Origin of the sequence: Streptomyces sp. NPDC029526 (genome assembly GCF_040637405.1) — a bacterium.
Lineage (GTDB): Bacteria > Actinomycetota > Actinomycetes > Streptomycetales > Streptomycetaceae > Streptomyces.
This window is the reverse complement of the sequence record NZ_JBEZWE010000013.1, coordinates 1-55,212: the sequence shown is the minus strand read 5'-3', so window position 1 is coordinate 55,212 and position 55,212 is coordinate 1. Positions and strand designations below refer to the sequence as shown.

Sequence of the window (55,212 nt, the reverse complement as noted above, 5' to 3'; positions counted from 1 at the left end):
ACCGAGATGCCCGTCGCCTCCGACAGCGCGGCCAGCGTCACCTCCCGGTCCTTCCTGATCCGCCGCAGCCGCGGGCCCACTTCCGAGAGAACTTCGTCCGTACTCATGGAATCCATTGCAGAATCGGCAAAGTTGTTTGTCAATCCCGCAGGATCGGCGGAAGGTCGGCCGTGGAGGTGGTCACCATGACCGAGACACACGCACACACGAACCACGACGTGGTCGTCGTCGGGGGCGGCGCGGCCGGCCTGTCCGCCGCGCTGGTGCTGGGCCGGGCCCGGCTGCGCACCCTGGTGGTGGACGCCGGCGAACCACGCAACGCGCCGTCGTCCCACATGCAGGGGTACCTCTCCCGGGACGGCATGGCCCCGGCGGACTTCCTGGCCGTCGGCCGCGAGGAGATCGCCCGCTACGGGGTCGAACTGGCCGAGGACCGGGTGACGGACGTGACCCGGGACGACGACGGCTTCACCGTCACCCTGGCCGGCTCGGGCACCGTCCGGGCCCGGCGTCTGGTCGTCGCGACGGGGCTGAAGGACGAGCTGCCCGAGGTCCCCGGCGTCGCCGAGCGGTTCGGCCGGGACGTGCTGCACTGCCCCTTCTGCCACGGCTGGGAGGTGCGGGACCGCCCCTTCGGCGTGCTGGCGTCCAGCGCGGCGAGCGTGCACCAGGCGCTGCTGGTCTCGCGGTGGTCGAAGGACGTGACGCTCTTCCTGCACACGGTCGCGGAGGCGGACCTGTCCGACGAGGACCTGCGCCGCCTGGCCGCCACCGGGGTCGACGTGGTGCCGGGCGAGGTCGCCGGACTGGTGGTCGAGGACGACCGGCTCACCGGCGTCCGGCTCGCCGACGGCTCCGTGCACGCGCGCGAGGTGCTCTTCGTCGGCCCGCGCCCGCTGCCGCGGACGGGACTGCTGGAGCGACTGGGGGCCGAGCTGGAGGAGACCCCGTTCGGCGCGTACCCGGCCGTCGACGCGACGGGCCTGACGTCGGTGCCGGGTGTGTGGGCGGCGGGCAACGCGATCGGCTTCTCCGAGCAGGTGATCCACGCGGCGAGCGGCGGCTACCGCGCGGCGGCGGCGATCGTCGGCGACCTCCTGATGGAGGACCTGGACGCCGCGGTCACGCCGTAGGGCGGCCGGCCGCCGGGCGCGTCCCCCGCCGTTCTCGCCGCCGTCCTCGGCGCCGGTCCCACGCGGGGACGCCCACCCGCCGGGGACGCCCCGCGCGGACAGCGGACACCGACAACGGACAGCGGACAGCAGACAGCAGCCAACGGCCAGCGGTCAGCGGCACCCGAAGACGCCGGCGCGCCCGCGCCTCACCCCGCACTTTCCGGCCCGGTCCGGGTGTGCGGCGCGGGCCCGCGTAGCACCATGGCTGCATGCTGCTGACCCGGCTGGCCCACGTGTCCCGGGAGGTCGCCGCCACCTCGGCGCGGTCCCGGAAGATCGACCTGCTCGCCGAGCTGTTCCGCGAGGCGGAGCCGGACGACGTGCCGATCGTCATCCCCTACCTGGCCGGTCGCCTGCCGCAGGGCAGGATCGGCGTGGGCTGGAAGGTCCTGAGCACCCCGGTCGACCCGGCCGGTGAACCCACGCTGACGGTACGGGAGGTGGACGCGGCGCTCACCCGGCTCGCCGCGGTGTCCGGCCCCGGGTCCCAGGCCGAGCGGGCGCGGCTGGTCGGCGCGCTGCTGGGCGCCGCCACCGCCGAGGAGCAGCGGTTCCTGACCGGGCTGCTCACCGGCGAGGTGCGCCAGGGCGCGCTGGACGCGGTCGCGGTGGAAGGGCTGGCGCGGGCCACCGGGGCGCCCGCACCGGACGTGCGGCGGGCGGTGATGCTCGCGGGCTCCCTGCAGACGGTCGCCGAGGCCCTGCTGGCGGACGGCCCCGAGGCCCTGGCGGCGTTCCGGCTCACCGTCGGGCGTCCGGTGCAGCCGATGCTGGCGCACAGCGCGTCCTCGGTGGCGGAGGCGGTCGGGAAGCTGGGCGCCTGCGCGGTGGAGGAGAAGCTGGACGGCATCCGGGTCCAGGTGCACCGCGACGGCGACACCGTGCGGGTGCACACCCGCACGCTCGACGACATCACCGACCGGCTGCCCGAGGTGACCGCGGCGGCCCGGGAGCTGCGGGGTGAGCGGTTCATCCTGGACGGGGAGGTCATCTCCTTCGACGGGGAGGGCCGGCCGCGTTCGTTCCAGGAGACCGCGGGCCGGGTCGGTTCCCGGACCGACGTGACGGCCGCCGCCCGGGAGGTCCCGGTCTCCCCCGTCTTCTTCGACGCGCTGTCCGTCGACGGGCGCGACCTGCTCGACCTGCCGTTCACGGAGCGGCACGCGGAGCTGGCCCGGCTCGTCCCGGAGCCGATGCGGGTCCGGCGCGCCCTGGTGTCCGGCCCCGAGGAAGCGGCCCGGGCCGAGGCGTTCCTGGCCGACACCCTCGCCCGCGGTCACGAGGGCGTGGTCGCCAAGGCGCTCGACGCGCCCTACAGCGCGGGGCGGCGGGGCGCGTCGTGGCTGAAGGTGAAGCCGGTGCACACGCTCGACCTCGTGGTGCTGGCCGCCGAGTGGGGGCACGGCCGCCGCACCGGCAAGCTGTCCAACCTGCACCTGGGGGCCCGTACCGCCGACGGCGGCTTCGCGATGCTCGGCAAGACCTTCAAGGGCATGACCGACGCGATGCTGGCGTGGCAGACGGAGCGGCTGCGCGAGCTGGCCGTCGAGGAGAGCGGGTTCGTCGTCACCGTCCGGCCCGAGCTGGTGGTGGAGATCGCGTACGACGGCCTCCAGCGTTCCACCCGCTACCCGGCCGGGGTGACGCTGCGCTTCGCGCGGGTGCTCCGCTACCGGGAGGACAAGCGTCCGGAGGAGGCGGACACCGTGGAGGCGCTGCTGGCGGCGCACCCGGGGGTGCGGCCGTGAGCGGCGTGCGCAGCGCCGGTCTGCTGCTGTTCCGGCGCACCGGCCCGGAGCTTCAGGTGCTGCTCGGGCACATGGGCGGCCCGTACTTCGCGCGCCGGGACGCCGGGGCGTGGACGGTGCCCAAGGGCGAGTACGGCCCGGACGAGCCGGCCTGGGACGCGGCCCGCCGGGAGTTCGAGGAGGAGCTGGGGGTGGCGCCGCCGGACGGGGAGGCGGTGCCGCTGGGCGAGGTGCGGCAGGCCGGCGGCAAGACCGTCACCGTGTGGGCGGTCCAGGGCGACCTGGACCCGGCGGCGGTGGTGCCCGGGACGTTCACCATGGAGTGGCCGCCGAAGTCGGGGCGGATGCGCGAGTTCCCCGAACTGGACCGGGTGGCGTGGCTGCCCCTGGAGCAAGCCCGGGCGGTGATCGTCTCCGCGCAGGCGGCGTTTCTCGACCGTCTCGCGGAGCACTCGGCCTGAGAGCCCTCCCGCGTTGCGCGGTCCACCGGTGCGCGGGAAGGTCGATACGCGAAGCCCGTCCCCAGGGAGGTCAGCCATGCCCATCGCAACGGTGAATCCGGCGAACGGCGAGACGCTCAAGACGTACCAGGCCATGGGGGAGGAGGAGATCGAGCGGCGCCTGCAACTCGCGGAGGCCACCTTCCGCACCTACCGGACGACCTCCTTCGACGAGCGGGCCCGGCTGCTGCGGCACGCCGCCGACCTCCTGGACGAGGACCGGGACGACGTCGCGCGGATGCTGACCGCCGAGATGGGCAAGCCGCTCGCGCAGGCGCGCGCCGAGGCCGCCAAGTGTGCCAAGGCGATGCGCTGGTACGCCGACCACGCGGCGGAACTGCTCGCCGACGAGGAGCCCGACGCCGCGGACGTGAAGGACTCGGGGGCCTCCCGGGCGCTGGTGCGGTACCGGCCGCTGGGCCCGGTGCTGGCGGTGATGCCGTGGAACTTCCCGCTGTGGCAGGTGGTCCGGTTCGCCGCGCCGGCGCTGATGGCCGGGAACGTGGGCCTGCTCAAGCACGCCTCGAACGTGCCGCAGACCGCGCTGTACCTGGAGGACCTGTTCCACCGGGCGGGTTTCACCGAGGGGACCTTCCAGACGCTGCTCATCGGCTCGGCCGCGGTCGACGACGTGCTGCGGGACGAGCGGGTGCGGGCGGCCACCCTCACCGGCAGCGAGCCGGCCGGCCGGGCGGTGGCGTCCACCGCCGGGGAGATGATCAAGAAGACGGTGCTGGAGCTGGGCGGCAGCGACCCGTTCGTCGTCATGCCGTCCGCCGACGTGGAGCGGGCCGCGGAGGTCGCGGTGACCGCCCGGGTGCAGAACAACGGGCAGTCCTGCATCGCCGCCAAGCGGTTCATCGTGCACGCGGACGTCTACGACGCGTTCGCGGAGCGCTTCACCGCCGGGATGAGGGCGCTGACGGTGGGCGATCCGATGGACGACGGCACGGACGTCGGGCCGCTCGCCAGTGAGCAGGGGCGGGCGGACCTGGAGGAGCTGGTGGACGACGCGGTGCGCTCCGGGGCCACGGCGCTGTGCGGGGGCGAGCGGCCCGACGGGCCCGGCTGGTTCTACCCGCCGACGGTGCTGGCGGGCATCACGCGGGAGATGCGCATCCACCGCGAGGAGGCGTTCGGCCCGGTCGCCACCCTGTACCGGGCGGCGGACCTGGACGAGGCCGTGCTGATCGCCAACGACTCGCCGTTCGGCCTCAGTTCGAACGTGTGGACGCGGGACGAGGACGAGGTGGACCGGTTCGTGCGGGACCTGGAGGCGGGCGGGGTGTTCGTGAACGGGATGACGGCGTCGCATCCGGCGCTCCCGTTCGGCGGGGTGAAGCGCTCGGGCTACGGGCGTGAGCTGTCCGGGCACGGAATCCGCGAGTTCTGCAACATCACCACGGTATGGCACGGTGCGTGACGCTTCCGCGACTACGATCCGGTCTGTGAACCGCGAAGTGACCCTGCCTCTGATCGTCGACGACAGCGGGACCCTGCAGGTGGCCGCATCCGACGTCAGCAAGCTGCTGCGCACGGTGGGCGGGCGGTGGCTGCGCCTGGTGGAGAGCGGTGAGCAGGACCTGGACGAGGACACGGTGGCGGCGCTCACCATCGAGCTGGCCAAGCTGGCCGACCGCATCGACGTGGCCTGCATCGCGCACAGCAGCGGGACCTGACCGGACGTCACGGCCGCGGGCGACGGCCCGGTGGTGCTTCCCGCACCACCGGGCCGTCGCCCGTCCGGCTCCCGCCCGTCAGCGGATGGGCATGCCCGACAGGGTGCGGGCGATCACCAGGCGCTGGATCTCGCTCGTCCCTTCGAAGATCGTGTAAATAGCGGCATCCCTGTGCATCCGCTCGACCGGGTACTCCCGCGTGTAGCCGTTTCCGCCGAGGATCTGGATCGCCTGGGCGGTGACCTTCTTGGCGGTCTCGCTGGCGAACAGCTTGGACATGGAGCCCTCGGCGGCCGTGAACGGCTTGCCGTTGACGGCCATCCAGGAGGCGCGCCACACCAGCAGGCGGGCGGCGTCGATCTGGGTGCGCATGTCGGCGAGCTGGAAGGCGACGCCCTGGTTGTCGATGATCGGGCGGCCGAACTGCTCCCTGGTGGTGGCGTACTCCAGGGCGACCTCGTAGGCGGCGCGCGCGGTGCCCACCGCCATGGCGCCGACGGCGGGGCGGGACGCCTCGAAGGTGGCCATCGCGGCGTTCTTGACGCGCTCACCACCCTGCTTCGCCTTCTCCCGGGCGCGGGCCAGGCGCTCGTCCAGCTTCTCCTTGCCGCCGAGCAGGCAGGAGCCGGGCACGCGCACGTCGTCCAGGACCACCTCGGCGGTGTGCGAGGCGCGGATGCCGTGCTTCTGGAACTTCTGGCCCTGGGAGAGGCCCGGGGTGCCCGGCGGGATGATGAAGGAGGCGTGGCCCTTGGAGCCGAGGTCCGGGTCGACGACCGCGACGACGACGTGGACGTTGGCGATGCCGCCGTTGGTGGCCCAGGTCTTGGTGCCGTTGAGCACCCACTCGTCCTTGGCCTCGTCGTACACCGCGCGGGTGCGCATGGAGGCCACGTCGGAGCCGGCGTCGGGCTCGGAGGAGCAGAAGGCCGCGACCTTGACGTCGCTCGCGTCGCCGTACATCTGGGGGATCCAGGTGCCGATCTGCTCCTCGGTGCCGTTGGCGAGGACGCCGACGGCGGCGAGGCCGGTGCCGACGATCGACAGGGCGATGCCCGCGTCGCCCCAGAACAGTTCCTCCATGGCCATGGGGATGCCGAGGCCGGTGGGGTCGAAGTACTGCTGGGCGTAGAAGTCGAGGGAGTAGATGCCGACCTTGGCGGCCTCCTGGATGACCGGCCAGGGAGTCTCCTCACGCTCGTCCCATTCGGCGGCGGCGGGGCGGATGACGTCGGCGGCGAAGCCGTGCAGCCAGTCCCGCACCTCCTTCTGTTCGTCGTTGAGTTCCATGGTGAACTCGGCCATGACTCCTCCAGCGGCGGCACACGTACGATGTTACTTGCGGTAACCGCAGTCTGTTACCGGGCGGTAGGGAATGTCAACTCCCCGGGGCCGCCCGTATCCCGTCCGAGGGCCCGGACGCCGTCAGTGCTAGTTTGCGCAGGCGTCACCGAATCAGCACGGGTGGGGAGAGCACATGAACACCACACAGCGGACCGACCAGCAGCGGTCCGCCGACCGCCGCCGGCGCGAGCTGCTGGAGGCCGCCGACCGGGTGGTGCTGCGCGACGGCCCGGGAGCCTCGATGAACGCCATCGCCGCCGAGGCCGGCATCACCAAACCGATCCTCTACCGGCACTTCGGTGACAAGGGAGGACTGTACGCCGCCCTGGCCAAACGACACACCGACGCGCTGCTGGACTCGCTGCGGGCCGCGCTGGACGCCCCCGCCGACCGCCGCGAGCGGGTCGAGGCCACCCTGGACACCTACCTCGCGGCCATCGAGCTGCGCCCCCAGGTGTACCGCTTCCTGATGCACCCGGCGGAGGGCGCGCCGAGCGAACAGGGCTTCGACGTCGGCAAGCACTCGGCGCCGCTGCTGCGCCGGATGGGCGAGGAACTCGCCCAGGTCATCGAGGAACGCCTCGACCTCGGACCGGCCACCCACCAGCTGGCCCGCGTCTGGGGCCACGGCATCGTCGGCATGATGCACGCGGCCGGTGACTGGTGGCTCGGCGAACGCCCCTGCACCCGGGCCGAGTTGGTCGCCGGACTGGCGGACCTGCTGTGGGGCCGGCTGGCGGCGGCGGGCGACCGGGCCGGCGGACCCGGCTTCTGACGGCTCAGCGACCGCTCCACGGCGCCCGTGCGGCCCGACGCAGCAGCCGGCGCCGGCGCCACCCCGTCAGGCGGTCGGCGTAGACCCGGCCGTCCAGGTGGTCGCACTCGTGCTGGAGGCAGCGGGCGAAGAACCCGGTGCCGTGGACGGTGACCGGCTCGCCGGTCACCGTGAACCCCTCGACGACCGCGTGGTCGTGGCGCTCGGTGCCCGCCTCCAGGCCCGGCAGGGACAGACAGCCCTCCGGACCGCGCACCACCACACCGTCCGCCACGGTCAGCCGCGGGTTCACCACGTGGCCCAGGTGCCGGACGTCCTCGTCGTCGGGACAGTCGTAGACGAAGACCCGCAGCGGTTCGCCGATCTGGTTCGCGGCCAGGCCCACCCCGTGGGCGGCGTACATCGTGGCGAACAAGTCCTCCACCAGGCGGGCCAGTTCGGGGCCGAAGTCGGTGACCTCCCGGCACGGGGCGTGCAGCACCGGGTCGCCGAGCAGGGTGAGGGGCCGCACGCGCCCTCGGACGCCGGGGATGGAACCGTGTCGCATGGCGGCAAGGGTACGGTCCTTGCGGCAACGCCCGTCGTACGGCGGTGCCGCCGTTCTGGAGCGCGGAGCGATCTCGATAGGCTGAGGCCCACACCACGTGGCCGTCCCCACCGGCGCGGCGCGTACGCAAGGAGGATCGAGAACTGATGGCAGGCAACTCGGACCCGCTCACGCCGCGGGCCAAGCTGGCCGTGACCGCCGGCAAGGCGGTCGCGGCCGCATCGCGCGCCGCCGGGCGGGGCAGCGGTTCGGTGATCGGCGGCCGGGTGGCGCTGAAACTCGACCCCGACCTCCTGGCCCGGCTCGCCCAGCACCTGGACGTGACCCTCGTCTCGGCGACCAACGGCAAGACCACCACCACCCGGCTCATCGCCGAGGCGCTCAAGGCGGCCGGGCCGGTCGTCTCCAACGCCCTCGGGGCCAACATGCCGGCGGGCATCACCTCGGCCCTCGCGGCCGGCGCGGAGTCCCGCTTCGGCGTCATAGAGGTCGACGAGAAGTACCTGGTCGGCGTCGCCCAGGCCACCGACCCCAAGTGCATCGCGCTGCTCAACCTGTCCCGCGACCAGCTCGACCGCGCCGCCGAGACGCGGATGCTCGCGGAGAACTGGCGCGAGGGCCTGGCCGGTACCAAGGCCGTGATCGTCGCCAACGCCGACGACCCGCTGGTGGTGTGGGCCGCGTCCTCCTCCCCCAACGTGATCTGGGTCGCCGCCGGCCAGATGTGGAAGGACGACGCCTGGTCCTGCCCGTCCTGCGGCGGTGTGATGCAGCGCCCCGGCGACGACTGGTTCTGCGGCGAGTGCGGCTTCCGCCGCCCCACCCCGAGCTGGGCCCTGTCCGGCGACCACGTCCTCGACCCGCACGGCTCCGCGTGGCCCATCCACCTGCAGCTGCCCGGCCGGGCCAACAAGGCCAACGCGGCGAGCTCCGCGGCCGTCGCCGCCGTGTTCGGCGTGCCGCCGCAGGTCGCCCTGGAGCGCATGTACCAGGTGCAGGCCGTGGCCGGACGCTACGACGTCGTCCAGTTCCAGGGGCGCGACCTGCGGCTGCTGCTCGCCAAGAACCCCGCGGGCTGGCTGGAGACGTTCTCGCTCATCGACCCGCCGCCCACCCCGGTGATCCTCTCCGTCAACGCGCGCTCCGCGGACGGCACCGACACCTCCTGGCTGTGGGACGTGGACTACACCCGGCTGACCGGCCACCCGATCTGCGTGGTCGGCGACCGGAAGCTGGACCTCGCGGTGCGCCTGGAGGTCGCCGACCAGCAGTTCCAGGTGTGCGAGAACCTCGACGAGGCGGTGCGGCAGTGCCCGCCCGGCCGGATCGAGGTCATCGCCAACTACACCGCCTTCCAGGACCTGCGCCGTCGCGTCGGCAACTGACGTCCCGGCACCCCCGACGCACGACGTACTCACAAGGACAGTGACTTCATGAGCGACAACAGTCTGCGGGTCGTCTGGATCTACCCCGACCTGCTCAGCACCTACGGCGACCAGGGCAACGTGCTGGTGGTGGAGCGCCGGGCCCGGCAGCGCGGGCTCGACGTGGCCCGGCTCGACGTGCGCAGCGACCAGCCGATCCCGACCTCCGGCGACATCTACCTGATCGGCGGCGGCGAGGACCGCCCGCAGCGGCTCGCGGCGGAGCGACTGCGCCGGGACGGCGGACTGCACCGGGCGGTGGAGAACGGCGCGATCGTCTTCTCGGTGTGCGCCGGCTACCAGATCCTCGGCCACGAGTTCATCAACGACCTCGGTCAGCGCGAGCCCGGCCTCGGGCTGCTGGACGTGGTGTCGGTGCGCGGCGAGGGCGAGCGGTGCGTCGGGGACGTGCTGGCGGACATCCACCCGCAGCTGGGCCTGCCCCCGCTGACCGGCTTCGAGAACCACCAGGGCGTCACCCACCTGGGCCCCACGGCCCGCCCGCTCGCCCAGGTGCGCTTCGGCAACGGCAACGGCACCGGGGACGGCACCGAGGGCGCGTTCAACGACACGGTGTTCGGCACCTACATGCACGGCCCGGTGCTGGCCCGCAACCCGCAGATCGCGGACCTGCTGCTGAAGCTGGCGCTCGACGTCAACGCGCTGCCGCCGACCGACGACCGCTGGTACGAGGCCCTGCGCAACGAGCGCATCGCCGCCGCGCAGCAGCCCGCGTAGCGACGCGTCGTCCGCCTGCCCGCACCCGCGTTCGGGGCCGCCTCACCGGGCCCGTCTGACGGCTGGTCCGCACAGGTGAGCGGGGTCGTCCAGCAGGCGGACGCGCGCTACGGCCCCGCCCCCGGGTGGGGCTAGGGTGGCGGGGATCGAACCGGACAGCGCGGTCCGGTCCCGGCCCACTCGAGAAGGTTGTTTCGGGCTATGCGCATTGGTGTCCTCACGTCCGGCGGTGACTGCCCCGGACTGAACGCCGTCATCCGGTCGGTCGTGCACCGTGCCGTCGTCGACCACGGCGACGAGGTCATCGGTTTCCGGGACGGCTGGAAGGGCCTCCTGGAGTGCGACTACCTCAAGCTGGACCTCGACGCGGTGGGCGGCATCCTGGCCCGCGGCGGCACCATCCTCGGCTCCTCCCGCGTCCGCCCCGAGCACCTGCGGGACGGCGTGGAGCGGGCCCGCGGCCACGTCGAGGAACTCGGTCTCGACGCGATCATCCCGATCGGCGGCGAGGGCACCCTGAAGGCGGCCCGGCTGCTGTCGGACAACGGCCTGCCGATAGTGGGCGTCCCGAAGACCATCGACAACGACATCGCCGGCACGGACGTCACCTTCGGTTTCGACACCGCCGTCGGCGTGGCGACCGAGGCCCTGGACCGGCTGAAGACCACCGCCGAGTCGCACCAGCGGGTGCTGATCGTGGAGGTCATGGGCCGCCACACGGGCTGGATCGCGCTGCACTCCGGCATGGCGGCCGGCGCCCACGCGATCGTGGTGCCCGAGCGGCCGTTCGACATCGACGAGCTGACCGCGAAGATCGGCGCGCGGTTCTCGGCCGGCAAGCGGTTCGCCATCGTGGTGGCCGCCGAGGGCGCCAAGCCGCGGCCCGGGACGATGGACTTCGACGAGGGCGGCAAGGACGTCTACGGCCACGAGCGGTTCGCGGGGATCGCGCGCCAGCTCTCCCTCGAACTCGAGTCGCGCCTCGGCAAGGAGGCCCGGCCGGTGATCCTCGGCCACGTCCAGCGGGGCGGCACGCCGACGGCGTACGACCGGGTGCTGGCCACCCGGTTCGGCTGGCACGCGGTGGAGGCCGTGCACCGCGGTGAGTTCGGACACCTGACCGCGCTGCGCGGGACGGACATCGTGACGGTGCCGCTGGCCGAGGCCGTCGAGACGCTCAAGACGGTGCCCGGGGAGCGGTACGCCGAGTCGCAGTGCGTGCTGTAGCCACGGCGCGCGGACACTGAAGCCGCCCCCGGTCGCAGCCGCGGCCGGGGGCGGTTCTAGTCTGGGTCCGGACAGACAGCGCACAACCCCACGAAACAGGAGCCGGCGGATGGATCACAGCGGGCACGGCATGACGATGGATCTGCCGCCGTTCACGCTGGGACGCGGACTCGCCTGGTCGGCGGACCCCTTCTTCCTCGTCGCCTGCCTCCTGGGGCTGGCCCTCTACGTCTGGGGCGTGGTGCGCCTCACCCGGCGCGGCGACAAGTGGCCGGTCGGGCGGACCGTGTCCTTCGTCCTCGGTGTGCTGAGCGTCGGGCTGATGATGTGCACCGCGCTCAACGACTACGGCATGGTCATGTTCACCGTGCACATGGTGCAGCACATGGTGATCAGCATGGTCTCACCGATCCTGATCCTGCTCGGCGCCCCGATCACGCTGGCGCTCCGCGCCCTGCCGACGGCCGGACGGGGCCGCACGGGAATCCGCGAACTGCTGCTGAAGCTGCTGCACAGCCGGTACATCCGGGTGATCACCCACCCGCTGTTCACCATCCCGATGTTCATCGCGAGCCTGTACGCGCTGTACTTCACCCCCGGGTTCGACTTCCTGATGGGCTCCCGGGTGGGGCACGTCGTGATGATGGTGCACTTCCTGGCCGTGGGACTGGTCTTCTTCTGGCCGATCATGGGTGTGGACCCCGGCCCGCACCGGCCGAACCACCTCATGCGGATGCTGGAGCTGTTCGCGGGCATGCCGTTCCACGCGTTCTTCGGCATCGCGCTGATGATGGCGACCACGCCGCTGGTCTCGACGTACGCGAACCCGCCCGCCTCGCTGGGCATCGACGCGCTCGCGGACCAGAACGCGGCGGGCGGCATCGCCTGGGCGTTCAGCGAGGTGCCGTCCGTGATCGTGCTGATAGCGCTGCTGTTCCAGTGGTACGCCTCCGACAAGCGGCAGGCCAAGCGTCAGGACCGGGCCGCCGACCGGGACGGGGACAAGGAGCTCGAGGCGTACAACGCCTACCTGGCCTCGCTGCACGCACGCGGCGGCTGAGGTCGCTCCCGCCGTGTGCGGGGAGGGTGGGGTCCGAGACGGGCAGGAGGCGCGCGATCCGTCCGGTGCCGGGGGCGGACGGGCCGGTGTCCGGCCCGCCGGCCGCCACTGGTCCGGCGCCGTGTTCGCCGGCACCGTGACGCCGGGGCGCCGGGACCGTCCGGACAGGGCGTCCGACGGGGCGGTGCGGCCGACGCCGGTTGCGGACGGTACGGGGGCAGGCCCTCGGATTCACCCGACCGGGTGAGGGCGTCCCGCCGTCCGCCGCCCGGTCCGGAGCGGCCGTCCCGGCCTGCTCGCGGGAGGCCCCGCCGCGGGCCCGCGGCTTCGGCCCCGACCGGTACGGGTCCGGGGCCCACATCGGCGACAAAGCGGGGCAAGACGGCCCTCACGTCGTCGTGCGCACCGTGAAGCGGCGGAACGGGGGCACCATGGAGGGAACCGAACCATGAGGAGGGTGTCGCGATGCCCGGTTCTGCGAACGGTTCCACCCAGGTGAAGACCATGGGAGCGCTCACCATCGGCGCGCTCGTCGCCGTGACGGCCTACACGGTGGCGCTCGGCAGCAACGGCTGGCTGTGGTTCGGCTGGGTCGTCCTGGGCGTGATCACGCTCGGAATGGCGGCCACGCGCAGCTGAGGCCCGCGCGTGGCGGAACGGTCCTGCTCACCCGCCCCCCACCCATTTCCCGTCCCCACCCATTTCCCGTCCCCCCTCACTTCCGTCCCCCCTCACTTCCGTCCCCGCTCGCCCTCGTCCCCGCTCACTTCGGGGCGAGACGTCCTCCGGAATGGACCCCGGGCTGGTACTTCGGCAGCCGGACGGTGATCTTCATGCCCGCCCCCTCGGCGGTCTCGATCACCAGTCCGTGGTCGTCGCCGTAGACCTGCCGGAGCCTGTCGTCCACGTTGGACAGGCCGATGCCCCCGGTGGAGCCGGCCTCGCGGGCGAGGATCCGGCGCAGCAGCTCGGGGTCCATGCCGGCGCCGTCGTCCTCGATCACGACGAGGGCCTCGGCGCCGGCGTCCTGCGCGGTGATGCGGATGTGGCAGGTGTCGGCCTTGCCCTCCAGGCCGTGCTTGACCGCGTTCTCCACCAGCGGCTGGAGGCAGAGGAAGGGCAGGGCGACGGGCAGCACCTCGGGGGCGATCTGCAGCGTCACGGCGAGCCGGTCGCCGAAGCGGGCGCGCACCAGGGCCAGGTAGTGGTCGATGGCGTGCAGTTCGTCGGCGAGGGTGGTGAAGTCCCCGTGCCGGCGGAACGAGTAGCGGGTGAAATCGGCGAACTCCAGGAGCAGCTCCCGGGCGCGCTCGGGATCGGTGCGCACGAACGAGGCGATCACGGCGAGCGAGTTGAAGATGAAGTGGGGCGAGATCTGCGCGCGCAGGGCCCGGATCTCCGCCTCGATGAGCCGGGTGCGGGACTGGTCGAGGTCGGCCAGCTCCAGCTGGACGGACACCCAGCGGGCGACCTCCCCGGCGGCCCGCACCAGCACCGCGGACTCCCGTGGCGCGCACGCCACCAGCGCGCCGTGCACCCGGTCGTCGACGGTGAGCGGGGCGACGACGGCCCAGCGGACGGTGCAGTCGGGGGTGTCGCAGACGAGCGGGAAGGCCTCGCCGCGGCCGGAGTCGAGCGGCCCGGTGAGGCGTTCCATGATCTCGGCGCGGTGGTGGGAGCCGACGCCGTCCCAGGCGAGGACCCGTTCGCGGTCGGTGAGGCACAGGGCGTCCGTGCCGAGCAGCGAGCGCAGCTTGCGGGCCGCCTTGCGGGCGGTCTCCTCGGTGAGGCCGGCGCGCAGCGGGGGTGTGGCGAGGGAGGCGGTGTGCAGGGTCTCGAAGGTGGCGTGCTCGACGTCGGTGCCGAGGCCGGCCAGGCCGGCCGGGCGCGCGGTGCGCCGGCCCAGCCAGAACCCGGCGGCCAGCAGGGGCAGGACGGCGACGAGGAGTCCGGCCAGGAAGCCGCTCACGTGGACACCTCCGTGCGCAGTTCCTCCGGCAGGTGGAAGCGGGCCAGGACGGCGGCGGTGCCGGGCGGCACCCGGCCGGGGGTGGCCAGGGACACCAAGATCATGGTGAGGAAACCCAGCGGAACCGACCACAGGGCAGGCCAGGCGAGCAGGGCGTGCCAGGCGCCCTCGCCGGGGTAGCCGGCCATGGTCGCGGCGACCGCGAGGAAGGCGGAGCCGCCGCCCACCAGCATCCCGGCGGCCGCGCCGGGCGGGGTGAGGCGCCGCCACCAGATGCCGAGGACCAACAGCGGGCAGAACGACGAGGCCGAGACGGCGAAGGCCAGGCCCACGGCGTCGGCCACCGGCAGTCCGCCGACGAGGAGGCTGCCGCCGAGCGGGACGGCCATGGCCAGCACCGTGCCAAGCCGGAAGTGCCGCACGCCCCGGGACGGCAGCACGTCCTGGGTGAGGACCCCGGCGACGGCCATGGTGAGTCCGGACGCGGTGGACAGGAACGCGGCGAACGCTCCCCCGGCGACCAGCGCGCCGAGCAGGTCGCCGCCCACTCCCCCGATCATCAGCTGGGGCAGGAGCAGGACGGCGGCGTCGGCGTCGCCGGTGAGGGTGAGTTCGGGGGCGTACAGGCGGCCGAGGGCGCCGTAGACCGGGGGCAGCAGGTAGAAGGCGCCGATCAGGCCGAGGACGGCGACGGTGGTGCGGCGGGCGGCGACACCGTGCGGGCTGGTGTAGAAGCGCACCACGACGTGCGGCAGGCCCATGGTCCCGAAGAACGTGGCGAGGATCAGGCCGTAGGTGGCGTACAGCGGGCGCTCCTCGCGGGACTCGGCGCGGGACGGGGAGAGGGCGTCGTCGGCGCCGCGCCCGGCGGACGGCACGTCGGTGCCCTCGGCGAAGGTGAGGCGGGTGCCGCCGGCGATGTGGTGGGTGCCCGCGGGCAGGGCGACCTCGGCCCGTCGGTGGCGGCGGCCGTCGACCGTGCCGTCGACGGTGACGGTGAGCGGTTCGTCGAGCCGGAGGGTGAGGCTGTCCTCGACCCGGACGACGCGCTGCTCGCGGAAGGCCGCCGGTTCGTCGAAGGCGTGGCGGGGCGCCCCGTCGCCCTGCCAGGCGAGCACCAGGAAGAGGGCGGGGACCAGCAGGGCGGTGAGTTTGAGCCAGTACTGGAACGCCTGGACGAAGGTGATGCTGCGCATCCCGCCGGCGGCGACGATCGCGGTGACGACGACGGCGACGCTCACCCCGCCCAGCCAGTCGGGGGCGCCGGTCAGCACGGTGAGGGTGAGTCCGGCGCCCTGGAGCTGGGGCAGCAGGTAGAGCCAGCCGACGCCGACGACGAAGGCGCCGGCCAGCCTCCGCACCGCCTGTGAGGCCAGCCGCGCCTCGGCGAAGTCGGGCAGGGTGTAGGCGCCCGAGCGGCGCAGCGGGGCGGCGACGAACAGCAGCAGGACGAGGTAGCCGGCGGTGTAGCCGACCGGGTACCAGAGCATGTCCGGGCCCTGGACCAGGACGAGGCCGGCGATGCCGAGGAAGGAGGCGGCGGAGAGGTACTCGCCGCTGATGGCGGCGGCGTTCAGACGGGGGCCGACGGTGCGGGAGGCGACGTAGAAGTCGGAGGTGGTGCGGGATATGCGCAGGCCGAAGGCGCCCACGAGGACGGTCGAGACGAGGACGAGGGCGACGGCGGGGACGGCGTAGCTGGAGTTCACGGCAGGGGACCGGGGTCAGCGGTCCTCGACGAGCCGCACGAAGTCGCGTTCGTTGCGTTCGGCGCGGCGCACGTACCAGCGGGCGAGCAGGACGAGGGGCACGTACAGGCCGAAGCCGAGCACTCCCCACTCCAGGCGGGCGTCGGGGGCGGCGGCGAAGACCAGCGGGAGCGGTCCGATGAGCAGCGCCAGCACGGCGAACACGGTCAGCCCGGCGCGCAGTTGGATGCGCATCAGGGAGCGGACGTAGGTGTGGCCGAGGGTGGTCTGCTCGTCGATCTCGGTGCGCGGCCGGTAGTAGCCGAAGGAGCGGCGGGCCCGGCGGGGCGGGCCGGTGACGACCACCCGGCGCTCGGTCGGGTCCTGGGGCATGGCGTCTCCTCCTCCCCTAGCCCGCGGTCCGGCGCATCAGCAGGTCGCGCAGTTCGCGGGCGTGCCGTCTGCTGACCTGGAGTTCCTCGGAGCCGATCAGCACGCTCACCGTACCCGCGTCGAGGCGGAGTTCGCCGATGTGGGCGAGGGCGACCAGATGGCGGCGGTGGATGCGCACGAAGCCGCGGGAGCGCCAGCGTTCCTCGAGGGTGGACAGGGGGATGCGCACCAGGTGGCTGCCCCGGTCGGTGTGCAGCCGGGCGTAGTCGCCCTGGGCCTCGACGTGGGTGATGTCGTCGACGGCCACGAAGCGGGTGACGCCGCCGAGTTCGACGGCGATGTGGTCCGGGTCGGGTTCGTGGACCGGGATGCGGGGGCCGCTCTCGCGGGGGGCGGGGACGCGCCGTTCGGCGATCCGGCGGACCGCCTCGGCGAGGCGTTCCTTGCGGACGGGCTTGAGGACGTAGTCGACGGCCTTGAGTTCGAAGGCCTGGACGGCGAAGTCCTCGTGGGCGGTGACGAACACGACGAGCGGCGGCCGGGCGAACCCGGAGAGCAGCCGGGCGAGGTCGAGGCCGTCCAGGCCCGGCATCTGGATGTCGAGGAAGACCACGTCGATGGCGTCGGGCCCGTCGGGGCCCGATTCCAGTGCCCGGTTGATGCGGCGCAGCGCCTCGGTGGCGTCACCGGCGCCCTCGGCGCTGCGGACGCGGGGGTCGGCGTTGAGCAGGTAGAGCAGTTCCTCCAGCGAGGGGCGTTCGTCGTCGACGGCGAGGGCGCGCAGCATGGCCGGGAGTCTAGGGCCGATCGTCACGTCTGGACATGTCCCGGGGCGGTCGTATCCGCAGGACAGGGTGGCCGACGCGGCTGCCGGTCGCGGCGGGCCGGGCTGGATACAGTGCCGCCATGAACAGCAGGCCCACGCCGTTCGACGACCTCGACCGCAAGATCGTCAACGCGCTGATGGCGAACGCCCGGTCGTCCTTCGCCGAGATCGGCGCGGCGATCGGACTGTCGTCGACGGCGGTCAAGCGCCGGGTGGACCGGTTGCGGGAGACCGGGGTGATCACCGGGTTCACGGCGACGGTGGAGCCGTCGGCGCTGGGCTGGCGGACCGAGGCGTACGTGGAGGTGTACTGCGAGGGGGCGGCACCGCCGCGACGGCTGGCGGAGGTGGTCCGCAACCATCCGGAGATCGCCGCGGCGATGACGGTGACCGGCGGGGCGGACGCGCTGCTGCACGTGCGGGCCCGGGACGTGGAGCACTTCGAGGAGGTGCTGGAACGCATTCGTGCCGAGCCGTTCGTGCGGAAGACGATCAGCGTCATGGTGCTGTCCCACCTGCTGCCGGACAGTCCGGAGGCGGGAGCGAGCCAGCCCGCCCCGGGCCACGCAGCAGACGTGCGTCCGAACGCCTGAAGACGCAGCGTTCGTGCGTGGACGCGCAGCCGTTGTCGCTTGTCGGCGTCCCTGCCCGCTTTCTACCGTGGACTCACCCCGTCGTCACCGTGTGGAAGCGGAGGAAACCCTCTGTGTCCGATCCCCGTGTGCCGAGCCCGCGGCGCTACCTCGTCTGCGAACCCAGACACTTCGCCGTGCGCTACGCGATCAACCCCTGGATGCACCCCGACCGTCCCGTCGACGTCCCGCTGGCCCGGCGCCAGTGGCGGTCGCTGGTCGACGCGTACCGGGACCACGGCCATACCGTGGAGAACGTGAAGCCCGTCCCCGGTCTGCCCGACATGGTGTTCGCCGCCAACGCGGCGGTCGTCGTCGAGGGCAAGGTGTTCGGCTCCCTCTTCCACGCGCCGGAGCGTCGCCCGGAGTCCGCGGCCTACGAGGCGTGGTTCAAGGCGGAGGGCTACGAGGTGCACCACCCCGAGTCGGTGTGCGAGGGCGAGGGGGACCTGGTTCCGGCCGGGCGCTGGATCCTGGCCGGCACCGGCTTCCGCACCACGCCCGAGGCGCACCGCGAGGTGCAGGAGCACTTCGGGGTGCCGGTGATCGGCCTGACGCTGGTGGACCCGTACTTCTACCACCTGGACACGGCGCTGTTCGTGCTGGACGACGAGAACGTGGCGTACTACCCGGAGGCGTTCTCGCCCGGCAGCCGCGAGGTGCTCGCCCGGCTGTACCCGGACGCGGTGCTCGCCACCCGCGAGGACGCGATGGCCTTCGGCCTGAACTCCGTCTCGGACGGCCGTCACGTGTTCATCTCGCCCGGGGCGACGGCCCTCGCCGGCCGGCTCGCCGACCGCGGTTACGATCCCGTCCCCGTCGACCTGTCGGAGTTCCACAAGGCCGGCGGCGGCATCAAGTGCTGCACTCAGGAGATCCGCTCATGACCACTGCCGCCCGCACCCGTTCGTCCGCCGACCTGATCGGTGCCGAGGAGCCGGTCCTCGCGCACAACTACCACCCGCTGCCCGTGGTGGTGGCCCGCGCAGAGGGCACCTGGGTGGAGGACGTGGAGGGCCGCCGCTACCTGGACATGCTGGCCGGCTACTCGGCGCTCAACTTCGGCCACCGGCACCCGGAGCTGATCGACGCCGCGCACCGCCAGCTGGACCGGCTGACCCTGACCTCGCGGGCCTTCCACAACGACCGGCTGGCGGAGTTCGCGGAGCGGCTGTCGGCGCTGACCGGGCTGGACATGGTGCTGCCGATGAACACCGGCGCGGAGGCGGTGGAGAGCGCCGTGAAGGTGGCCCGCAAGTGGGCCTACGACGTCAAGGGCGTCCCGGCGGACCGGGCCACGATCGTGGTGGCGGCCGACAACTTCCACGGCCGGACCACGACGATCGTCAGCTTCTCCACCGACGAGGTCGCCCGCGGCGGCTTCGGCCCCTTCACGCCCGGCTTCCGCGTGGTCCCTTACAACGACCTGGCGGCGCTGGAGGAGGCGGTCGACGCGACGACGGCGGCGGTGCTGATCGAGCCGATCCAGGGCGAGGCCGGGGTGATCATCCCGGACGACGGCTACCTGGCCGGGGTGCGGGAGCTGACCCGCCGGGAGAACTGCCTGTTCATCGCCGACGAGATCCAGTCGGGTCTGGGGCGCACGGGCCGGACGCTGGCCGTGGAGCACGAGGCGGTCGTCCCGGACGTGGTCCTGCTCGGCAAGGCGCTGGGCGGCGGCATCGTCCCGGTGTCGGCGGTGGTCGCCCGCCGCGAGGTGCTGGAGGTGCTGCACCCCGGGGAGCACGGGTCGACCTTCGGCGGCAACCCGCTCGCGGCGGCGGTCGGCACGGCGGTGGTGGAGTTGCTGGAGACGGGCGAGTTCCAGCGCCGGGCGGCCGAGCTGGGCGTGGTGCTGCGCGGCGGCCTGGAGTCGCTGGTGGGCAAGGGCGTCGTCGGCTTCCGCTCGCGCGGTCTGTGGGCCGGGGTGGACGTGGACCCGGCGCTCGGCACCGGGCGCGAGGTCAGCGAGCGCCTGATGCGCGAGGGGATCCTGGTCAAGGACACCCACGGTTCCACCATCCGGATCGCGCCCCCGCTGACGATCACCGCGGACGAGCTGTCGGGGGCCCTGGAAACCCTGGAGAAGGTGCTGAGCCGGGGGGCCTGACCCGCGGGGCCGACGGGACGGTGGCCAGGGGCACGGGGCACGCGGCCGGGGCCGGGTCCGGGCGGCCTGCGGGTCCGCCGTGCTCCGGCGGCCCGGCGGCTTCGGCGGCCCGGCGGTCACTGAGGTTGCCGGTGGTCTGCGGCACTCGCTCCGGGGGCCGCCCGCACCGCCTGGAGGGGAGACGGGGCAGGAGGCCGTGGACCACCCCAACGGCGCGCGAGGCCGGCCGTGGCGAGCGACGAGGACCACGCCGGGAGGCGGTCTCCACCAGGGAGCCGCTGGCCGGCGAGCTGGTCATCCGAGCCGTCCGGGCCCCCCGGGGGCCCGGCCCGGCCGCGGTTCCTCCGGGGCCGCTCACCGACCTGCCAGGTGGTCGACGGCGGGGACCAGGACGGGGTGCGGACGGGCTGTCAGTGCGCGCGCGGGGTGTCGAGGTCCTGGACGTGCCGGACGTTGCCGAGGTCGTCGGCGTCCTCGCTGGGCTGCCCGGCGAACCAGGCGTCGAGGATCTCCTCCAGCAGCGGAGGGGACGTCAGCCGCAGGCTCAGCGCCAGCACGTTGGCGTCGTTCCAGCGGCGCGCGCCGTCCGCCGTGTAGGCGTCGGTGCACAGCGCGGCCCGCACGCCGGGCACCTTGTTCGCGGCGATCGAGGCACCGGTGCCGGTCCAGCAGCACACCACGGCCTGGTCGGCCGTTCCCGCGGCGACCTCCCGGGCGGCGGCCTCGGAGCAGACCGCCCACTGCGGGTCGTCGCCCGGTTTCAGGGCACCGTGCGGGCGCACCTCGTGGCCGCGCTCCCGCAGGGCGGCCACCAGAGCCCTGGCCACGGGTTCGTCCATGTCGGAGGAGACGGAGATACGCATACCGTCGAGCCTAGTGCCGCGACACCAGAGGCCCTGTCGTCACATTCCCGTCCGCCGCGCGGACCACGCGGGGCCCGCGGCCCCCGACACCCGCCGCGTCCCCGCGCCCCGGCGCCCCGGCATGGTCACCGCGCCGCACCGCAGGCCAGGTGCGCGGCCGGCCGGGTCGGCGGCCCCCGCGGTCCGCGCGGTCCGCGCAGCACGGCACGGCACCGGACTCCCCCGGCCCGCGACCGGCCCTCGGGCCGGTCCGGACACGACCCCGGCGAGGAGCCCCGCACCGGCATCCGGCGAAGGGAACCGGGCACCCTCCACCCGTCACGGCCACCCCTCGGATCCGGTCACCCGCGAGGGACCGGGTTGCCGTCGGCCCCGGTCCGGCACGAGGCTGTGCCCGCGGACCACCCCAGCCGCACAAGTCCCCACCGGCACACGCGTGGTCGGGCGTCGTGCCGCGCGTGGGCGGCACCGCGCGCCGCCCCGTCGGACCTGGTACCGGGCGGCGCTGCCCGGACCCAGTGCGGCGGCAGGCAACGTCCGCGTTGCCTGCCGCCGCACTAGACTGACACCCCGCCACGTGCCGGTCGACCTGCTGGAAGACGGCGGCCCACCGGTCCGCCGGAGCCGAGGAGCGTGCCTTGTTCTACTACCTGCTCAAATACGTGCTGCTGGGGCCGCTGCTCAGACTCGTGTTCCGGCCCCGCATCGAAGGTCTGGAGAACGTGCCGTCGTCCGGTGCCGCGATCGTGGCAGGCAACCACCTGTCGTTCTCCGACCACTTCCTGATGCCCGCCGTGCTGAAACGGCGCATCACCTTCCTCGCCAAGGCCGAGTACTTCACCGGCCCCGGCATCAAGGGGCGGCTCACGGCGTCCTTCTTCCGCAGCGCGGGGCAGATCCCCGTCGACCGCTCGGGCAAGGAAGCGGGCCAGGCGGCGATCCGGGAAGGGCTCGGGGTGCTGTCCAAGGGCGAGTTGCTCGGCATCTACCCCGAGGGGACGCGCTCGCACGACGGCCGCCTCTACAAGGGAAAGGTCGGAGTCGCGGTGATGGCCCTGAAGGCGGGCGTCCCGGTGATCCCGTGCGCCATGATCGGCACGTTCGAGGCGCAGCCGCCCGGCCGGGTGGTGCCGCACATCCACCCCGTGGTGATCCGGTTCGGCGAACCCCTGGACTTCTCGCGCTACGCGGGCATGGAGAACGAGAAGGCGATCCTGCGGGCGATCACGGACGAGATCATGTACGCCATCCTCACGCTGTCCGAGCAGGAGTACGTCGACCAGTACGCGGCGGCGGCCAAGGCCGCGGACGCCGAGCGGAAGGCGGCGGGCGAACGCCGCGCGCGGCGGCTGCCACTGCGCTGAGCGCACCGAGGCCGAGCGAACCGAGGGGGAAGGACCGGCCGGTCCCTCCCCCGCCGCGTGCTCCGGGCGGCCCCGTGGCCGCGCGGGACCCGCCCGGCCTCCCGTGTCCGCGGCACTGACGGCACCCTAAGCGGCGACCTGCCCGCAGCGGCCGAGGCACCCGGGCGGAGATCCGGAGCGGTGGCCACCGGGATCAGGACGGCGCGGACCCCCGGTGCTCCGCGGTGATCCCGAAGCGGTGCTGTTCGCCCGGGGCGGACGCGACCTCGCGCACCCCGGACAGCGTGCTGACCACCTGCTCCCCCGCCTCCTCGGCGGCCTCCCCCTTCCGCTCGAGTTCTTCGAGACGGCGCAGGTCGTCGGCGGGGACGAGGGCGACCAGGGGCTTGCCGTGCCGGGTCACGACGACGCGCTCGTCGCCGTACACCACGCGGTTGATCAGGTCGGCGAGCTCAGCCCTGGCTCGCGTCACCGGAATCTCGTAGGCCATTCCCCCATCCTAACGGGATGTACGTCCTGTACATTTTTTACTCCCACAGCCTGTCAGGAGGGGTTCGCCATGACCCTGCCGTCCGCCCGCCACGCCCTGCCGGAGTTCACCGAAGGCACCGCGTCGGGGCACCGGACCACGGATCCGTACACGAAGCTGCTCCAGGAGCGGATCGTCTTCCTCCGCACGCCGTTCGACGAGACCGCCGCGCACGACGCGACGGCGCAACTGATGCATCTGGAGCACCAGGCCCCGCAGCGGGACGTCTCGCTGTACGTGAACGCGCCGGGCGGCTCCTTCCACGCCCTGTCGGTGCTCTACGACACGCTGCGCTTCATCAGCTGCGACGTGGAGACGGTCTGCCTCGGCCGGGCGGAGGGCACCGCCGCCCTGCTCCTGGCGGCGGGCACCCCGGGCAAGCGGTTCGTGCTGCCGGGGGCGCGGCTGGTGCTGCGTCAGCCGTCGCTGCCGGAGCCCGTGGAGGGCCGTACGGACGACCTGGCCGTGCACGCCGCCGAACTGGAGCGGGTCCGGGCACGCACCGAGGAGATCCTGGTCCGGCACACGGGCCGGAGCGCGGAGCGGGTGCGTGCGGACCTCGAGCGCGACCTGGTCCTCGGCGCCCCGGCGGCGGTGGAGTACGGCCTGGCGGACAGCGTCGTACCGGACCGTCGCCGCACGCGGGCCACGACGTCCGGTGCGAGGTGAGACGACACGTGCTGCTTCCCGAACTGCCGCCGCTGCCGGCCCTCACCCGGGCCGAGGCGGAGCTGATCGACCGTTACCTGCAGGCCGTCGACCTGGTCGGCCGGATCAACCCGGCCCGCGACGGTGACACCTACGGCGCCCTGCGGGCCGCCCAGGCGCTGGTGGGCACGGCCGCCGCCCTGCGCGACGCGCTCGCCCTGATGCACCGTCGGGGCGAGCGCGAACTGCACGCCGCCACCCTCGCCCGGGCCCTGAGGGTGCTGGACGGCGAGCGGCGCACCGGACGCGTCACCCTGCCGCCCGCTTCCGGCAGTTGACGCAGGTCGGGTCCGCCGGGCCGCCCCGGGGCGCGGCGGCTCGACGGCACGTCGGGGACGGAGTTGAAACGGACCGAACGGTGTACCCCCAAGCGGCGTAGACGCACCACCGGTTTCCGGCCCGTCCGGCTTGCGCACCACGCGCGGACCGTGGCCGGAATGAGTCGTTCCGCCGCTGGTCCGGGGCTCCTCCCCGACGGTGACGCCGCCTCGAACGCACAGGTGTCCACCCGAACGGGTGAGTGGTGAGTAACAACACAAACCCTAGGTTCCGTTGGGAAATCGGGCACTGCATGAGCCAAGATCCCTGACTGACGACAAGACCCCGCCGCCGCGGCGGGGCGATCCGGGCGGACGCCGAGTCCTGCCGCCGCCCGGATGACCGGTCGACACGGAGTGGATCGGCAGGAGTGGAGGACCCAGCACGACGGGTTGCCGGGCCGTCAGGTCCGAGCAGTCCTTGGGGTGAAGCCGCACACGTGTGGCCGGGCAACTTCGCCAGCCCGAATCCGACAGGTCATCCTTCACAGGCGGCTGACGAAGGGTTGCGCATGTCTGCGCTCAATCGTGTCCCGTCATTCATGGTCCGGGCCGGCACGGCCTCGGCCCTCACCCTCGCCGCCGTGGGCGGCTCGATCGCGGTCCCGGGCGCCGCCACGGAGGCCGCCGCCGCCGGCCACGGCACCAAGGCCCTGAAGGTCGCCGCCGCCAAGAAGGGCGCGCCCTACCGGTGGGGAGCCACCGGCCCGAACCGGTTCGACTGCTCGGGGCTCACCCAGTACGCGTTCAAGAAGGCCGGCAAGAAGCTCCCGCGCACCGCCGCCCAGCAGTACAACAAGACGCGTCACATCTCCGCCAAGAACCGCAAGGCGGGCGACCTGGTGTTCTTCCACTCGGGCCGCAACGTCTACCACGTGGGCATCTACGCCGGTAAGGGCAAGCTCTGGCACGCCCCGAAGACCGGGGACGTGGTGCGTCTGCAGAAGATCTGGACCGGCAGTGTCTGGTACGGCCGGGTGAAGTGACGCGTGGGGGCGGCGGCATCGGGAGAGCCGCCGCCCCCACCGGGCCCTGCGGTCGAGGGGCCCGGACCGGCATGAGACGGCCGTTGCGGGTTACGCGTTCGGGATGGCCGAGCATCCCCCCTGCACGGCGCGCGGCGAGACCCCGCTGCAGCGCGCCGACCGCAACTTCGTCGAGCTCCTCCAGGAACTGCGGGTGACCCAGACGGGCGTGCAGATCCTGTTCGCCTTCCTGCTGTCGCTCGCCTTCACCTCGCGCTTCACCTCGCTCGACACGGTGCAGCGCGCCACCTACGTCACCACCCTGCTGCTGGCCGTCCTGGCCGCCGCGCTGTTCACGGCCCCGGCGGCGCTGCACCGTTCGCTGTTCCAGCAGGGCGCCAAGCCGCTGATCGTGCAGGTCTCCTCGCGGCTGGCGACCTGCGGCCTCGTGGTCCTCGTCTTCGCCTTCAGCGGTGCCGTGATGCTGGTGGTGGACGTGACCACCAACCGGGCGGGCGGGATCGCCGCCGGGGCGGGGACGTTCGTCGTCTGCGTCGGGCTGTGGGGAGTGCTGCCCCGCAGGGTGGGCCGCGCGGTGGCCGGGGGCGGCCGCACGGGCCCCGCGACGTCCCCGGCGCGGGCGGAGCCCCTGCGGGACACCATTAGGCGGCCGTCCGGCCTGCGTCCGCCCGCCCCGCGCAGGGCCGCACGGGGCCGCTGACCTCCGCGCGGTGGCGTCGCCCCCCGAGCGGGGCCGTACCGCCCGGCCCCTCGGCCGGCGCCGCCGTCTACGGTTCCTGCTGCCCCGCCGCCGGGACCGACTCCGCCGGCACGGCCCACGGGAGCTCCACGGACACCGTCTTGCCGCCCTCCCCGGTGGGCCGGACCCGCAGCCGGCCGCCGCACTCCGCGGTCAGCCACCGGATGATGACCAGCCCCCGGCCGTTGTCCTGCTGGACGGCCGCGGGCAGCCTCCGGGGGAACCGGGGATGGCTGTCGGTGACGGCCACGTACAGCCGCTCGTCACGGACGAGGCCCACGTCCACCCGGAAGGTCGGTGACTGGCCGAAGGTGTGCTGCACGGCGTTGGTGGCCAGTTCGGAGACGATCAGCCGGACGCTTTCGGCCACCTCCGCGCCGGCCGGCATGCCCCACTGGGCGAGCGCGTCCGCCACATGTGTGCGGGCCGCGGAGACCGAGGCGGGATCGCTCGGCAGAGTGACGGATGATTCCAGGTGGTCTGCCATGGCGCGTCGTCCCTTTCCACGGGACCGCGGTCCGACACGGAGCGGCTGGTTGGAGTACGGTCCCGCACTGGTGCTTCGTCGCCAGACTGCCACCACCGCGGGGTGAAGGGTGCCGATCCACCGGGATATGCATATATCTGTCGCTCGAAGCGGTGAACTCTGCCACGGGCGAGCGTTTTTGGACGGCCCGCGGGGAGTAGGGGGAGACGATGCAGCACGGTCCCGTGGTGCGGCGCCGGAAACTGGGGGCCGAGCTGCGCGCGCTGCGCACCGCGGCGGGACTCACCAGTGGCGGGGCAGCCGCGCTGGTGGGCTGGCACCAGTCGAAGGTGAGCCGCATCGAGACCGGCACCAGCGGGGTGAAACCGGCCGACGTGCGGCTGCTCCTGGACGCCTACGGGGTGGGCGACCCCCAGCTGCGGGACCTGCTGATGCTGCTGGCCGGCACCGGTGACGCCGATGGGCGGCACCACTGGTGGCACGCCTACCGCGGCGTACTGCCGCCCACCTACCGGGACTTCATCAGCCTGGAGTCGCAGGCCGGTGCCATGCGCACCCTGGAGACCACGGTGGTCCCGGGCCTGCTGCAGACACCGGAGTACGCCCGGGAGGTGACCCGGGCCACCCTGGAGGGCGTGTCGGAGGAGCGGCTCGACACGCTGGTGGAGGTGCGGCTGGCCCGGCAGGACGTGCTGCTGGCGGACCACCCGCTGCAGCTGCGCGCGGTGTTGGACGAGGCCGTGCTCCGCCGCCGGGTCGGCGGCCCGGGGGTGATGACCCGCCAGCTGAACCGGCTGGTCGAGGCCGCACGGCTGCCCCACGTACGGCTCCAGGTGCTGCCGTTCACCGCCGGGGCGCACATCGGGGTGACGGGTCCTTTCGTCATTTTTTCGTTCAGGCGCACATCCGACTTGGATGTGGTGGTCCTCGACCACTTGACGAGTAGCCTCCATCTGGAGCGGAAAGAAGACCTCCGGGCGTACTCGGAGGCCTTCGAGGCCCTGTCGATCCACGCCCTGTCACCCGAGGACTCGTTGGATTTCATCGCCGGGACAGCCGCCGGCGGGTAAGGAGGCACGATGCCCGCACCGCCTCGGACCATCGCTTCCAGCACCTCCCTGCACGGGGTGAGCTGGCTGCGCAGCAGCTACAGCACGGGCGCCAACAACTGCGTCGAGACGGCCCGGCCGGCCGCCGGCCCCTGGGCCGGACTGCTCGCCGTGCGCGACTCCAAGGACCCCGCCGGACCCGCGCTGTTCTTCTCCCGCCGGAGCTGGACGCGCTTCCTCGCCGGGACCCGCTGAACGGACCCGCCCCACGGGCGACGCACGGCCGTGTCCCGCCGACTCATGGCCGCGTGGCGCCGATGACCCGCACAGCACGTTCGATCTCCGCCCCGGACAGGTCCGCACGGGCGGTCAGTCTGAGCCGTGACACGCCGTCGGGCACGGAAGGAGGACGGAAGCAGCCCACGGACAGACCGGCCGCCCGGCAGTCGGCCGCCCATCGCACGGCCTGCTCCGGGGACGGAGCCCGGACCGAGACGACCGCGGCGTCGGGACGCACCGCGTCCAGGCCCGCCGCCGTCAGCCGGGCGTGCAGCTCGCGCGCCACACCGTGCGCCCGCGCTGCGCGCTCCGGTTCGCGCCGCAGCAGCCGCAGGGCCGCGAGGGCCGCTCCCGCCGCCGCGGGGGCGAGACCGGTGTCGAAGATGAACGTCCGTGCCGTGTTGACCAGGTGCTCCGTCACCCGGGCGGGGCCGAGCACCGCGCCACCCTGACTGCCGAGCGACTTGGACAGGGTGACGGTCACGACGACGTCGGCGGCGCCCGCCAGCCCCGCCGCGTGCGGTGCCCCCCGGCCGCCCGCCCCGACCACCCCCAGCCCGTGCGCGTCGTCGAGCACCAGACCCGCGCCGTGCGCGCGGCAGGCCGCGGCGAGGCCGGCGAGCGGGGCGGCGTCCCCGTCCACGGAGAACACGGTGTCGGAGACCACGACGGCCGGCCCGTCGTGTCCCGCCAGCGCCTTGCGCACGGCCTCCGGGTCGGCGTGCGCCGCCACCTGCGTGGACCCGCGGGCCAGCCGGCAGCCGTCGATGAGGGAGGCGTGGTTGCCGGCGTCGGAGACGATCAGGGAGCCGTGCGGGGCGAGCGCGGTGACCGCGGCGAGGTTGGCCGCGTAGCCGGACGAGAAGACCAGCGCCGACTCGTGTCCGCAGAATTCGGCCAGTTCGTGTTCCAGTTCGGCGTGCAGCTCGGTGGTGCCGGTGACGAGCCGTGAACCGGTCGCCCCGCCACCCCAGGTCCGGGCGGCCCGCGCCGCGCCCTCGGTGACCTCCGGGTGGCGGGCCAGGCCCAGGTAGTCGTTGCTCGCCAGGTCGACCAGCGGCGCGTCGGCGGGGCGCGGACGCAGCGTCCTGACGAGTCCGGCCCGGCGGCGCGTACGCGCCTGCGCGTCGATCCAGCCGAACGCCATCGGCCCTCCGCTCCTTTGTAGGCAGTGCACAGACCCTAGCGGGACGGACCCGGCACCACGGTGTGGCGATACCCACACGCCCAAGCGGCTCTGTTGTCCGAAGCCTCCTTGGCCCGGGGCCGCCGAGTAGGACAGGATCGGCTCCCATGGACCTGCTGAACACGCTGGTGGACAAGGGGCTTCGGCGCGAGACGCCGACCCGCGAGGAAGCTCTGGCCGTCCTCGGGACGTCCGACGACGAGCTGCTCGACGTGGTGGCCGCGGCCGGGAAGGTGCGGCGGCACTGGTTCGGGCGCCGCGTGAAACTCAACTATCTGGTCAACCTCAAGTCGGGCCTGTGTCCCGAGGACTGCTCCTACTGTTCCCAGCGGCTCGGCTCCACCGCCGGCATCCTGAAGTACACCTGGCTGAAGCCGGACGAGGCGTCGCAGGCGGCGGCCGCGGGCCTGGCGGGCGGCGCCAAGCGGGTGTGCCTGGTCGCCAGCGGACGCGGCCCGACCGACCGGGACGTCGACCGGGTCTCGGACACCATCAAGGCCATCAAGGAACAGAACGAGGGCGTCGAGGTGTGCGCCTGCCTCGGGCTGCTCTCCGACGGCCAGGCGGAGCGGCTGCGCGAGGCCGGGGCGGACGCCTACAACCACAACCTGAACACCTCCGAGGCGACCTACGGGGACATCACCACCACCCACACGTACGCCGACCGGGTGGACACGGTGCGCAAGGCGCACGCGGCCGGTCTGTCGGCCTGCTCCGGGCTCATCGCGGGGATGGGCGAGAGCGACGAGGACCTCGTCGACGTGGTGTTCTCGCTGCGCGAGCTGGACCCGGACTCGGTTCCGGTCAACTTCCTGATCCCCTTCGAGGGCACCCCGCTGGCCGGCGAGTGGAACCTCACCCCGCAGCGCTGTCTGCGGATCCTGGCGATGACCCGGTTCGTCTGCCCGGACGTCGAGGTGCGCATCGCCGGGGGCCGTGAGGTGCACCTGCGCACGCTGCAGCCGCTGGCGCTGCACCTGGCCAACTCGATCTTCCTGGGCGACTACCTCACCAGTGAGGGCCAGGCGGGCCGCGCCGACCTGGAGATGATCGCGGACGCCGGGTTCGAGGTGGAGGGCACCGACCGGGTGACGCTGCCGGAGCACCGGACGGGCGGCGGCTCCGGTGGGACGGGCGACGGCTGCGGCGGGCACGGCTCCGGTGGGACGGGCGGCTCCTGCGGCGGACATGGCTCCGGTGGGACGTGCGGCTCCGCGCCGGCCGGTGACACGGTGTGCGGCACGGCCGCCTCCGGGACGGGCGGCTGCGGGACGGGGACGGACGGGCACAGCTGCGGCGCCCCGGCCGCGGAGGCCGCCCGGCCCGCCGAGGAACCGCGCCCGGACCTGGTCGCCGTCCGCCGCCGGGGGGCCGGAACCGACCTCGCTCCCAATGCCTGAGCGGCCGGTCGCCGAGCTGCTGGAGCTGGACCGGCGGCACGTCTGGCACCCGTACGGGCCCATGCCGGGCCGTCAGGAACCGCTCGTCGTGGAGTCGGCGAGCGGGGTGCGGCTGCGGCTCGCCGACGGGTCCGGTGAGCTGATCGACGGCATGTCGTCCTGGTGGTCGGCGATCCACGGCTACAACCACCCGGTCCTCAACGAGGCGGCCCGCGAGCAGCTCGGCCGGATGAGCCACGTGATGTTCGGCGGGCTCACCCACGAGCCCGCGGTGCGGCTGGCCAAGCTCCTGGTCGACATCTCCCCCGAGGGCCTGGAGCACGTCTTCCTCGCGGACTCGGGCTCCGTCTCGGTCGAGGTCGCCGTCAAGATGTGCCTGCAGTACTGGCGTTCGCTCGGCCGTCCCGAGAAGCACCGGCTGCTGACCTGGCGCGGCGGCTACCACGGGGACACCTGGCAGCCGATGTCGGTGTGCGACCCCGAGGGCGGGATGCACGGGCTGTGGGCGGGTGTCCTGCCCCGGCAGGTGTTCGCCGGGGCGCCGCCCGCGGAGTACGACGAGGCGTACGCCGAGGGGCTGCGCGAGCTGATCGCGCGGCACGCGGCGGAGCTGGCCGCGGTGGTCGTGGAGCCGGTGGTGCAGGGCGCGGGCGGGATGCGGTTCCACTCCCCCGCCTACCTGCGGGTGCTGCGGGAGGCGTGCGACGAGCACGGCGTGCTGCTGGTGTTCGACGAGATCGCGACCGGGTTCGGGCGCACGGGCGCCCTGTTCGCGGCGGACCACGCGGCCGTGACCCCGGACGTGATGTGCCTGGGGAAGGCGCTGACCGGCGGTTACCTGACGATGGCGGCGACGCTGTGCACGGCGCGGGTGGCCGAGGGCATCTCGCGCGGTGAGGTGCCGGTGCTCGCGCACGGGCCCACGTTCATGGGCAACCCGCTGGCGTCCGCGGTGGCCTGCGCGTCGGTCGAGCTGCTGCTCGGGCAGGACTGGCTCGCCGAGGTGAAGCGGATCGAGGCGGGGCTGCGCGAGGGGCTGGCACCGGCGGCGGACCTGCCGGGCGTGCGCGAGGTGCGGGTGCTCGGCGCCATCGGCGTGGTCCAGCTCGACCACGAGGCCGACCTGGCCGCGGCGACGGCCGCGGCGGTGCGTGAGGGCGTCTGGCTGCGGCCGTTCCGCGACCTCATCTACACCATGCCCCCGTTCGTCACGCACGACGTCGACCTGGCGCGGATCACGCGTGCGGTCCGCGCCGCCGCCGAGGTGGGCTGACATGACGGTACTGGTGGTGACCGGCACCGGGACAGAGGTCGGCAAGACCGTGGTGACCGCGGCGGTGGCCGCCGCCGCGGTGGCGGCCGGCCGGTCGGTGGCGGTGCTGAAGGCGGCGCAGACCGGTGTGCGGCCGGGCGAGCCCGGCGACGTCGAGGAGGTGCTGCGGCTGGCCGGCGCGGTGACGGCGGAGGAGACGGACCGCTACCCCGAACCGCTCGCCCCGGCCACGGCGGCGCGGCGGGCCGGACGGACGCCGGTGCGTCCGGCGGACGTCGCCGAACGGGCGGAGAAGCTGGCCGCCGGGCACGACCTGGTGCTGGTGGAAGGCGCGGGCGGCCTGCTCGTGCGGTTCGACCCGGCCGGCGGCACCCTCGCGGACGCGGCCGGGCTGCTGGCGGCCCCGGTGCTGGTGGTGGCGTCGGCCGGCCTCGGCACGCTGAACGCCACGGAACTGACGGTGCGTGAGCTGCGCCGCAGGGACCTGGAGCCGGCGGGCGTCGTCATCGGCAGCTGGCCCGCCTCCCCGGACCTGGCGGCCCGCTGCAACCTGGCGGACCTGCCGGAGGTGAGCGGGGTGCCCCTGCTGGGGGCGGTGCCGGCCGGTGCGGCCGGGCTGCCCCCCGACGCCTTCCGGTCGGCCGCCCCCGGCTGGCTGGCGCCGCGCCTGCACGGCACCTGGGACGCGGAGGCGTTCGGGACCCGCGAGGCTCCCTGAGCCGGACCGGCGGGTCCCGAGCGGGGTGCGGGACGCCCCGCGCGGGGGAGAATTGCGGTACGGGCGCGCCGGCCGCGGCCTGCGCGCCCGTCGGCCCCGTCCCGGGAGGTCCTCATGCGCCCACGGTCCGCCGCTTCCGCCGGCCGGCTCCAGGACTGCGTGCACCATCCGCTCTTCGCCCGCTGGTACGCCCGGGCGAGCGTCGCGGCCGAGACCCGCATCGGCATGGCCCGGGTGCGGCGCAGGCTGCTCGCCGGGCTGTCCGGCCGGGTGCTGGAGGTCGGTGCGGGCAACGGCCTGAACTTCGCGCACTACCCCGGCACGGTCGCCGAGGTGGTGGCCATCGAGCCCGAGCGCCGGCTGCGTTCCCTGGCCGTGGAGGCGGCGCTGCGCTCCCGGGTCCCGGTGGACGTGGCGCCGGGCGCCGCGGAGGCGCTGCCGGTCAAGAGCGAGGCGTTCGACGCGGTGGTGGTCTCGCTGGTGCTGTGCAGCGTGCGGGACGTGCCGCGGGCGCTGGCGGAGTTCCGGCGGGTGCTGCGGCCGGGCGGTGAGGTGCGGTTCTTCGAGCACGGCAGCGGCGGCGGCCGGGCGATGCGGTTCACCCAGCGGGCACTGGACCGGACGGTGTACCCGCCGTTGGCGGGCGGCTGTCATCTGTCGCGTGACCCGGTGGCGGCGCTGCGCGAGGCCGGGTTCGTGCTCGGCCCCTACCGGCGGATGCTGATGCCGGAGGGAGGGCCGGTGCTGCCCGCCTCGTTCTGCTCCCTGGGCACGGCATGGCGGCCGCCGGCGGACGTGGCGGACGCGGCGGACGCCACCACGGGGCCGTCCGGACCGCCGGGCGGAAGCTGACCGGACCGGCCCGGTCCGTCCCCGGGGCGCTGAGCGCGGGGCGTCGGGGCGTCAGGGCGTCGGGGCGTCGGGGCTCCCGGACGCAGCGTCCAAGGGCGGTCGGCCCGTCCCCCGGCGTACGCCCCGCCCGCCGCGCGGACCGGTGGCCCTCCCTGGGGGGGTGCGGGACACGGGGGCCACCGGCGCCCGTGTGCGCCCGCCGGGTACCGCCCGCCGGCGGGACCGGGCGGACGCCCCGCGCGGCGGCCGACCCGCGCCCCGGAGGGATACCGGCTGTGGGCCGCGTCACATTACCCTCGGGCGCACGGCACGTTCCGGTCGAGACGGTCGAGACGGGTCCCGCGCGTGCACCCCACCCCGAGGAGGCGGCCTTGTCCACACCGACTGCGCAGCACGCACCCGGCCGGGCGTCGGCCGACGGGGTCGCGGCCCGCGCCCGCGGCCTGACCAAGGCGTACGGATCGGGCGAGACCGCCGTGCTCGCCCTGGACGCGGTGGACGTCGACATCGTGCGCGGCCGGTACACCGCCGTGATGGGTCCCTCGGGCTCGGGGAAGTCCACCCTGATGCACTGCCTGGCCGGGCTGGACACCGTCTCGGCGGGCCGGGTGTGGATCGGGGACACCGAGATCACGGGGCTGAAGGACCGCGAGCTGACCCGGATCCGCCGCGACCGGATCGGGTTCATGTTCCAGTCGTTCAACCTCATCCCCACCCTGAACGCGCGGGAGAACATCACGCTGCCGATGGACATCGCCGGCCAGAAGCCGGACGAGCAGTGGCTCCGGCAGGTGATCGACACCCTCGGGCTGCGGGACCGGCTCACGCACCGGCCCGCGCAGCTGTCCGGCGGTCAGCAGCAGCGGGTGGCCTGCGCGCGGGCGCTGGCGTCCCGGCCCGAGCTGATCTTCGCCGACGAGCCGACCGGCAACCTCGACTCGCGGGCCGGGCTCGAGGTGCTGGGCATGCTGCGCGAGGCCGTGGACCGGCTCGGCCAGACGGTCGTCATGGTCACCCACGACCCGGGCGCCGCGGCCCACGCGGACCTGGTGCTGTTCCTGGCGGACGGCCGGATCGTCGACGAGATGGCGCGGCCCACGGCGGACGCCGTGCTGGAGCGGATGAAGCGCTTCGACGTGATCCGCGCCCGGCCCGACGGCGCGGGCCGTCCGCCGGGACCGGCTTCCGCCGACGGGACCGCCCCTGCCGGAGCGGGACCGGGCGGCGAGGACTGAGCCCGTGCTGAAGGCGACGCTGCGCAGCTTCCTCGCGCACAAGGGCCGGCTGCTGCTGTCGGCGCTGGCCGTCATGCTGTCGGTGGCATTCGTCGCGGGCAGCCTGATCTTCTCCGACACGGTCTCCCGCACCTTCGACCGCCTCTTCGCCTCCTCGTCCGCCGACGTGACCGTGACACCCCGGGAGGACCTGGAGTCCTCCGTGCCCACGGGCGCGCTGCGGACCCTGCCGGCCTCGCTCGCCGAGCGGCTGTCCCGGGTGGACGGCGTCGCGGCGGGACACGCGGACGTGGAGGCCGGCAACATCACGGTGGTGGACGCCGGGAACCGGTCGCTGGGGTCGACCACCGGAGCGCCCACCCTGGCCGTGGACTGGCACCTCAGCGAGCACAGCGTGGTGGAGCTGACCTCCGGCCGCGCCCCCCGCGGCCCCGGACAGGCCGTGCTCGACGCGGACACCGCCGACGCCAAGGGCGTCGAGATCGGCGACACGCTGACGATCCAGGCCCGGCCCGGCTCGTTCCGGGTGGAGATCGTCGGCATCGCCACCTTCACCACCACCAACCCGGGCGCGGCCCTGGTCTTCCTCGACCCCGAGGTGGCTGCGGCCGAGCTGCTCGGCTCCGCCGGCCTGGCGACCGGTATCTCCCTCACGGCCGCGCCCGGCGTGTCCGACGAGGTGCTGAAACAGCGGGTCGCCGCCGAACTCGGGCCCGGCCCCTACACGGTGCGCACGGCCGACGAGACCGCGCGGACGTCCGCGGAACAGCTCGGCGGCTTCCTCGACGTGATCAAGTACGTGATGCTCGGCTTCGCCGGGATCGCCGTGTTGGTGGGCGTGTTCCTGATCGTCAACACGTTCTCGATGCTGATCGCCCAGCGCACCCGTGAGCTGGGGCTGCTGCGGGCGCTCGGCGCCGACCGGCGTCAGGTGCGCCGCTCGGTGCTCGCCGAGGCCGTGCTGCTCGGCCTGGTGGGGTCGACGCTGGGGCTGGCGGCGGGGATCGGCCTGGCCTACGGCCTGATCGGGCTGATGAGCCTGGTCGGCATGAACCTCGACGCGGCCGAGATGGTCATCGGGTGGGCCACTCCCGTCACCGCCTACGCCGTCGGGCTCGGCGTGACCTTCGTGGCCGCCTACCTTCCCGCCCGCCGCGCGGCGGGCGTGTCGCCGATGGCCGCGCTCGTGGACGCCGAGGTCGCCGGGGTGGGCCGGCCGCTGCGCGCCCGCGCGGTGGCCGGTGCGGTGCTGGGGGCGCTGGGCGTCGCGGCGCTCGCGGGGTGCGCGGTGGCGCGGGAGACGTCCACGGCGGCGCTGCTGCTGGGGGTCGGTGTGTTCCTCACCCTGGTCGCCACGGTCGTCGCGGGGCCGCTGCTGGTGCGTCCGGTGATCCGGGTGCTCGGTGCCGCCTTCCCGGTGCTGTTCGGCGCGGTGGGGCGGATGAGCCGGCGCAACGCTCTGCGCAATCCGCGCCGCACCGGTGCCACGGCCGCCGCCCTGATGGTCGGGCTGGCCCTGGTGGGTGGGATGTCGGTGGCCGGCGCCTCGATGTCCCGGTCCTTCGACGAGCAGATCGACCGGACGCTCGGCGCGGACTTCGTCGTGCAGAACGCCAACCTGCTGCCGTTCACCCCCGAGCTGACCGAGCGGGTGCGGGACACCGAGGGTGTGGGCCGGGTGGTGCGGCAGCGGTTCGCCCCGCTGGCCGTGCGGCTGCCGGACGGCCGGCGGATCGAGACGACCGCCGCCGGGTACGACGACGGGGTCGACGACGTCGCCAACGTGACGTACACGCGCGGTGACACCGCCGCGGCCCTGGCGGACGGGAACCTCGCGATGGACGCGGACTTCGCCGCGGAGCACGACGTGCGCGTCGGCGACACCGTGCCGGTCGAGTTCCCCGGCGGGCGGCGCGCCGAGCTGACGGTGGCCGCCCTCACCGGCATGGCGGGCGGCGAGGGTTTCGGCATGCGGGGCGGGCTGTTCCTGGGCATCGCCACCGTCGAGCGGTACCTGCCCGGCGGTCTGGATTCCGCCCTGTACGTCAACGCGGCGCCGGGCACGGACGCCGGCACCCTGGGCGACCGCCTGGAGACGGCGCTGGAGCCCTATCCGCAGGTCCGGGCGCGGGATCAGGCCGACTACAAGGAGCTGGTGCACGACCAGATCGCGGTGCTGCTGTACCTCGTCTACGCACTGCTCGGGCTGGCCATCGTCATCGCGGTGATGGGAGTGGTCAACACGCTGGCGCTGTCGGTGGTCGAGCGCACCCGGGAGATCGGGCTGCTGCGGGCGATCGGGCTGTCGCGGCGCCAGCTGCGGCGGATGGTCCGGCTGGAGTCGGTGGTGATCGCGGTCTTCGGCGCGGTGCTGGGGCTGGCGCTGGGACTGGTGTGGGGCGTGTGCGTGCAGCGGGTGCTGGCCCTGGAGGGTCTGACCGCGTTCGCGGTGCCCTGGACCACCATCGTCGCGGTGGTGGTGGGCTCGGCCCTGATCGGCGTCGCGGCGGCCCTGCTGCCGGCGCTGCGCGCCTCCCGGATGAACGTCCTGGAGGCCATCGCCCACGACTGAGCGCCCGTCGGCGCGCCGCCCGGACACGGCCGCCCCCACACCCGGCGGGGGTGGTCCGGATCGTGGAAACCCCGTCCGCGGGCCCGTCCCGCGTGCTGGGATCGGCCCATGGACGAGCTGCGCGTACGGGCCGCCACGGCCGAGGACCTCGACACCGTGCTGGCCTTCTGGAAGGTGGCCGCCGAGGGCACCAGCATCAGCGACGACCGGGCCGGCGTGGAGCGGCTGGTCGCCCGGGACCCCGAGGCGCTGATCCTCGCCGAGCGGGAGGGGGAGGTGGTCGGGACGGTGATCGCCGGCTTCGACGGCTGGCGGTGCCACCTGTACCGGCTGGCGGTCCACCCGGACCACCGCAGGCAGGGCATCGGTTCCGCGCTGCTGGGCGCGGCCGAGGAGCGGTTCACGGCGCTGGGCGGCCGCCGGGCCGACGCGATGGTGCTGCAGCGCAACGCGACCGCGCAGCACGCGTGGCGCGCGGCCGGCTACGGACCGGAGGAGCGGTGGCGCCGCTGGGTGAAGCCGCTCGGCGCGTGATCCACGACCCGTCCGACCGCCTTTTGCCCATCCTTTACTCTTGGATGGCCACTCGGTCCTCCATGAAAGGTTGTGTGCGTCCGCCCATGGGCGAGCCTCCCTGTCCACGCCGTAGCGCCCGCGCGCGCCGTGGTACCTCCTCGCGACACCGCGCATCCCTCCCGGTCCTGTCCGACCATGGGACGGAGGTGTCCCGATGACCGAAGTGCTCCTGCTCCTGGTGGCGATCCTGCTCTCGCTCGCCTGCGGCGCGTTCGTCGCGGCGGAGTTCTCCCTCACGACGGTCGAGCGGGGAGAGCTGGAGCGTGCGGTCGAGCGCGGTGAGCGGGGCGCCGCGGGCGCTCTCAAAGCCGTACGGAACCTGACGTTCCAGCTGTCCGGCGCGCAGCTCGGCATCACCGTCACCAACCTGGTGGTCGGTATGCTCGCCGAGCCGTCGATCGCGGCGATGATCGCCGGGCCGCTGGAGGACGTCGGCGTCTCCACCTCGGCCTCCCGCTCGCTGGCCCTGGTGATCGGCACCGCCCTGTCGACCGTGTTCCTGATGGTGGTCGGCGAGCTGGTCCCGAAGAACTGGGCGATCTCCTCGCCGCTGACCGTCGCCAAGCGGGTGGGGAACGCGCAGCGCTGGTTCAGCGCCGCCTTCCGCCCCTTCATCACCCACCTGAACAACACGGCCAACCACATCGTGCGCCGGCTGGGCCTGGAACCCGCCGAGGAGCTGGAGTCCGCGCGCGGCCCGCAGGAACTGGCCGCGCTCGCCCGCCACTCCGCCAAGGAGGGCGCCCTGGAGCCGGACACCGCGGAACTGTTCGTGCGCACCCTGAACCTGGCCGACCTCACCGCGGAGAACGTGATGACCCCCCGGGTCCAGGTCGTCGCCCTGGACGTGCGGGCGACCTGCGAGGACGTGGCGAACGCGACGCGCGCGACCGGGCTGTCCCGGTTCCCCGTCTACCGCGACACCCTCGACGCCGTGGTGGGGACCGCGCACGTCAAGGACGTCCTCGCGATACCCGCGGAGCGCCGCGGGCGGGTGCCGGTGTCCGAGATGATGCGCGACCCCCTGCTGGTCCCCGAGTCGCTGACCGTCGACCGGCTGCTGGACCGGCTCTCCGGCCGGCGCACCATGGCCGTCGTGATCGACGAGTACGGCGGCACCGCGGGGGTGGCCACCCTGGAGGACATCGTCGAGGAGGTCGTCGGCGAGGTCCGCGACGAGCACGACCCGCACGAGACGCCCGACCTGGCCCGGGCCGGTGCCGACGAGGAGGGGCACGCCCTGTTCTCGGCGGACGGCTCGGCCCGCATGGACCAGCTCACCCGGGTCGGCCTGCGCGCGCCGGAGGGACCGTACGAGACGCTGGCCGGACTGGTGGCCACCCAGCTGGGGCGGATCCCGTCCGTCGGCGACGTGTGCGAGGTCGCCGGCTGGCGGGTCGAGGTGGTCGACGCGACCGGCCGCCGGGCCGCGCGCCTGCTGCTCCACGCCCCGCTCGACGACGCCCGCCTCTCCCCCGACGACGACGGGGGCGGCGGGGACGACGGGGACGGCGGGGGCGACGGCCGCGTGAGCCGCGGGGACCGTGAGGGCCGCCACGGCGGTGCGGACGGGAAACCCGCGCGGGACCGCGGCACGGGCCGGCACGGGCAGGACGAGAAGGGGGCGCGGCGATGACCGCGGTACAGCTGCTCATCGGTCTGGCGACACTCGTCGTCAACGCCTTCTTCGTGGGCGCCGAGTTCGCGTTGATCTCGGTGCGCCGCAGCCAGATCGAGCCGCACGCCGACCGGGGCGACCGGCGGGCCAAGAGCGTGCTGTGGGGTCTGGAGCACGTGTCGGCGCTGATGGCCGCCGCGCAGCTGGGCATCACCCTGTGCACCCTGGTGCTCGGCGTGGTCGCCGAACCGGCCATCGCGCACCTGCTGGAGCCGGTGTTCGAGGCGGCGGGCGTCCCCTCGGGTGCGGGGCACGCGGTGTCCTTCGTGATCGCGCTGACCCTCGCCACCTACCTGCACATGCTGCTCGGCGAGATGGTGCCCAAGAACATCGCGCTGGCGGAGCCCACCCGCAGCGCCCTGATGCTGGGCCCGCCGCTGGTCGCGCTCTCCCGCGCGCTGCGTCCGGTGATCTTCACGATCAACGCCTTCGCCAACACCCTGCTGCGGTTGCTGCGGGTCGAGGTGCGGGACGAGGTCGTGGCCTCGTTCTCGGACGCGGAGCTGGCGCAGATCGTCCAGGACTCCGGCGAGGCCGGCCTGATCGACGACCGGGCGCGGGAGCGGCTGAACGACGCCCTGGAGCTGGGCCGCCGCCCGGTCCGGGACGTGGTGATGCCGTTGGAGCAGGTGGTCTACGCGCGCCTGGGGGTCACCCCGGAAGGGCTGGAGGAGCTGTCCGTGGAGTCGGGTTTCTCCCGCTTCCCGGTGGTGGACGAGGGCCGGCGGATCGTCGGCTACCTGCACGTCAAGGACGCCCTGGACGCCTCGCCCAGGGACATGCCGTTCCGGCTGCGGGACATGCGCCCCATCGCGCGGGTCCGGGAGAGCACCCCGCTGGACGACGTCATCACGGCCATGCGCGGCAGCCGTACCCACCTGGCGGCCGTGCTCGGCGCCGATGGGAAGCTGGCGGGGCTGGTGACCATGGAGGACGTGCTGCAGGAGCTGTTCGGACAGCGGGCCTGAGACGTGCTGCGGGAGCTGGTCGGACAGCGGGCCCGAGACATGCTGCGGGAGCGGGGCTGAGCAGCGGGGGAGCCGACCGACCGCTGGGTATGTCGACCGGATACCATCGTCGGGCCATGCAGACGAACCCCTCCCACACCAGCCTGGTCGCGGTCGGCGACTCCTTCACCGAGGGCATGTCGGACCTCCTGCCCGACGGTACGTACCGGGGCTGGGCCGACCTTCTGGCCTCCCGGATGGCGGCCGTCACGCCCGGCTTCCGGTACGCGAACCTCGCGGTGCGCGGCAAGCTGATCCAGCAGATCGTCGACGAGCAGGTGGACACGGCGGCGGCCATGCGGCCCGACGTGATCACGTTGGTCGGCGGCCTCAACGACACGCTGCGGCCCAAGTGCGACATGGGGCGGGTCCGCGACCTGCTCACCGAGGCAGTGGAGCGGCTGGCCCCGCACTGCAAGCAGCTGGTGCTGATGCGCAGTCCGGGCCGTCAGGGTCCGGTGCTGGAGCGGTTCCGGCCGCGCATGGAGGCCCTGTTCGCCTGCGTCGAGGACCTCGCCGGCCGGCACGACGCGCTGGTCGTGGACCTGTACGGCGCTCCCGCCCTGTCCGACCCGCGGCTGTGGGACGTCGACCGGCTGCACCTGACGGCCGAGGGGCACCGCCGGGTCGCGGAGGCGGTGTGGCAGACGCTCGGCTACCCGCCCGAGGACGCCGACTGGCGGATCCCGCCGGCGGCCACCCTGCCGCCGGGCTGGGCCTCCCGCCGGGTCGCGGACGTCCGTTTCGCCCGCCGGCACCTGCTGCCGTGGATCGGCCGCCGCCTGACCGGCCGCTCCTCGGGTGACGGCCTGCCGCCCAAGCGGCCGGAGCTGCTCCCGTACGACCTCGGCTGAGCCGCGACCGGACCGCACCGAGCGGCGACCGGCCCGCACGGAACGGCGACCGGGCCGTACCGAGCCGCGGGCGGGCCCTGCCGAGGCGCGGCGGGTTCCCCGCGTCGCGGCGGGCTCCCCGCGTCGCGCCGGGCCGCACCGAGCCGCTTTGGAGGTTCCGCCGAATCACCCCGTGGCGGCTGCCTGCAGGAACCGCCAGTAGACTCCGTGCACGTGACTGCTGCGCCTGCCAAGCCCCGTATCCCGAACGTCCTCGCCGGACGCTACGCCTCCGCCGAGCTCGCCACGCTCTGGTCGCCCGAGCAGAAGGTGAGGCTGGAGCGGCAGCTCTGGCTCGCCGTGCTGCGGGCGCAGAAGGACCTGGGGATCGAGGTGCCGGACGCGGCGATCGCCGACTACGAGCGCGTCCTCGACCAGGTCGACCTGGCCTCGATCGCCGAGCGCGAGAAGGTCACCCGGCACGACGTGAAGGCCCGCATCGAGGAGTTCAACGACCTCGCCGGGCACGAGCACGTCCACAAGGGGATGACCTCCCGGGACCTCACCGAGAACGTCGAGCAGCTGCAGGTCCGGCTCTCGCTGGAGCTGATGCGGGACCGTACGGTCGCCGTGCTGGCCCGGCTGGGCAGGCTGGCCGGGGAGTACGGCGAACTGGTGATGGCCGGGCGCTCGCACAACGTGGCCGCGCAGGCGACCACCCTCGGCAAGCGGTTCGCGACCGCCGCCGACGAACTGCTGGTGGCGTACGGCCGGGTGGAGGAACTCCTCGGCCGGTACCCGCTGCGCGGCATCAAGGGCCCGGTCGGCACCGCGCAGGACATGCTGGACCTGCTCGGCGGTGACACGGAGCGGCTGGCGGAGCTGGAGCGGCGGATCGCCGGGCACCTGGGCTTCTCCGAGGCGTTCACCTCGGTCGGCCAGGTCTACCCGCGGTCGCTGGACTACGAGGTGGTGACCGCGCTGGTGCAGCTGGCGGCGGCGCCGTCGTCGCTGGCGAAGACGATCCGCCTGATGGCGGGGCACGAGCTGGTCACCGAGGGCTTCAAGCCGGGCCAGGTCGGCTCGTCGGCGATGCCGCACAAGATGAACACCCGCTCCTGCGAGCGCGTCAACGGCCTGATGGTGATCCTGCGCGGCTACGCCTCGATGACGGGCGAGCTGGCGGGCGACCAGTGGAACGAGGGCGACGTGTCCTGCTCGGTGGTGCGCCGGGTCGCCCTGCCGGACGCGTTCTTCGCGCTCGACGGGCTGCTGGAGACGTTCCTGACCGTCCTCGACGAGTTCGGCGCCTTCCCCGCGGTCGTCGCCCGCGAGCTGGACCGCTACCTGCCGTTCCTCGCCACCACCAAGGTGCTGATGGGCGCGGTGCGCGCGGGCGTCGGCCGGGAGGTCGCCCACGAGGCGATCAAGGAGAACGCGGTCGCCACGGCGCTGGCGATGCGGGAGCAGGGCGCCGAGCGCAACGACCTGCTGGACAAGCTGGCCGCCGACGAGCGTCTGCCGCTGAGCCGGGCCGAGCTGGAGGCGCTGATGGCGGACAAGCTGTCCTTCACCGGTGCCGCGGGCGGCCAGGTCGCCGCCGTGGTGGGGCGGATCGACGCGATCGTCAAGCAGCACCCGGAGGCCGCGGGCTACTCCCCCGGGGCGATCCTCTGACCCGCTCCGTGCCCCGTTTCACCCGCGAGGAGCTGGAGGCCGCCCGTGACCGGCTGGTGCCGGACGTGGTCGCGGACGGCCTCGACGTCCTGTTCTGCGGCATCAACCCGGGCCTGATGACGGCCGCGACGGGACACCACTTCGCCCGCCCCGGCAACCGCTTCTGGCCCGCCCTGCACCGTTCCGGCTTCACGCCCCGGCTGCTGGCGCCCGCGGAGCAGGAGGAGCTGTTGGGTCACGGGCTCGGCATCACCAACGTCGTGGCCCGGGCGACCGCGCGGGCGGACGAGCTGACCGCGCCGGAGTACCAGGAGGGCGGGCGGCTGCTCGCGGAGAAGGTGGCCCGGCTGCGGCCCCGTTGGCTCGCCGTCCTGGGCGTCACCGCCTACCGGGTGGCGTTCGACGACCGCGCCGCCCGGGTGGGGCCGCAGGACCGCACGATCGGTGACACACGGGTGTGGGTGCTGCCCAACCCGAGCGGGCTCAACGCGCACTGGACGCCCACGACCCTGGCGGAGGAGTTCGCCCGGCTGCGGGAGGCCGCGCGGGCGTAGTCCCGGACCGCTCTCCCCTGGGCGGTCAGACCGGCGGTGTGCCGCTGACCACCGCCAGCAGCTGCACCCCGCCGTCACCGTCCCGGTCGGCGACGGCCACCGCGGCCCACCGTCCCGCCCCCTCCACCTCCCACAGCCACGCCGTGGCCGCCCGGGCGCTCAGCCACGCCCAGGGCTCGGGTATCTGCTCCCGCTCGGTCCGCAGCAGGACCGTCTGCAGGTTCCACAGGCCGGGCGGGCCCCAGCGCGCCGTCAGCCGCTCCCGCAGGGCCTCGCACTCGGCCTCGATCTGCTCGACGGTCACCGCCCACGACGCCGGGTCGCCGCGCAGGGAGTGACTGCCCGCCAGCACCACGACGTGGTGTCCCGGCCCCCGGGGACCACCGGGCGACGGGCCGTGGTCCGCCGGGAAGGGGCGGACGCACAGCTCGTCGAGGAGGGCCATGTGCCGGGCGATGTCCATGGGTTCCAGTAAACCCGCCGCCACTGACACTTGGCGGGGTGTCAACAGGCCCCCGGCCCCGGGCCCCAGGCCCCGGTCAGGCGTCCCGGCGCCGCAGGCTCCACGCGCCGGTCAGCAGCGCCGCCGCCGTCCACAGCGCGCTGACGGCAAGTCCCGCCCAGGGGCCGAGGATTCCGTCGTAGGACTGGTGGAGGATCACCTGGCCGGCCCGGTCCGGCAGGACGTCGGCGACCGTGCCGGACATGTCGCCGATCACGAAGGACACCATGAGGATGAACGGGATCAGCACGGACAGCGTCGCCACCTGGCTGCGCAGCACCGTGGCGAGCCCGGCGGAGAACAGCGCCATCAGCATCAGGTAGACGGCGCAGCCCACCACCGCGCGGACCTGCTCGCCGACGGTGAGACCGCTCGCCGCCGAGCCGAGCCCCGCACGCCCCGCCAGCAGGCCGGCCACGGCCGTGGGCAGGCCCACCAGCAGCACGGGGACGGCGATCGACACGATCTTCGCGGCGTACCACCGGCCGCGCTGCGGGACCGCCGCCAGCGACTGGCGCAGGGCGCCGTTGTGGAATTCCGCCGACACGGCCATGGCTCCGAAGGACACGGCGGCGATCTGCCCGAACACGACCCCGAACAGGGCCATGAACAGCGGGTCGAACTGCGGGTCCGCCGTCTCGGGGGCCGCGGACAGCGCCGAGAAGGCAGGGGTCACGGCGAACATCGCGAACAGGGCGGCGGGCTGCGAGCGGACGGTGCTGATCTTGAGCCACTCGGAGCGGAGCACGGGTGCGAACGACATGGTCAGACCTCCTGGTGGCGGGCGGCGAACTCGGTCTCGGTCTCGGTCAGGTCGAGGTACGCCTGTTCCAGCGTCCCCTCGTCCGCCGCGAGTTCGAGGATCGGCACTCCCGCGGCGGAGGTGAGGCGCCCGATGTCCTCCACCCGGGCGTCCGGCACCGTCCAGTGCCCGTCCGGGTGGTCCAGGACGTCGTGACCGGCACCGGCCAGGGCGGATCTGAGCGCGGCCGGGTCGGACGTGCGGACCCGGACCGCGGGCCGCACCCGCCCGTCGACGAACTCCCGCAGCGGGGTGTCGGCCAGCAGCCGTCCCCGTCCGAGGACGATCAGGTGGTCGGCGAACGAGGCGGTCTCGTGCATCAGGTGGCTGGAGACCAGCACGGTCCGTCCCTCGTCGGCCAGCCGGCGCAGCAGGGTGCGGATCCACACGATGCCCTCGGGATCGAGGCCGTTGGACGGTTCGTCGAGCAGGACCACCTCGGGGTCGCCGAGCAGCGCGGCGGCGATGCCCAGCCGCTGACGCATGCCCAAGGAGTAGGTCCGCACCCGGCGGCGGGCCGCCGAGGCCAGCCCCGCCTCCTCCAGCACCTCGTCCACCCGGCGGTCCGGGATGCGGTGGGTGGCGGCCAGGACCCGCAGGTGGTCGCGGCCACTGCGGTTGCCGCGCGCGGCCTGCGCGTCGAGCAGGGCACCGACGCGGTGCAGCGGCTGTTCCAGCGTGGTGTAGGGGTGGCCGTCCACGGTCGCCGATCCCGAGGTCGGGTGGTCGAGGCCGAGCACCAGGCGCATGGTGGTGGACTTGCCGGCGCCGTTGGGGCCGAGGAAGCCGGTGACACGGCCCGGCCGCACGCTGAAGGTGAGGTGGTCGACGGCTCGCCGGGTGCCGTACTCCTTGGTGAGGTCCTTGACGTCGATGCTGGTCATGGGCTCAGCATGGTCGCCGGACCGGGGCCGGGGGCTCCCCCGGGCGGGGAGATCCGCTCCCCCGTGCGGGGGAGGCGACGGCGGGCGGGCGCCTGACATGATGCCGGGATGCTCCGGTTCCTGCGTCCGTTCCTGCGCGGGGTCACCTACACCCGCCAATTGCATCTGTGGGTGCCCGCGCTTCCGTTCGCCGTCTGGGCGCTGATCCTTCCTTCGAAGCCCTGGCTGCCCGTCTTCGTGGTCGTCCCGATGGGGCTGATCCCGGCGGTGCGCAGACTCGAGGGCGTCCAGGCGCGGTTGCTGCTGACGTCCGGTGAGCGGGAGCCGGGCATCTCGCAGGAGCCGTCGGCGACCTGGCGCGACCGGCGGCGGACCGCACTGTGGCTCGCGGTGCGGTTGATTCTGGGGGCGGTGACGACGTTCCTCACCGTGTGGCTGCCGGGATTGTGCGTCGCGCTGGTCCAACTCGGCGTGGGGAGCGTGCCCTGGGGCGTGCCCGTGTTGAAGGACGTGTCCCCCCACTGGGCGTACGCGGTGCTCGCGCCGCTCCCGTTGATCGCGTTCGGCGCGGCCGTGGTGGGGCTGGGTGAGCTGATCACCGCTGCTGCGCGCCGCCTCCTCGGCCCCTCCCCCGCTGAGCGGCTGGCCGCGATGGAGGCCCGGACCGAGCAGCTGCTGGAGCGCACGCGGATCGCCCGGGAGCTGCACGACTCCATCGGCCACGCGCTGACCGTCGCGGTCCTGCAGGCCGGTGCCGCACGGACGGCGGGCGACCCGGCCTTCACCGACCGGGCACTGGGCGCCATCGAGGAGACCGGCCGGGCGGCGCTGGAGGATCTGGAACGCGTCCTGCGGGTGCTGCGCGACCCGGCGAAGCCGGCGGGCAACCGTCCCGCCCTCGTGGACGCCGACCGCCTGCTGGAGTCGGCGCGGGCGTCGGGGGCGACGGTGGACGCCGAGGTGACCGGGCCGGTGGAGACGGTGCCGGGTCCGGTGTCCCGGGAGGGCTACCGCATCCTCCAGGAGGCGCTGACGAACGTGCTGCGGCACGCCGGGGCAGTCCCCGTGCGGGTCCGGATCGGCGTCGCCGCCGGCACGTTGTGCCTGGACGTGCGCAATCCGCTGCCGTCGGCCGTTCCCCGCCACCGGGAGGGCAGCGGCCTGCGGGGCATACGGGAGCGGGCCGCCCTCCTGGGCGGATCCGCGTGGACGGGGCCCGAGCAGGGTGACTGGAGGGTGCGGGCCGAGCTGCCGGTGGGCTGACCCGTCGGTGCCGACCGGTGCGCGGCCGCTGCTCCGCGCGTGAGGTGTACGGCGGTGGCCGGGGCCCGCGCAGGCCGGTGCCCGGCGCCCCTCGGGTGCGGCGTGGTCCGGGGGCACTCCGGTGCCTCGGCGGGCAACGTCTGCCCGTCCAGGAGCGGCGTGCGGTGCCTGCTCTCGCGTGCCGGACGGAAGCGCTCGTACTGGACGTACTGGGGTTTTCGGCCGGTGCGGCGAGAGTGCGTGCCGGGCGCTACGACGGGGCAGACGTTGCCTGTTGCGGCACTAGGCTGTCCGCATGCCGGTCACCGTCCTGCTCGTCGACGACGAACCGCTGGTGCGCGCGGGTCTGCGGGCCGTGCTCGAGGCGCAGCCCGACATCGAGGTGGTCGGGGAGGCCGCCGACGGGGCGGCGGTGATCCCGCTGGTGCGGCAGCTCGGCCCGGACGTGGTGGCCATGGACGTGCGGATGCCGCTGATGGACGGCATCGAGGCGACCCGGACCCTGCTGCGGACCATGGACGCGCCACCGAAGATCCTGGTGGTGACCACGTTCGAGAACGACGAGTACGTCTACGACGCGCTGCGCGCGGGCGCCGACGGGTTCCTGCTGAAGCGGGCGCGCCCGGCGGAGATCGTGCACGCGGTCCGGCTGGTCGCCGAGGGCGACTCCCTGCTGTTTCCTGCCTCGGTGCGGCAACTGGCCGCCGCCTACGGTGCGGGCGAGCGGGCGGAGGACCCCCCGTCGTGGTCGGCGCGGCTGACGGAACGGGAGGCGGAGGTGCTGCGGCTGATGGCGCGGGGGCTGTCGAACGCGGAGATCGCCGCCCGGCTCGTGGTGGGGGCGGAGACCGTGAAGTCGCACGTCAGTTCCCTGCTCGGGAAGCTGGGGGCGCGCGACCGCACGCAGGCGGTGATCGCGGCGTACGAGTCGGGGTTCGTGACGCCGGGGTGAGGGCGTGGGCCCCCGGGAGGGCGGTGCCCGGAGGTCGCCGGGGTGGGCGGCGACGAGTACGATCCGGCCAACACCTGCACGAACTCGGAGGACGGACGGTGGGTCGGCTGACCGGCGGGGACCCGTCGCTGTTGCGGAGGATCAACTCCGCGGTGGTGCTGCACGCGTTGCGGACCACGGACTGCGCGACGCTGACCGAGATCTCCGGTGTCACGGGGCTGTCCCGGCCCACGGTCGAGGGCGTCGTGGAGGGCCTGATCGAGGCGGGTCTGGTGGCGGAGAAGGCCGCCGAGGAGGGCACCGCACGACGCCAGGGGCGGCCGGCGCGGCGGTTCCGGTTCCGCACGGAGGCCGGTCACCTGCTGGGCCTGGAGATCGGCCCGCACCGGGTGAGCGCGCTGCTGTCCGGGCTGGACGGGCGGGTGATCGGCGCCGAGGCGGGCGAGGTCCGGGAGACGGCGTCGGCCGACGAGCGGCTGGAGCGCCTCCTGGCGGCCGTCGCCACCCTGCTGCGCCGGGCCGGGGTCGACCGGGACGCGCTGCGCGCCGTGGGCGTCGGGACCCCCGGCATCGTCGAGGCGGACGGCACGGTGCGGCTGGGCACGGCGCTGCCGGGCTGGACGGGACTGGGACTGGGCGAGCGGCTGGGCCGGTCCTTCAGCTGTCCGGTGCTGGTGGAGAACGACGCCAACGCGGCCGTGGTCGCCGAACACTGGAAGGGCTCGGCCACCGACTCCGACGACGTGGTGTTCGTGCTGGCCGGGCTGAGCCCCGGCGCCGGCGCGCTGATCGGCGGACGGCTGCACCGGGGGTACGGCGGGGCGGCGGGCGAGATCGGGGCGCTGCACCTGCTGGGCCGGGAGGTGACCCCGGAGACGCTGCTGTCCACCACGGACGAGCCCCTGCACCCGCTGGACGAGCAGGCCGTCGCGCAGGTCTTCGCCCAGGCGCGGGAGGGCGATCTGCGGGCCGTCGCTGCCATGGAACGCTTCATCCAGCGGCTGGTGCACGACGTGGCGGCGCTGGTGCTGGCCCTGGATCCCGAGCTGGTGGTGATCGGCGGCTGGGCGGCCGGGCTGGACGGCGTCCTGGCGCCGCTGCGCCGCGAGCTGGCCCGCTACTGTCTGCGCCCGCCGAGGGTGGCGCTGTCCCTGCTGGGCGAGGCCGTGGTGGCCACCGGTGCGCTGCGGCTCGCCCTGGACCACGTGGAGCAGCAGCTCTTTGCGGTGGAGGGGACGGTGACGGCCCGCCGGTAGCGGGCCGGGGCGGAGGGCGACGGACGCGTCCGGGGACGGGTCGGCGCGGTTTCGTCCGCGCCGCGATCCGGCCGGCGTGCGCCCGGCGTCCGCGCCGCGATCCGGCCGGCGTGCGCCCGGCGTCCGCCCTGCTCCGTCGGCCCCGGTCCCGTGGGTCTCACCGCCCGCACCACTCCACCCCGCCCGGGGGCGACGGCGGCGTGCGCGTCCCCCGGGGCGCCGCGTGCGGGGCGGCCCCGGGGAGGGACGTTCAGGAGGCGTGGCGCTGCGGGCCGTGGTGGATCTCGACGCCGCCGGAGTCGCCGAACGTCAGGCGGCAGGTGTCGGCGCGGTAGGTCGCCACGGAGAGGGCGGCCGTGCGGCCCCGAGCGACGTAGCGGGTGGTGACGACGAGGACGGGGGCGCCCGGCAGACGGTCCAGTTCCCGGGCGTCGTCCGCCCGGGCGGAGCCCAGCTCCACGGTGTTCTCCTGCCGCTCCAGGTCCAGGCGCTGCAGTTCGCGCAGGACCGCGCGGGCGCGGGCCGGGCCGGACGGGGCGTCGATGCCGGACAGGTCGGGCACCGAGGCGGCGGGGATGTACAGCAGTTCGGCGGCGACGGGCTGACCGTGGGAGACGCGGGACCGGCGCACCACGTGCACGGGCTCGTCCCTGCCGGTGACCAGGGCCTCGGCGATGGCGGCCGACGGCACCTCCAGGGCGCTGTCGAGGGTCTGCCAGGCGTCGTCGGGGCCGCCGGGCCAGGTGTGCTGGGCGGTGCCGACGGACACCCCCACCCGCGGCGGCGCGACGGTCGTGCCGACGCCCCGGCGGCGCTGCAGCCGGCCTTCGAGTTCGAGCTGTTCCAGGGCCTGCCGGAGGGTGGCACGGGCGACCCCGAAACGGGCCGCGAGATCGCGTTCGTTGGGGAGGATCTCCCCCACGGTGAACTCGGTCTCCAGGGCCTCGCTGAGCACGGTCCTGAGATGCCAGTACTTCGGTTCCGGCACCGTTTCCAGCTGCGTGGTCCCCACCCTGTCCTCCGCGATCGCCGTGTGCGGCGGCGTTTAAGCGCCCTTGTTTATTAAAGGTTGTTTCACTTGTCAGCGACGATAGGGCGGCCCACCCCCTTGGTCAATACCAATCGGCCCGTCGGCGCGGACCCGCGGACGGCGCACCCGGCGCGCGGGCCCGGCCGGAGAGGGCTCGGACGCGGCGGCCGGAGGGGTCATCCGAGGTCGGCCAGGGAGCGGAGCTTGTCCGGGTTGCGGAGGAGATAGACGGTCCGGACGCGTCCGTCGGCGACGTCCACCTGGAAGACGGCGTCGGGCCTGCCCCCGGAGAGGACGAGCACCGCGGGGCCGCCGTTCAGTTCCAGCACCCGGACGGTGAGGTCCGGCACGCCCTTGGCCGCGACCCCGGCGAGGAAGCGGGCCACGTGGTCGGCGCCGCGCAGCACCCGCAGGGGGGCGCGTGACCGGCCGCCGCTGTCGCCGATGAGCCGGGCGTCCGGGGCGAGCAGTTCCAGCAGCCGCTCCAGGTCACCGCCGGCCGCGGCGGCCAGGAACCGCTCGGTCAGGTCGCGGCGGTGTGCGGGGTCGGCGTCGTAGCGGGGGCGACGCTCCTCGACGTGCTGCCGGGCGCGCGCGGCGAGCCGGCGCACGGCCGGTTCGGAGCGGTCCAGCAGGGCGGCGATCTCCGCGTGCGGGAAGCCGAAGGCCTCGCGCAGGACGAACACCGCGCGCTCCAGCGGGGAGAGCGTCTCCAGGACGACGAGGACGGCGAGCGAGACGGAGTCGGCGAGCACCGCCCGCTCGGCGGTGTCCGGCGTGGTGTCCCCGAACGCGGTGACGTACGGCTCGGGCAGCCACGGGCCGACGTAGGTCTCGCCGCGCGCCTTGATCCGGCGCAGCCGGTCGACGGCCAGGCGGGCGGTGACCCGCACCAGGTAGGCACGCGGTTCCCGGACGTCGGACCGGTCGCCGTCCGCCCAGCGCAGCCAGGCGTCCTGCACGACGTCCTCGGCGTCCGACACGCGGCCGAGCATGCGGTAGGCGACGCCCAGGAGGAGGGAGCGGTGTTCCTCGAAGACGTCGGTCCGGGTGGCGTCGCTCACCCGGTCATCCCAGCCCACGGAGCGGGCGGTGTCCAGGCGGGCCGGCCGGCGCGTCCGCGGTGGCGTCCGCCGCCCGGGACGCCTGGGCCCGCCCGGGGCTACCCGCGGGTAGCGATTGCTGACAAGCTGTCTACGGCGTCGAGCGGCGTCCGGGGTCCGGCACCGCGCCCGGACCGCGAGATCCCAGCCCACGGGTTCCGGCCCACGAGTCCCAGACGAGGAGCACCCTCATGTCCGCGACCGTCTCCTTCCAGGTCACCACCGCGCACGGCCCGCGCACCGTGACGCTGTCCTGTGCCCGCGCCGGCCGCGGGGAGCCGCTCCTGCTGCTGCACGGCATCGGCCACCACCGGCAGGCCTGGGACCCGGTCGCGGACATCCTGGCGACGGAGCGTGAGGTGATCGCCGTGGACCTCCCGGGGTTCGGCGCCTCTCCCGCCCTGCCCGACGGCCTCCCCCACGACCTGGCGACCATGACCGCGGTCCTCGGCGCGCTCTGCGCGGAACTGGGGGTCGAGCGGCCCCACGTGGCGGGCAACTCGCTCGGGGGCCTGCTGGCGCTGGAGCTGGGCCGGGCGGGGCTCGCCCGCTCCGTCACGGCGCTCTCCCCCGCCGGGTTCTGGACCCCGGCGGAGCGGCGCTACGCCTTCGGTGTGCTCCTCGCGATGCGGCGCCTCGCGGAGCGGATGCCGCTGCCCCTGGTCGAGCGGCTCGCCCGTTCGGCGGCCGGCCGCGCGGCCCTCACCAGCACCATCTACGCCCGCCCCGGACGCCGCGCGCCCCGGGCCGTGGTCGAGGAGACGCTCGCGCTCGCGGGGGCGCCCGCGTTCACCGAGACCTTGCGGGCGGGCACCACCGTGCGCTTCACCGACGACGTGCCCGGCATCCCGGTCACCGTGGCCTGGGGCAGCCGGGACCGGCTGCTGATCCCCCGGCAGGGGGTGCGGGCCAAGCGGACGATCCCGCGCGCCCGGCTGGTCCGGCTGCCGGGCTGCGGTCACGTGCCGATGAACGACGACCCGTCCCTCGTCGCCCGCGTGCTCCTCGACGGCAGCCGCTGAGGCGGGACGGCACACGGGTCCGCGGCAGGCGTCGGAAGGCGTCGGCCGGCACGGGCCCCCTACGTCGGCGCCCGGAGGGCCTGCGGGCCGGGGTGCCAGCGAGGGTGCCCGACGCCGGCACTGGGACGGCCCTGCGGGGCCTGCGGGCCGGGCAGTCCGTCCGGGTGCCGACGCAGGCTCCCGGACGGCCGGCGTGGCCTGCGGGCCGGGCGGCGCGCGGGTGGCGCGATCCGGTTGTTCACGTCGTGTTCGGGTGCGTGCCGCGCCGCCCGAGTACATCTGACGGCGCACACTGACCGGATCCCGGCTCCCGTCCCTGGAGGCGCCCATGACACACCGTCAGTTCCTTGCTCGTCGCGCCGTGTTGCGCGGAACGCTCGCGGCATCGGCGGCCGTGACCCTCTCCCCCGCCCTCGGCCAGGCCCCGGCCTTCGCCCGGTCCGGACGCCCGCGCGCGGCGTGGGGTGTGCAGAGCGGCGAGGTCACGCACCACTCCGGGCTCGTGTGGGTGCGGTCGGACCGGCCGGCCCGGATGCTGGTGGAGACCTCGGCGACGGAGTCGTTCCGCAACGCCCGCCGCTGGCGCGGCCCGCTGCTCGGCGCCGGGACGGACTTCACCGGCACCACCCGCCTGCTGGGCCTCCCCCCGGGCGAGACGATCCACTACCGGGTGACGCTCGCCGACCCCGACGATCCGCGCCGCTCCGGCGAGCCGGTCACCGGCGTCCTGCGCACCGCGCCGGTGCGGCGGCGGGACGGCGTCCGGTTCGTCTGGTCGGGCGACCTGGCCGGGCAGGGCTGGGGCATCAACCCGGATGCGGGCGGCTACCGGATCTTCGACGCCATGTCCCGGCTGGACCCCGACTTCTTCCTGTTCAGCGGGGACACGATCTACGCCGACGGCCCGATCGAGGCGACCCGGACGCTTCCCGACGGCCGCCTGTGGCGCAACGTCACCACCGAGGAGAAGTCCCAGGTCGCCGAGACCCTGGCCGAGTTCCGCGGCGCCTTCCGCTACAACCTGCTCGACGAGAACCTGCGCCGGTTCAACGCGCGGGTGCCGTCGATCGTGCAGTGGGACGACCACGAGGTGCGCAACAACTGGTACCCCGGCCAGACGATCGCCGACACGGACACCCGCTACACGGAGAAGAGCGTCGACGTGCTGGCGGCCCGGGCCCGTCGCGCCTTCGGCGAGTACTTCCCCACGGTGGCGCCGCGACCGGGCGCCCGCGAGCGCCGGATGTACCGGGTGCTGCGACAGGGGCCGCTGCTCGACGTGTTCGTCCTGGACATGCGGACCCACCGCAACGCCAACTCCCCCGGCCGGCAGACCGTCGACCCGCAGGGCATCCTGGGCCGCGAGCAACTGGACTGGCTGAAGCGGGAGCTGGCCAGGTCGCGGGCGGTGTGGAAGGTGATCGCCGCGGACATGCCGATCGGGCTGGTCGTGCCGGACACCACCGAGGGCCGGCCGCACGTCGAGGCGGTGGCCCAGGGCGACCCCGGCGCGCCCCTCGGCCGTGAGCTGCAGATCGCGGAGCTGCTGCGGTTCGTGAAGCACCGGCGGATCACCGGCACGGTGTGGCTGACGGCCGACGTGCACCACACCTCGGCGCAGCACTACCGGCCCGAGCGGGCGGCGTTCGGCGACTTCGAGCCGTTCTGGGAGTTCGTCTCCGGGCCCCTGAACGCCGGCGCCTTCCCGGCAGTCGCACTCGACGGGACCTTCGGACCGGAACGGGTGTTCGTCAAGGCGCCGACGGCGTCGAACGTCTCGCCCGCCGAGGGGTACCAGTTCTTCGGCCAGGTCGACATCGACGGCGACAGCGGGGAGTTGACGGTGCGGCTGCGGGAGCAGGACGGCACCGTGCTGTACACGAAGCGGCTGGTGCCGGGGCGGGTCGGCCAGTGACGCGGACGGCCCCGACGGGCAGCGGGAATCCGGACATAAGAACTCTTTACTCACCGGTCACAGTGCGTTCGTGATCACGAAACACGCCTCGTCCACCGTGGATGCATGAGTCGAGACATGTCCGATCCGACGGCCCCCGTCCCGCACGGCCGCGCCGGCCGCCCGAAGTCGCCGGCCGGCTCCGCCCGTTCCTTCACCGCGCTGCTCCGCAGGGGACGGGCACGACGCCACGGTCACGCGCCACCGGAACCGGATACCGGTGGCGCCCGGCCCGAGGGTGCCCTGTGGCGGATGCGGACCACGGTGGAGGACCGGCCGGGGTCGCTGGCCGCGCTGTGCACGGCGCTCGCCGGGCGGGAGGTCGACATCCTGAGCCTCCAGACGCACCCGCTGGGCACCGCCACGGTGGACGAGTTCCTGCTGCGCGCCCCGGCCGGCCTGTCCGGGACCGAGCTGTCCTCCGCGGTGTCGGCCGCCGGGGGGACGGACACCTGGGTCGAGCGGGCGGACCCGCACGACCTGGCGGACGTCCCGACCCAGGTCCTGGCCCTGGCCGCCCGCACCGCGCTGGACGCGGCGGAACTCCCCTTGAGCCTGCGCCAGTTGCTGGGCCGCTGCTCGATCCGCTCACTGCCCGCCCCCCGGCCCGGCCACCCGTCGGCGGGCGGGACCCCGGCGGAGGACGCGCTGGAGGCCACCGTGATGCGGCTGCGCGCCTCCGACGGCGGCACGGTCGTCGTCGAGCGGCCGCATCTGCCGTTCACCCCCACGGAGTTCGCCCGCGCCCGGGCGCTGGTGGACCTGGACGCCCGGCTCGGCCCCCGCCTCCCCGCCGGCCGGGACGTGCTGACCCTGGCCGAGGGCCGGGACGTGACGGTGCGCCGCGCCGACACCTCCGATGTGCCGGCCGCGCGGGAGATGCACCGACGGTGCTCGCCCCGGACCCTGCGGATGCGCTACCACGGCCCGGTCGGTGACGCGGACCGCTACCTGCGGCACCTGCTCGGCCCGCGCTTCGGCCGCACCCTCGCCGCGCAGACCGCGTCGGGGCGCATCGTGGGCCTGGGCCACCTGCTGTGGGACGGTGACGAGACGGAGGTGGCGCTGATCGTCGAGGACGCGTGGCAGCACCGGGGCATCGGCCGCGAACTGCTCAGCCGGCTCGTGACGATGGCCGCGGAGGCGGGCTGCGCCCAGGTGTACGCCGTGACGCAGGCGTCGAACACCGGGATGGTCGCCGCCATGCGCGGTCTGGGGCTTCCCCTCGACTACCGGATCGAGGAGGGCACGCTCGTCATCACCGCCCAGCTGGACGCCGCCCCGACGGACCACGGGCGCACCCCGCACAGCGCGGGCGCCGGGGGGCCGGGTGCCGGTACCGGCCGTGGGGAGCACGCCGGCCGGTCGTGACGCGGGAGGCGACCCGGTGCGGCGCGCCGCACCGATGCCGCACCGATGCCGCGCCGATGCCGCGCCGGTGGCGTGACGGCCGCGCCGCGGCGCTGGTCGGGCGGCCGGGTCACGGCGCACGGGTCACGGCGCACCGGCCGGGTTCCGGCCGCGTTCCGGCCTCGTCCTGGCCGCGGGTCCGCCCTCTGACGCCGGTGCTGCGAGGTCACGAGGGGCCGACGCGCCCCCAGCGGCGGAAGACGCGGATGCCACGGATGACGCGGACAGCGGCGGACCGCGGCGGTCGGCCGCCCACCGCGGCGGCGAGGAGCTGGGAGACGGCATCGACGGCATCGCCATCTGCGCGACCGTCCCCT

55 protein-coding genes and 1 riboswitch (1 of these 56 only partly in view) are annotated in these 55,212 nt (G+C 74.2%); of the genes, 39 read left to right on the top strand and 16 right to left on the bottom strand.

All coding sequences use genetic code 11. From position 1 onward, the window contains the following. On the bottom strand, window positions 1-107 hold the start of the coding sequence (locus tag AB0F01_RS23745; protein ID WP_362099194.1) for an XRE family transcriptional regulator. Its footprint begins 466 nt before the window's first position; the window shows 107 of its 573 coding nt (coding positions 1-107); the start codon lies at window positions 105-107; the stop codon falls past the left edge of the window. A gap of 78 nt (window positions 108-185) precedes the next feature. Between AB0F01_RS23745 and AB0F01_RS23740 the strand changes: the two genes are divergently transcribed. The 5 genes from AB0F01_RS23740 (at window position 186) to AB0F01_RS23720 (ending at window position 5,102) form a co-directional block, all read left to right on the top strand. Beyond that, window positions 186-1,133, top strand: a complete 948-nt coding sequence (locus AB0F01_RS23740; protein ID WP_362099192.1) for an NAD(P)/FAD-dependent oxidoreductase — start codon at window positions 186-188, stop codon at window positions 1,131-1,133. Window positions 1,134-1,384: 251 nt separating this feature from the next. Then, window positions 1,385-2,923, top strand: coding sequence for an ATP-dependent DNA ligase (locus tag AB0F01_RS23735; RefSeq protein ID WP_362099189.1), 1,539 nt, complete (start codon window positions 1,385-1,387; stop codon window positions 2,921-2,923). After that, window positions 2,920-3,384: an NUDIX domain-containing protein gene (locus AB0F01_RS23730; RefSeq protein WP_362099186.1), complete on the top strand. Its 465-nt coding sequence runs from the start codon at window positions 2,920-2,922 to the stop codon at window positions 3,382-3,384. The genes AB0F01_RS23735 and AB0F01_RS23730 overlap by 4 nt, the downstream gene beginning before the upstream one ends. Window positions 3,385-3,460: 76 nt before the next feature. Next, window positions 3,461-4,846, top strand: coding sequence for an NADP-dependent succinic semialdehyde dehydrogenase (locus AB0F01_RS23725; RefSeq protein WP_362099185.1), 1,386 nt, complete (start codon window positions 3,461-3,463; stop codon window positions 4,844-4,846). Window positions 4,847-4,871: 25 nt separating this feature from the next. Beyond that, window positions 4,872-5,102: a DUF6213 family protein gene (locus AB0F01_RS23720; RefSeq protein WP_362099182.1), complete on the top strand. Its 231-nt coding sequence runs from the start codon at window positions 4,872-4,874 to the stop codon at window positions 5,100-5,102. 78 nt (window positions 5,103-5,180) lie between these two features. Here AB0F01_RS23720 and AB0F01_RS23715 read toward each other — a convergent pair whose 3' ends face one another. Next, window positions 5,181-6,407 (bottom strand): acyl-CoA dehydrogenase family protein, encoded by a 1,227-nt coding sequence (locus AB0F01_RS23715; RefSeq protein WP_362099179.1) that lies wholly within the window; start codon window positions 6,405-6,407, stop codon window positions 5,181-5,183. Between the two features lie 172 nt (window positions 6,408-6,579). Between AB0F01_RS23715 and AB0F01_RS23710 the strand changes: the two genes are divergently transcribed. Next, on the top strand, window positions 6,580-7,221 hold the full coding sequence (locus tag AB0F01_RS23710) for a TetR family transcriptional regulator (protein WP_362099176.1): 642 nt from the start codon (window positions 6,580-6,582) through the stop codon (window positions 7,219-7,221). A 4-nt stretch (window positions 7,222-7,225) separates the two neighbouring features. On the opposite strand, the gene def is transcribed toward AB0F01_RS23710, so the two are convergent. After that, window positions 7,226-7,768, bottom strand: a complete 543-nt coding sequence (gene def, locus AB0F01_RS23705) for a peptide deformylase (RefSeq protein ID WP_362099174.1) — start codon at window positions 7,766-7,768, stop codon at window positions 7,226-7,228. A 146-nt stretch (window positions 7,769-7,914) separates the two neighbouring features. Here def and AB0F01_RS23700 point away from each other — a divergent pair, with 146 nt between their 5' ends. The 5 genes from AB0F01_RS23700 (at window position 7,915) to AB0F01_RS23680 (ending at window position 12,856) form a co-directional block, all read left to right on the top strand. Then, complete coding sequence (locus tag AB0F01_RS23700; RefSeq protein WP_362099171.1) at window positions 7,915-9,153, top strand: MurT ligase domain-containing protein; 1,239 nt, start codon at window positions 7,915-7,917, stop codon at window positions 9,151-9,153. A 48-nt stretch (window positions 9,154-9,201) separates the two neighbouring features. Further along, complete coding sequence (locus AB0F01_RS23695) at window positions 9,202-9,930, top strand: glutamine amidotransferase (RefSeq protein ID WP_362099169.1); 729 nt, start codon at window positions 9,202-9,204, stop codon at window positions 9,928-9,930. 201 nt (window positions 9,931-10,131) lie between these two features. After that, the gene (locus tag AB0F01_RS23690) at window positions 10,132-11,157 is read left to right on the top strand and encodes a 6-phosphofructokinase (RefSeq protein ID WP_362099167.1); all 1,026 of its coding nucleotides are present in this window, start codon (window positions 10,132-10,134) and stop codon (window positions 11,155-11,157) included. A 109-nt stretch (window positions 11,158-11,266) separates the two neighbouring features. Next, the gene (locus tag AB0F01_RS23685) at window positions 11,267-12,217 is read left to right on the top strand and encodes a cytochrome c oxidase assembly protein (RefSeq protein WP_362099165.1); all 951 of its coding nucleotides are present in this window, start codon (window positions 11,267-11,269) and stop codon (window positions 12,215-12,217) included. Between the two features lie 465 nt (window positions 12,218-12,682). Continuing rightward, window positions 12,683-12,856 carry a hypothetical protein gene (locus AB0F01_RS23680; protein WP_362099162.1) on the top strand — a complete coding sequence of 58 codons (174 nt, stop codon included), beginning with the start codon at window positions 12,683-12,685 and terminating at the stop codon, window positions 12,854-12,856. Window positions 12,857-12,980: 124 nt separating this feature from the next. On the opposite strand, the gene AB0F01_RS23675 is transcribed toward AB0F01_RS23680, so the two are convergent. Genes AB0F01_RS23675 through AB0F01_RS23660 form a run of 4 tightly spaced genes read right to left on the bottom strand, consistent with a single transcriptional unit; the run spans window position 12,981 to window position 17,054 of the window. Further along, window positions 12,981-14,186, bottom strand: a complete 1,206-nt coding sequence (locus tag AB0F01_RS23675; protein ID WP_362099159.1) for a histidine kinase — start codon at window positions 14,184-14,186, stop codon at window positions 12,981-12,983. Next, window positions 14,183-15,895, bottom strand: coding sequence for a cation acetate symporter (locus AB0F01_RS23670; RefSeq protein ID WP_362099156.1), 1,713 nt, complete (start codon window positions 15,893-15,895; stop codon window positions 14,183-14,185). Before AB0F01_RS23670 ends, AB0F01_RS23675 begins: the two co-directional genes overlap by 4 nt. Before the next feature lie 15 nt (window positions 15,896-15,910). Further along, window positions 15,911-16,267 (bottom strand): hypothetical protein, encoded by a 357-nt coding sequence (locus tag AB0F01_RS23665; RefSeq protein ID WP_362099153.1) that lies wholly within the window; start codon window positions 16,265-16,267, stop codon window positions 15,911-15,913. A gap of 16 nt (window positions 16,268-16,283) precedes the next feature. After that, a complete protein-coding gene (locus tag AB0F01_RS23660; protein ID WP_362099150.1) occupies window positions 16,284-17,054 on the bottom strand; it encodes a LytTR family transcriptional regulator DNA-binding domain-containing protein in 771 nt (256 codons plus the stop codon). Between the two features lie 119 nt (window positions 17,055-17,173). Between AB0F01_RS23660 and AB0F01_RS23655 the strand changes: the two genes are divergently transcribed. From AB0F01_RS23655 to rocD, 3 genes are all read left to right on the top strand, one after another. Then, window positions 17,174-17,686, top strand: a complete 513-nt coding sequence (locus tag AB0F01_RS23655) for an Lrp/AsnC family transcriptional regulator (protein ID WP_362099147.1) — start codon at window positions 17,174-17,176, stop codon at window positions 17,684-17,686. Between the two features lie 113 nt (window positions 17,687-17,799). Further along, window positions 17,800-18,612 (top strand): dimethylargininase, encoded by an 813-nt coding sequence (gene ddaH / locus AB0F01_RS23650; protein WP_362099144.1) that lies wholly within the window; start codon window positions 17,800-17,802, stop codon window positions 18,610-18,612. Further along, window positions 18,609-19,835 (top strand): ornithine--oxo-acid transaminase, encoded by a 1,227-nt coding sequence (gene rocD, locus AB0F01_RS23645; RefSeq protein WP_362099141.1) that lies wholly within the window; start codon window positions 18,609-18,611, stop codon window positions 19,833-19,835. The genes ddaH and rocD overlap by 4 nt, the downstream gene beginning before the upstream one ends. 410 nt (window positions 19,836-20,245) lie before the next feature. Here rocD and AB0F01_RS23640 read toward each other — a convergent pair whose 3' ends face one another. After that, window positions 20,246-20,698: an RpiB/LacA/LacB family sugar-phosphate isomerase gene (locus AB0F01_RS23640; RefSeq protein ID WP_362099138.1), complete on the bottom strand. Its 453-nt coding sequence runs from the start codon at window positions 20,696-20,698 to the stop codon at window positions 20,246-20,248. Between the two features lie 638 nt (window positions 20,699-21,336). Here AB0F01_RS23640 and AB0F01_RS23635 point away from each other — a divergent pair. Continuing rightward, window positions 21,337-22,062, top strand: coding sequence for a lysophospholipid acyltransferase family protein (locus tag AB0F01_RS23635; RefSeq protein WP_362099135.1), 726 nt, complete (start codon window positions 21,337-21,339; stop codon window positions 22,060-22,062). A gap of 193 nt (window positions 22,063-22,255) precedes the next feature. On the opposite strand, the gene AB0F01_RS23630 is transcribed toward AB0F01_RS23635, so the two are convergent. Further along, window positions 22,256-22,552: a type II toxin-antitoxin system Phd/YefM family antitoxin gene (locus AB0F01_RS23630; RefSeq protein WP_362099132.1), complete on the bottom strand. Its 297-nt coding sequence runs from the start codon at window positions 22,550-22,552 to the stop codon at window positions 22,256-22,258. Window positions 22,553-22,621: 69 nt separating this feature from the next. Here AB0F01_RS23630 and AB0F01_RS23625 point away from each other — a divergent pair, with 69 nt between their 5' ends. The 4 genes from AB0F01_RS23625 to AB0F01_RS23610 all read left to right on the top strand — a co-directional run bounded on the left by AB0F01_RS23625 (window position 22,622) and on the right by AB0F01_RS23610 (window position 25,302). Then, on the top strand, window positions 22,622-23,260 hold the full coding sequence (locus AB0F01_RS23625; RefSeq protein ID WP_362099129.1) for an ATP-dependent Clp protease proteolytic subunit: 639 nt from the start codon (window positions 22,622-22,624) through the stop codon (window positions 23,258-23,260). Window positions 23,261-23,268: 8 nt separating this feature from the next. Next, window positions 23,269-23,577, top strand: coding sequence for a hypothetical protein (locus AB0F01_RS23620; protein ID WP_362099126.1), 309 nt, complete (start codon window positions 23,269-23,271; stop codon window positions 23,575-23,577). Window positions 23,578-23,922: 345 nt separating this feature from the next. Next, window positions 23,923-24,125: riboswitch (cyclic di-AMP (ydaO/yuaA leader) on the top strand. A gap of 3 nt (window positions 24,126-24,128) precedes the next feature. Next, window positions 24,129-24,602 (top strand): C40 family peptidase, encoded by a 474-nt coding sequence (locus tag AB0F01_RS23615; RefSeq protein WP_362099123.1) that lies wholly within the window; start codon window positions 24,129-24,131, stop codon window positions 24,600-24,602. Window positions 24,603-24,705: 103 nt separating this feature from the next. Further along, on the top strand, window positions 24,706-25,302 hold the full coding sequence (locus AB0F01_RS23610; RefSeq protein WP_362099120.1) for a DUF6328 family protein: 597 nt from the start codon (window positions 24,706-24,708) through the stop codon (window positions 25,300-25,302). Window positions 25,303-25,369: 67 nt separating this feature from the next. Here the strand turns inward: AB0F01_RS23610 and AB0F01_RS23605 are convergent, their stop codons facing one another. Continuing rightward, complete coding sequence (locus tag AB0F01_RS23605) at window positions 25,370-25,828, bottom strand: ATP-binding protein (RefSeq protein WP_362099117.1); 459 nt, start codon at window positions 25,826-25,828, stop codon at window positions 25,370-25,372. Between the two features lie 209 nt (window positions 25,829-26,037). On the opposite strand from AB0F01_RS23605, the gene AB0F01_RS23600 reads away from it, so the two are divergent. Together AB0F01_RS23600 and AB0F01_RS23595 are read left to right on the top strand one after the other, a co-directional pair. Continuing rightward, on the top strand, window positions 26,038-26,898 hold the full coding sequence (locus AB0F01_RS23600) for a helix-turn-helix transcriptional regulator (RefSeq protein WP_362099115.1): 861 nt from the start codon (window positions 26,038-26,040) through the stop codon (window positions 26,896-26,898). A 9-nt stretch (window positions 26,899-26,907) separates the two neighbouring features. Next, a complete protein-coding gene (locus AB0F01_RS23595; protein WP_362099112.1) occupies window positions 26,908-27,132 on the top strand; it encodes a DUF397 domain-containing protein in 225 nt (74 codons plus the stop codon). 43 nt (window positions 27,133-27,175) lie between these two features. Here the strand turns inward: AB0F01_RS23595 and AB0F01_RS23590 are convergent, their stop codons facing one another. After that, window positions 27,176-28,303 carry an 8-amino-7-oxononanoate synthase gene (locus AB0F01_RS23590; protein WP_362099110.1) on the bottom strand — a complete coding sequence of 376 codons (1,128 nt, stop codon included), beginning with the start codon at window positions 28,301-28,303 and terminating at the stop codon, window positions 27,176-27,178. 146 nt (window positions 28,304-28,449) lie between these two features. On the opposite strand from AB0F01_RS23590, the gene bioB reads away from it, so the two are divergent. The 12 genes from bioB (at window position 28,450) to mug (ending at window position 42,717) form a co-directional block, all read left to right on the top strand. Next, window positions 28,450-29,742, top strand: a complete 1,293-nt coding sequence (gene bioB / locus AB0F01_RS23585; protein ID WP_362099107.1) for a biotin synthase BioB — start codon at window positions 28,450-28,452, stop codon at window positions 29,740-29,742. Continuing rightward, window positions 29,735-31,015, top strand: a complete 1,281-nt coding sequence (locus tag AB0F01_RS23580; RefSeq protein ID WP_362099104.1) for an adenosylmethionine--8-amino-7-oxononanoate transaminase — start codon at window positions 29,735-29,737, stop codon at window positions 31,013-31,015. The genes bioB and AB0F01_RS23580 overlap by 8 nt, the downstream gene beginning before the upstream one ends. A gap of 1 nt (window position 31,016) precedes the next feature. Beyond that, window positions 31,017-31,733 (top strand): dethiobiotin synthase, encoded by a 717-nt coding sequence (gene bioD, locus AB0F01_RS23575; RefSeq protein WP_362099101.1) that lies wholly within the window; start codon window positions 31,017-31,019, stop codon window positions 31,731-31,733. Window positions 31,734-31,847: 114 nt separating this feature from the next. Then, window positions 31,848-32,585, top strand: a complete 738-nt coding sequence (locus AB0F01_RS23570; protein WP_362099098.1) for a methyltransferase domain-containing protein — start codon at window positions 31,848-31,850, stop codon at window positions 32,583-32,585. A 371-nt stretch (window positions 32,586-32,956) separates the two neighbouring features. Then, window positions 32,957-33,820: an ABC transporter ATP-binding protein gene (locus AB0F01_RS23565; RefSeq protein ID WP_362099095.1), complete on the top strand. Its 864-nt coding sequence runs from the start codon at window positions 32,957-32,959 to the stop codon at window positions 33,818-33,820. 4 nt (window positions 33,821-33,824) lie between these two features. Next, a complete protein-coding gene (locus AB0F01_RS23560) occupies window positions 33,825-36,392 on the top strand; it encodes an ABC transporter permease (RefSeq protein WP_362099092.1) in 2,568 nt (855 codons plus the stop codon). Between the two features lie 108 nt (window positions 36,393-36,500). Beyond that, window positions 36,501-36,926, top strand: a complete 426-nt coding sequence (locus AB0F01_RS23555) for a GNAT family N-acetyltransferase (RefSeq protein ID WP_362099089.1) — start codon at window positions 36,501-36,503, stop codon at window positions 36,924-36,926. A 196-nt stretch (window positions 36,927-37,122) separates the two neighbouring features. Beyond that, on the top strand, window positions 37,123-38,604 hold the full coding sequence (locus tag AB0F01_RS23550) for a hemolysin family protein (RefSeq protein ID WP_362099086.1): 1,482 nt from the start codon (window positions 37,123-37,125) through the stop codon (window positions 38,602-38,604). After that, a complete protein-coding gene (locus AB0F01_RS23545) occupies window positions 38,601-39,614 on the top strand; it encodes a hemolysin family protein (RefSeq protein WP_362099083.1) in 1,014 nt (337 codons plus the stop codon). The genes AB0F01_RS23550 and AB0F01_RS23545 overlap by 4 nt, the downstream gene beginning before the upstream one ends. A gap of 116 nt (window positions 39,615-39,730) precedes the next feature. Beyond that, window positions 39,731-40,507, top strand: a complete 777-nt coding sequence (locus tag AB0F01_RS23540) for an SGNH/GDSL hydrolase family protein (RefSeq protein WP_362099080.1) — start codon at window positions 39,731-39,733, stop codon at window positions 40,505-40,507. Between the two features lie 213 nt (window positions 40,508-40,720). Further along, entirely contained in the window at window positions 40,721-42,163 is a 1,443-nt protein-coding gene (gene purB / locus AB0F01_RS23535; RefSeq protein ID WP_362099077.1) for an adenylosuccinate lyase, read from the top strand. 8 nt (window positions 42,164-42,171) lie between these two features. After that, a complete protein-coding gene (gene mug / locus AB0F01_RS23530; protein ID WP_362099074.1) occupies window positions 42,172-42,717 on the top strand; it encodes a G/U mismatch-specific DNA glycosylase in 546 nt (181 codons plus the stop codon). 25 nt (window positions 42,718-42,742) lie between these two features. On the opposite strand, the gene AB0F01_RS23525 is transcribed toward mug, so the two are convergent. The 3 genes from AB0F01_RS23525 to AB0F01_RS23515 form a co-directional block, all read right to left on the bottom strand. Beyond that, window positions 42,743-43,180, bottom strand: a complete 438-nt coding sequence (locus AB0F01_RS23525; protein WP_362099072.1) for a hypothetical protein — start codon at window positions 43,178-43,180, stop codon at window positions 42,743-42,745. Between the two features lie 76 nt (window positions 43,181-43,256). Further along, window positions 43,257-43,982 carry an ABC transporter permease gene (locus AB0F01_RS23520; protein ID WP_362099069.1) on the bottom strand — a complete coding sequence of 242 codons (726 nt, stop codon included), beginning with the start codon at window positions 43,980-43,982 and terminating at the stop codon, window positions 43,257-43,259. A 2-nt stretch (window positions 43,983-43,984) separates the two neighbouring features. Further along, on the bottom strand, window positions 43,985-44,905 hold the full coding sequence (locus AB0F01_RS23515) for an ABC transporter ATP-binding protein (protein ID WP_362099067.1): 921 nt from the start codon (window positions 44,903-44,905) through the stop codon (window positions 43,985-43,987). Between the two features lie 108 nt (window positions 44,906-45,013). Here AB0F01_RS23515 and AB0F01_RS23510 point away from each other — a divergent pair, with 108 nt between their 5' ends. The 3 genes from AB0F01_RS23510 to AB0F01_RS23500 all read left to right on the top strand — a co-directional run bounded on the left by AB0F01_RS23510 (window position 45,014) and on the right by AB0F01_RS23500 (window position 48,376). Then, entirely contained in the window at window positions 45,014-46,168 is a 1,155-nt protein-coding gene (locus AB0F01_RS23510; RefSeq protein ID WP_362099065.1) for a histidine kinase, read from the top strand. Window positions 46,169-46,463: 295 nt separating this feature from the next. Beyond that, complete coding sequence (locus AB0F01_RS23505; RefSeq protein ID WP_362099062.1) at window positions 46,464-47,120, top strand: response regulator transcription factor; 657 nt, start codon at window positions 46,464-46,466, stop codon at window positions 47,118-47,120. A gap of 98 nt (window positions 47,121-47,218) precedes the next feature. Beyond that, complete coding sequence (locus AB0F01_RS23500; RefSeq protein WP_362099059.1) at window positions 47,219-48,376, top strand: ROK family protein; 1,158 nt, start codon at window positions 47,219-47,221, stop codon at window positions 48,374-48,376. A 250-nt stretch (window positions 48,377-48,626) separates the two neighbouring features. Here AB0F01_RS23500 and AB0F01_RS23495 read toward each other — a convergent pair whose 3' ends face one another. Both AB0F01_RS23495 and AB0F01_RS23490 read right to left on the bottom strand, forming a co-directional pair. Further along, on the bottom strand, window positions 48,627-49,388 hold the full coding sequence (locus tag AB0F01_RS23495) for a GntR family transcriptional regulator (RefSeq protein WP_362099056.1): 762 nt from the start codon (window positions 49,386-49,388) through the stop codon (window positions 48,627-48,629). Between the two features lie 194 nt (window positions 49,389-49,582). Next, complete coding sequence (locus tag AB0F01_RS23490; RefSeq protein ID WP_362099054.1) at window positions 49,583-50,470, bottom strand: RNA polymerase sigma-70 factor; 888 nt, start codon at window positions 50,468-50,470, stop codon at window positions 49,583-49,585. Between the two features lie 230 nt (window positions 50,471-50,700). Here AB0F01_RS23490 and AB0F01_RS23485 point away from each other — a divergent pair, with 230 nt between their 5' ends. The 3 genes from AB0F01_RS23485 (at window position 50,701) to AB0F01_RS23475 (ending at window position 54,856) form a co-directional block, all read left to right on the top strand. Continuing rightward, the gene (locus AB0F01_RS23485; RefSeq protein WP_362099051.1) at window positions 50,701-51,531 is read left to right on the top strand and encodes an alpha/beta fold hydrolase; all 831 of its coding nucleotides are present in this window, start codon (window positions 50,701-50,703) and stop codon (window positions 51,529-51,531) included. Between the two features lie 328 nt (window positions 51,532-51,859). Then, complete coding sequence (locus AB0F01_RS23480) at window positions 51,860-53,446, top strand: alkaline phosphatase D family protein (protein ID WP_362099048.1); 1,587 nt, start codon at window positions 51,860-51,862, stop codon at window positions 53,444-53,446. Between the two features lie 117 nt (window positions 53,447-53,563). After that, window positions 53,564-54,856, top strand: coding sequence for a GNAT family N-acetyltransferase (locus AB0F01_RS23475; RefSeq protein WP_362099045.1), 1,293 nt, complete (start codon window positions 53,564-53,566; stop codon window positions 54,854-54,856). The last annotated feature ends 356 nt before the right edge of the window (window positions 54,857-55,212 follow it).

Bases quoted from the DNA above. Each gene is read 5' to 3' on its own strand.
- AB0F01_RS23580 (WP_362099104.1), top strand. From the start codon at position 29,735: ATGCCTGAGCGGCCGGTCGCCGAGCTGCTGGAGCTGGACCGGCGGCAC.
- AB0F01_RS23515 (WP_362099067.1), bottom strand. From the start codon at position 44,905: ATGACCAGCATCGACGTCAAGGACCTCACCAAGGAGTACGGCACCCGG.
- AB0F01_RS23540 (WP_362099080.1), top strand. From the start codon at position 39,731: ATGCAGACGAACCCCTCCCACACCAGCCTGGTCGCGGTCGGCGACTCC.
- AB0F01_RS23710 (WP_362099176.1), top strand. From the start codon at position 6,580: ATGAACACCACACAGCGGACCGACCAGCAGCGGTCCGCCGACCGCCGC.
- AB0F01_RS23740 (WP_362099192.1), top strand. From the start codon at position 186: ATGACCGAGACACACGCACACACGAACCACGACGTGGTCGTCGTCGGG.
- bioD (WP_362099101.1), top strand. From the start codon at position 31,017: ATGACGGTACTGGTGGTGACCGGCACCGGGACAGAGGTCGGCAAGACC.
- AB0F01_RS23545 (WP_362099083.1), top strand. From the start codon at position 38,601: ATGACCGCGGTACAGCTGCTCATCGGTCTGGCGACACTCGTCGTCAAC.
- bioB (WP_362099107.1), top strand. From the start codon at position 28,450: ATGGACCTGCTGAACACGCTGGTGGACAAGGGGCTTCGGCGCGAGACG.
- AB0F01_RS23630 (WP_362099132.1), bottom strand. From the start codon at position 22,552: ATGGCCTACGAGATTCCGGTGACGCGAGCCAGGGCTGAGCTCGCCGAC.
- AB0F01_RS23505 (WP_362099062.1), top strand. From the start codon at position 46,464: ATGCCGGTCACCGTCCTGCTCGTCGACGACGAACCGCTGGTGCGCGCG.
- rocD (WP_362099141.1), top strand. From the start codon at position 18,609: ATGACCACTGCCGCCCGCACCCGTTCGTCCGCCGACCTGATCGGTGCC.
- AB0F01_RS23700 (WP_362099171.1), top strand. From the start codon at position 7,915: ATGGCAGGCAACTCGGACCCGCTCACGCCGCGGGCCAAGCTGGCCGTG.
- AB0F01_RS23690 (WP_362099167.1), top strand. From the start codon at position 10,132: ATGCGCATTGGTGTCCTCACGTCCGGCGGTGACTGCCCCGGACTGAAC.
- AB0F01_RS23555 (WP_362099089.1), top strand. From the start codon at position 36,501: ATGGACGAGCTGCGCGTACGGGCCGCCACGGCCGAGGACCTCGACACC.
- AB0F01_RS23725 (WP_362099185.1), top strand. From the start codon at position 3,461: ATGCCCATCGCAACGGTGAATCCGGCGAACGGCGAGACGCTCAAGACG.
- AB0F01_RS23590 (WP_362099110.1), bottom strand. From the start codon at position 28,303: ATGGCGTTCGGCTGGATCGACGCGCAGGCGCGTACGCGCCGCCGGGCC.
- AB0F01_RS23695 (WP_362099169.1), top strand. From the start codon at position 9,202: ATGAGCGACAACAGTCTGCGGGTCGTCTGGATCTACCCCGACCTGCTC.
- AB0F01_RS23600 (WP_362099115.1), top strand. From the start codon at position 26,038: ATGCAGCACGGTCCCGTGGTGCGGCGCCGGAAACTGGGGGCCGAGCTG.
- AB0F01_RS23680 (WP_362099162.1), top strand. From the start codon at position 12,683: ATGCCCGGTTCTGCGAACGGTTCCACCCAGGTGAAGACCATGGGAGCG.
- AB0F01_RS23655 (WP_362099147.1), top strand. From the start codon at position 17,174: ATGAACAGCAGGCCCACGCCGTTCGACGACCTCGACCGCAAGATCGTC.
- AB0F01_RS23605 (WP_362099117.1), bottom strand. From the start codon at position 25,828: ATGGCAGACCACCTGGAATCATCCGTCACTCTGCCGAGCGATCCCGCC.
- AB0F01_RS23570 (WP_362099098.1), top strand. From the start codon at position 31,848: ATGCGCCCACGGTCCGCCGCTTCCGCCGGCCGGCTCCAGGACTGCGTG.
- AB0F01_RS23610 (WP_362099120.1), top strand. From the start codon at position 24,706: ATGGCCGAGCATCCCCCCTGCACGGCGCGCGGCGAGACCCCGCTGCAG.
- AB0F01_RS23640 (WP_362099138.1), bottom strand. From the start codon at position 20,698: ATGCGTATCTCCGTCTCCTCCGACATGGACGAACCCGTGGCCAGGGCT.
- AB0F01_RS23485 (WP_362099051.1), top strand. From the start codon at position 50,701: ATGTCCGCGACCGTCTCCTTCCAGGTCACCACCGCGCACGGCCCGCGC.
- AB0F01_RS23480 (WP_362099048.1), top strand. From the start codon at position 51,860: ATGACACACCGTCAGTTCCTTGCTCGTCGCGCCGTGTTGCGCGGAACG.
- AB0F01_RS23665 (WP_362099153.1), bottom strand. From the start codon at position 16,267: ATGCCCCAGGACCCGACCGAGCGCCGGGTGGTCGTCACCGGCCCGCCC.
- def (WP_362099174.1), bottom strand. From the start codon at position 7,768: ATGCGACACGGTTCCATCCCCGGCGTCCGAGGGCGCGTGCGGCCCCTC.
- AB0F01_RS23525 (WP_362099072.1), bottom strand. From the start codon at position 43,180: ATGGACATCGCCCGGCACATGGCCCTCCTCGACGAGCTGTGCGTCCGC.
- AB0F01_RS23520 (WP_362099069.1), bottom strand. From the start codon at position 43,982: ATGTCGTTCGCACCCGTGCTCCGCTCCGAGTGGCTCAAGATCAGCACC.
- AB0F01_RS23510 (WP_362099065.1), top strand. From the start codon at position 45,014: ATGCTCCGGTTCCTGCGTCCGTTCCTGCGCGGGGTCACCTACACCCGC.
- AB0F01_RS23660 (WP_362099150.1), bottom strand. From the start codon at position 17,054: ATGCTGCGCGCCCTCGCCGTCGACGACGAACGCCCCTCGCTGGAGGAA.
- AB0F01_RS23475 (WP_362099045.1), top strand. From the start codon at position 53,564: ATGTCCGATCCGACGGCCCCCGTCCCGCACGGCCGCGCCGGCCGCCCG.
- AB0F01_RS23735 (WP_362099189.1), top strand. From the start codon at position 1,385: ATGCTGCTGACCCGGCTGGCCCACGTGTCCCGGGAGGTCGCCGCCACC.
- AB0F01_RS23685 (WP_362099165.1), top strand. From the start codon at position 11,267: ATGGATCACAGCGGGCACGGCATGACGATGGATCTGCCGCCGTTCACG.
- AB0F01_RS23715 (WP_362099179.1), bottom strand. From the start codon at position 6,407: ATGGCCGAGTTCACCATGGAACTCAACGACGAACAGAAGGAGGTGCGG.
- AB0F01_RS23625 (WP_362099129.1), top strand. From the start codon at position 22,622: ATGACCCTGCCGTCCGCCCGCCACGCCCTGCCGGAGTTCACCGAAGGC.
- AB0F01_RS23550 (WP_362099086.1), top strand. From the start codon at position 37,123: ATGACCGAAGTGCTCCTGCTCCTGGTGGCGATCCTGCTCTCGCTCGCC.
- AB0F01_RS23615 (WP_362099123.1), top strand. From the start codon at position 24,129: ATGTCTGCGCTCAATCGTGTCCCGTCATTCATGGTCCGGGCCGGCACG.
- AB0F01_RS23595 (WP_362099112.1), top strand. From the start codon at position 26,908: ATGCCCGCACCGCCTCGGACCATCGCTTCCAGCACCTCCCTGCACGGG.